Annotated in this window: 46 protein-coding genes, 1 tRNA gene and 1 riboswitch; of the genes, 25 read left to right on the top strand and 22 right to left on the bottom strand. The window is 63.2% G+C overall.

Annotated features, from left to right (window positions below; translation table 11 throughout):
* Positions 1–255 precede the first annotated feature (255 nt).
* Both FJ953_RS30045 and FJ953_RS30040 read left to right on the top strand, forming a co-directional pair.
* Positions 256–2037, top strand: a complete 1782-nt coding sequence (locus FJ953_RS30045) for a hypothetical protein (protein WP_140625658.1) — start codon at positions 256–258, stop codon at positions 2035–2037.
* Between the two features lie 979 nt (positions 2038–3016).
* Positions 3017–3556 carry a hypothetical protein gene (locus tag FJ953_RS30040; RefSeq protein ID WP_140525777.1) on the top strand — a complete coding sequence of 180 codons (540 nt, stop codon included), beginning with the start codon at positions 3017–3019 and terminating at the stop codon, positions 3554–3556.
* 274 nt (positions 3557–3830) lie between these two features.
* On the opposite strand, the gene FJ953_RS30035 is transcribed toward FJ953_RS30040, so the two are convergent.
* Positions 3831–3907, bottom strand: a tRNA-Arg gene (locus tag FJ953_RS30035).
* A gap of 85 nt (positions 3908–3992) precedes the next feature.
* The gene (locus FJ953_RS30030; protein WP_140513917.1) at positions 3993–5156 is read right to left on the bottom strand and encodes a M20 aminoacylase family protein; all 1164 of its coding nucleotides are present in this window, start codon (positions 5154–5156) and stop codon (positions 3993–3995) included.
* Positions 5157–5357: 201 nt separating this feature from the next.
* Here FJ953_RS30030 and FJ953_RS30025 point away from each other — a divergent pair, with 201 nt between their 5' ends.
* Both FJ953_RS30025 and FJ953_RS30020 read left to right on the top strand, forming a co-directional pair.
* Positions 5358–6518 carry a D-alanyl-D-alanine carboxypeptidase family protein gene (locus tag FJ953_RS30025; protein ID WP_140625657.1) on the top strand — a complete coding sequence of 387 codons (1161 nt, stop codon included), beginning with the start codon at positions 5358–5360 and terminating at the stop codon, positions 6516–6518.
* Positions 6519–6521: 3 nt separating this feature from the next.
* Positions 6522–7655, top strand: a complete 1134-nt coding sequence (locus FJ953_RS30020) for a GTP-binding protein (RefSeq protein ID WP_140625656.1) — start codon at positions 6522–6524, stop codon at positions 7653–7655.
* A gap of 12 nt (positions 7656–7667) precedes the next feature.
* On the opposite strand, the gene FJ953_RS30015 is transcribed toward FJ953_RS30020, so the two are convergent.
* The 5 genes from FJ953_RS30015 to FJ953_RS29995 form a co-directional block, all read right to left on the bottom strand.
* Entirely contained in the window at positions 7668–7898 is a 231-nt protein-coding gene (locus tag FJ953_RS30015) for a sulfurtransferase TusA family protein (protein ID WP_181168327.1), read from the bottom strand.
* An 11-nt stretch (positions 7899–7909) separates the two neighbouring features.
* Positions 7910–9229: a murein L,D-transpeptidase family protein gene (locus tag FJ953_RS30010; protein WP_140500750.1), complete on the bottom strand. Its 1320-nt coding sequence runs from the start codon at positions 9227–9229 to the stop codon at positions 7910–7912.
* Between the two features lie 252 nt (positions 9230–9481).
* On the bottom strand, positions 9482–10432 hold the full coding sequence (locus FJ953_RS30005; protein ID WP_140500751.1) for an acetyl-CoA carboxylase carboxyltransferase subunit alpha: 951 nt from the start codon (positions 10430–10432) through the stop codon (positions 9482–9484).
* A 98-nt stretch (positions 10433–10530) separates the two neighbouring features.
* On the bottom strand, positions 10531–11448 hold the full coding sequence (locus FJ953_RS30000) for a site-specific tyrosine recombinase XerD (protein WP_140565831.1): 918 nt from the start codon (positions 11446–11448) through the stop codon (positions 10531–10533).
* A gap of 22 nt (positions 11449–11470) precedes the next feature.
* Entirely contained in the window at positions 11471–11623 is a 153-nt protein-coding gene (locus FJ953_RS29995; protein ID WP_140513945.1) for a histidine kinase, read from the bottom strand.
* A 206-nt stretch (positions 11624–11829) separates the two neighbouring features.
* Between FJ953_RS29995 and FJ953_RS29990 the strand changes: the two genes are divergently transcribed.
* Genes FJ953_RS29990 through FJ953_RS29980 form a run of 3 tightly spaced genes read left to right on the top strand, consistent with a single transcriptional unit; the run spans position 11830 to position 14470 of the window.
* On the top strand, positions 11830–12441 hold the full coding sequence (locus FJ953_RS29990; protein ID WP_140513911.1) for a shikimate kinase: 612 nt from the start codon (positions 11830–11832) through the stop codon (positions 12439–12441).
* Positions 12438–13580 carry a 3-dehydroquinate synthase gene (gene aroB, locus FJ953_RS29985; RefSeq protein WP_140560157.1) on the top strand — a complete coding sequence of 381 codons (1143 nt, stop codon included), beginning with the start codon at positions 12438–12440 and terminating at the stop codon, positions 13578–13580. Before FJ953_RS29990 ends, aroB begins: the two co-directional genes overlap by 4 nt.
* Positions 13577–14470 (top strand): HlyC/CorC family transporter, encoded by an 894-nt coding sequence (locus FJ953_RS29980; protein ID WP_140560158.1) that lies wholly within the window; start codon positions 13577–13579, stop codon positions 14468–14470. Before aroB ends, FJ953_RS29980 begins: the two co-directional genes overlap by 4 nt.
* Positions 14471–14517: 47 nt before the next feature.
* Here FJ953_RS29980 and FJ953_RS29975 read toward each other — a convergent pair whose 3' ends face one another.
* Genes FJ953_RS29975 through FJ953_RS29965 form a run of 3 tightly spaced genes read right to left on the bottom strand, consistent with a single transcriptional unit; the run spans position 14518 to position 19352 of the window.
* A complete protein-coding gene (locus FJ953_RS29975; protein WP_140500756.1) occupies positions 14518–16062 on the bottom strand; it encodes a SpoVR family protein in 1545 nt (514 codons plus the stop codon).
* Positions 16063–16072: 10 nt separating this feature from the next.
* Positions 16073–17383 (bottom strand): YeaH/YhbH family protein, encoded by a 1311-nt coding sequence (locus FJ953_RS29970; protein ID WP_140565840.1) that lies wholly within the window; start codon positions 17381–17383, stop codon positions 16073–16075.
* A gap of 19 nt (positions 17384–17402) precedes the next feature.
* Positions 17403–19352 (bottom strand): PrkA family serine protein kinase, encoded by a 1950-nt coding sequence (locus FJ953_RS29965; protein WP_140500854.1) that lies wholly within the window; start codon positions 19350–19352, stop codon positions 17403–17405.
* Positions 19353–19693: 341 nt separating this feature from the next.
* Here FJ953_RS29965 and FJ953_RS29960 point away from each other — a divergent pair, with 341 nt between their 5' ends.
* A complete protein-coding gene (locus tag FJ953_RS29960; RefSeq protein WP_140625655.1) occupies positions 19694–20500 on the top strand; it encodes an alpha/beta hydrolase in 807 nt (268 codons plus the stop codon).
* Between the two features lie 55 nt (positions 20501–20555).
* Here FJ953_RS29960 and FJ953_RS29955 read toward each other — a convergent pair whose 3' ends face one another.
* Entirely contained in the window at positions 20556–20858 is a 303-nt protein-coding gene (locus tag FJ953_RS29955) for a BolA family protein (RefSeq protein WP_140560160.1), read from the bottom strand.
* A gap of 183 nt (positions 20859–21041) precedes the next feature.
* Here FJ953_RS29955 and FJ953_RS29950 point away from each other — a divergent pair, with 183 nt between their 5' ends.
* The 4 genes from FJ953_RS29950 (at position 21042) to FJ953_RS29935 (ending at position 25707) form a co-directional block, all read left to right on the top strand.
* On the top strand, positions 21042–21662 hold the full coding sequence (locus FJ953_RS29950; RefSeq protein WP_140500760.1) for a J domain-containing protein: 621 nt from the start codon (positions 21042–21044) through the stop codon (positions 21660–21662).
* 123 nt (positions 21663–21785) lie between these two features.
* Positions 21786–22772 carry a cobaltochelatase subunit CobS gene (gene cobS / locus FJ953_RS29945; protein ID WP_140500761.1) on the top strand — a complete coding sequence of 329 codons (987 nt, stop codon included), beginning with the start codon at positions 21786–21788 and terminating at the stop codon, positions 22770–22772.
* Between the two features lie 11 nt (positions 22773–22783).
* Positions 22784–24682, top strand: coding sequence for a cobaltochelatase subunit CobT (gene cobT / locus FJ953_RS29940; protein ID WP_140525765.1), 1899 nt, complete (start codon positions 22784–22786; stop codon positions 24680–24682).
* Positions 24679–25707 (top strand): esterase-like activity of phytase family protein, encoded by a 1029-nt coding sequence (locus tag FJ953_RS29935; protein ID WP_140625654.1) that lies wholly within the window; start codon positions 24679–24681, stop codon positions 25705–25707. Before cobT ends, FJ953_RS29935 begins: the two co-directional genes overlap by 4 nt.
* Before the next feature lie 136 nt (positions 25708–25843).
* On the opposite strand, the gene FJ953_RS29930 is transcribed toward FJ953_RS29935, so the two are convergent.
* From FJ953_RS29930 to rpmB, 3 genes are all read right to left on the bottom strand, one after another.
* Entirely contained in the window at positions 25844–26524 is a 681-nt protein-coding gene (locus tag FJ953_RS29930; protein WP_140584029.1) for a hypothetical protein, read from the bottom strand.
* 3 nt (positions 26525–26527) lie between these two features.
* Positions 26528–27211: a queuosine precursor transporter gene (locus FJ953_RS29925; protein ID WP_140625653.1), complete on the bottom strand. Its 684-nt coding sequence runs from the start codon at positions 27209–27211 to the stop codon at positions 26528–26530.
* Positions 27212–27375: 164 nt separating this feature from the next.
* Positions 27376–27672 (bottom strand): 50S ribosomal protein L28, encoded by a 297-nt coding sequence (gene rpmB / locus FJ953_RS29920; protein ID WP_140500766.1) that lies wholly within the window; start codon positions 27670–27672, stop codon positions 27376–27378.
* Between the two features lie 252 nt (positions 27673–27924).
* Between rpmB and FJ953_RS29915 the strand changes: the two genes are divergently transcribed.
* Genes FJ953_RS29915 through FJ953_RS29905 form a run of 3 tightly spaced genes read left to right on the top strand, consistent with a single transcriptional unit; the run spans position 27925 to position 30317 of the window.
* On the top strand, positions 27925–28704 hold the full coding sequence (locus tag FJ953_RS29915; RefSeq protein WP_140625652.1) for a DUF3108 domain-containing protein: 780 nt from the start codon (positions 27925–27927) through the stop codon (positions 28702–28704).
* Positions 28705–28731: 27 nt separating this feature from the next.
* The gene (locus tag FJ953_RS29910) at positions 28732–29646 is read left to right on the top strand and encodes an EamA family transporter (protein WP_140513902.1); all 915 of its coding nucleotides are present in this window, start codon (positions 28732–28734) and stop codon (positions 29644–29646) included.
* Positions 29643–30317 (top strand): lysoplasmalogenase family protein, encoded by a 675-nt coding sequence (locus tag FJ953_RS29905; RefSeq protein ID WP_140625651.1) that lies wholly within the window; start codon positions 29643–29645, stop codon positions 30315–30317. The genes FJ953_RS29910 and FJ953_RS29905 overlap by 4 nt, the downstream gene beginning before the upstream one ends.
* A gap of 15 nt (positions 30318–30332) precedes the next feature.
* On the opposite strand, the gene FJ953_RS29900 is transcribed toward FJ953_RS29905, so the two are convergent.
* Both FJ953_RS29900 and gloB read right to left on the bottom strand, forming a co-directional pair.
* Positions 30333–30773: a cupin domain-containing protein gene (locus tag FJ953_RS29900; RefSeq protein ID WP_140547437.1), complete on the bottom strand. Its 441-nt coding sequence runs from the start codon at positions 30771–30773 to the stop codon at positions 30333–30335.
* 23 nt (positions 30774–30796) lie between these two features.
* Positions 30797–31564, bottom strand: a complete 768-nt coding sequence (gene gloB, locus FJ953_RS29895) for a hydroxyacylglutathione hydrolase (protein WP_140625650.1) — start codon at positions 31562–31564, stop codon at positions 30797–30799.
* A gap of 153 nt (positions 31565–31717) precedes the next feature.
* On the opposite strand from gloB, the gene FJ953_RS29890 reads away from it, so the two are divergent.
* The 3 genes from FJ953_RS29890 (at position 31718) to FJ953_RS29880 (ending at position 35378) form a co-directional block, all read left to right on the top strand.
* Positions 31718–32506 (top strand): methyltransferase domain-containing protein, encoded by a 789-nt coding sequence (locus tag FJ953_RS29890; protein ID WP_140625649.1) that lies wholly within the window; start codon positions 31718–31720, stop codon positions 32504–32506.
* 139 nt (positions 32507–32645) lie between these two features.
* The gene (locus FJ953_RS29885; RefSeq protein ID WP_140625648.1) at positions 32646–34469 is read left to right on the top strand and encodes an ABC transporter ATP-binding protein/permease; all 1824 of its coding nucleotides are present in this window, start codon (positions 32646–32648) and stop codon (positions 34467–34469) included.
* Positions 34470–34574: 105 nt separating this feature from the next.
* A complete protein-coding gene (locus FJ953_RS29880) occupies positions 34575–35378 on the top strand; it encodes a DUF1194 domain-containing protein (protein WP_140513896.1) in 804 nt (267 codons plus the stop codon).
* Positions 35379–35489: 111 nt separating this feature from the next.
* On the opposite strand, the gene metW is transcribed toward FJ953_RS29880, so the two are convergent.
* The gene (gene metW, locus FJ953_RS29875; protein WP_140500775.1) at positions 35490–36104 is read right to left on the bottom strand and encodes a methionine biosynthesis protein MetW; all 615 of its coding nucleotides are present in this window, start codon (positions 36102–36104) and stop codon (positions 35490–35492) included.
* A gap of 58 nt (positions 36105–36162) precedes the next feature.
* The gene (locus FJ953_RS29870; RefSeq protein ID WP_140513895.1) at positions 36163–37332 is read right to left on the bottom strand and encodes a homoserine O-acetyltransferase; all 1170 of its coding nucleotides are present in this window, start codon (positions 37330–37332) and stop codon (positions 36163–36165) included.
* Between the two features lie 119 nt (positions 37333–37451).
* Positions 37452–37529: riboswitch (SAM riboswitch) on the bottom strand.
* A 136-nt stretch (positions 37530–37665) separates the two neighbouring features.
* Between FJ953_RS29870 and hisC the strand changes: the two genes are divergently transcribed.
* Positions 37666–38775 carry a histidinol-phosphate transaminase gene (gene hisC, locus FJ953_RS29865; protein WP_140584036.1) on the top strand — a complete coding sequence of 370 codons (1110 nt, stop codon included), beginning with the start codon at positions 37666–37668 and terminating at the stop codon, positions 38773–38775.
* 6 nt (positions 38776–38781) lie between these two features.
* On the top strand, positions 38782–39717 hold the full coding sequence (locus FJ953_RS29860; RefSeq protein ID WP_181167284.1) for a prephenate/arogenate dehydrogenase family protein: 936 nt from the start codon (positions 38782–38784) through the stop codon (positions 39715–39717).
* Here FJ953_RS29860 and FJ953_RS29855 read toward each other — a convergent pair.
* Positions 39714–40643, bottom strand: coding sequence for a sugar kinase (locus FJ953_RS29855; RefSeq protein ID WP_140625647.1), 930 nt, complete (start codon positions 40641–40643; stop codon positions 39714–39716). The two genes, FJ953_RS29860 and FJ953_RS29855, sit on opposite strands and share 4 nt — an antisense overlap.
* A gap of 9 nt (positions 40644–40652) precedes the next feature.
* Positions 40653–41651, bottom strand: coding sequence for a DUF2125 domain-containing protein (locus FJ953_RS29850; protein WP_140625646.1), 999 nt, complete (start codon positions 41649–41651; stop codon positions 40653–40655).
* Between the two features lie 137 nt (positions 41652–41788).
* Here FJ953_RS29850 and FJ953_RS29845 point away from each other — a divergent pair, with 137 nt between their 5' ends.
* The 3 genes from FJ953_RS29845 to FJ953_RS29835 all read left to right on the top strand — a co-directional run bounded on the left by FJ953_RS29845 (position 41789) and on the right by FJ953_RS29835 (position 44089).
* A complete protein-coding gene (locus tag FJ953_RS29845) occupies positions 41789–42310 on the top strand; it encodes a gamma-glutamylcyclotransferase (protein ID WP_140500781.1) in 522 nt (173 codons plus the stop codon).
* 118 nt (positions 42311–42428) lie between these two features.
* Positions 42429–43376, top strand: a complete 948-nt coding sequence (locus FJ953_RS29840) for an aldo/keto reductase (RefSeq protein ID WP_140558105.1) — start codon at positions 42429–42431, stop codon at positions 43374–43376.
* A gap of 86 nt (positions 43377–43462) precedes the next feature.
* Positions 43463–44089, top strand: coding sequence for a LysE family translocator (locus FJ953_RS29835; protein ID WP_140625645.1), 627 nt, complete (start codon positions 43463–43465; stop codon positions 44087–44089).
* A 40-nt stretch (positions 44090–44129) separates the two neighbouring features.
* Here FJ953_RS29835 and FJ953_RS29830 read toward each other — a convergent pair whose 3' ends face one another.
* Both FJ953_RS29830 and FJ953_RS29825 read right to left on the bottom strand, forming a co-directional pair.
* Positions 44130–44918 (bottom strand): 1-acyl-sn-glycerol-3-phosphate acyltransferase, encoded by a 789-nt coding sequence (locus FJ953_RS29830; RefSeq protein ID WP_140525420.1) that lies wholly within the window; start codon positions 44916–44918, stop codon positions 44130–44132.
* Between the two features lie 122 nt (positions 44919–45040).
* Positions 45041–45943, bottom strand: coding sequence for a LysR family transcriptional regulator (locus FJ953_RS29825; RefSeq protein WP_140513887.1), 903 nt, complete (start codon positions 45941–45943; stop codon positions 45041–45043).
* 112 nt (positions 45944–46055) lie between these two features.
* On the opposite strand from FJ953_RS29825, the gene FJ953_RS29820 reads away from it, so the two are divergent.
* Both FJ953_RS29820 and FJ953_RS29815 read left to right on the top strand, forming a co-directional pair.
* Positions 46056–46526 (top strand): DUF1348 family protein, encoded by a 471-nt coding sequence (locus FJ953_RS29820; RefSeq protein WP_140500786.1) that lies wholly within the window; start codon positions 46056–46058, stop codon positions 46524–46526.
* A 25-nt stretch (positions 46527–46551) separates the two neighbouring features.
* Positions 46552–47196, top strand: a complete 645-nt coding sequence (locus FJ953_RS29815; RefSeq protein ID WP_140625644.1) for a pyridoxamine 5'-phosphate oxidase family protein — start codon at positions 46552–46554, stop codon at positions 47194–47196.
* The last annotated feature ends 361 nt before the right edge of the window (positions 47197–47557 follow it).

Genomic DNA, 47557 nt, shown 5'->3' with positions numbered 1-47557 from the left:
AACAATCGAGGCAGCCGAATGCAGGAACTACTTCGAAAACGCAGGCTACGCTTCCGTCAAGATATGAAACGCTCTAGTGCCTTCGGGCCGAAGAGGTGAGCAGAAAACATCGCGTCCGCTATTACATTAGCAGTAAGAAATATATTGCCAAACGGCGGCGCGAGGCGGATCATCAACGCCCGCACCTCCGATCGAGAATTGGAAAGACAGGGCTGATCGGAGCTTGCCGATCGTACCGAACGCCAGGAGGTTCAGATGAAACTGCGTGCTTGCCTGCCAAGTGCAGGATGGACAGCTATTGCCTTAATGAGTTTCGGCACAGGTGCTGCCATTGCTTACGCCGCGGACAGTCCGTTGCAGTCGCAGCTTGCGACGCCAAGAGTATCGTTGCCGGGGGAACTCGACATCACACACTGCGTCGCTCTGGCCGCTGCCGGCCAATCACTGGCCCCGCAAGACTTGAAGGCCTACGAGGAGGCCCAGCCGCCATTGTGGGACGACCTAGGCTCCCTGAGCTATCCGATCAGCACAAAGAGCGCCGATGCCCAAAAATACTTTGACCAGGGGCTGCGGTTCGCCACCAACTTCAATCACGCGGAGGCGCGACGCGCCTTCCGCAAGGCACAAAGCCTCGATCCCGACTGTGCGATGTGCTTCCTCGGCGAGGCACTGGTCCTGGGCCCGAACATCAACGTGCCGATGGATCCCACCGCAAATGCACCAGCGATCACTGCTCTTCGAAAGGCGCAGGCGCTTTCATCCGGTGCCACCGAGAAGGAGCGGGGACTGATCGAGGCGGTCGCCACGCGGTATTCCGAAGATCCCAAGGCCGATCGAAACACCCTGAACGCCGCCTTCGCCGATGCAACTGCGGCGCTTTCCGACAAATATCCTGACGATCTCGAGCTCGCTGTGCTGGCCGCAGAGGCCGGCATGGACACGCAGCCTTGGGACTATTGGCAGCCGGGCGGCAAGGAACCCAAGGGCCGCACCGCCGACATCCAGAGGCGGCTGGAAGGCGTTCTCGCCAGGAAGCTCGACAATCCGATGGCGATTCACCTCTACATTCATCTTGTTGAGGCCTCGGATCGTCCGGAGCGCGCCGAGCCCTACGCGGACCGGCTAGCAGCGCTGATGCCGGGGGCCGGACACATCGTCCATATGCCGAGCCACATCTACTATCGCGTCGGCCGCTACACGGATTCGCTGAAGTCCAACGAAGCTGCCTCGAAAGTGGACGAGACCTATCTCGCCGAAACCGGCGCTACCGGTGTCTATCCGCTCGGCTACTATTCCCACAACGTGCACTTCGTATTGGTTTCGGCCCAGCTCCTCGGTGACTCGAAGACGGTGCTTGCAGAGGCTGAGAAGCTGGACAAGTTTCTGACTAACGAGGTGGCCACGGCAATACCGATCGTGCAGCCGGTGAAGGCAGCTCCGTATTTCGCCTGGGCGCAATATGCCGAACCGGATGCGATCCTGGCTAAGGCCGAGCCGGCCGGCGCGCCGCCTTACATCACATCGATGTGGCACTATGCGCGCGGCGTCGCCCTGGCCGAGAAGAAGGACGCCTCGGGCGCGCGAGTCGAGGCGGACGCCATCCACAAGATCGCTCAGGAAACCGACTGGTCGGTGCACGATGCCTGGGGAATCCCGGCATTGTCGGTCCTGCAAGTGGCCGAAGATGTCGTACGTGCCCGCGCTGCGCAGGCCGAGAATGACGTCGGCGGCTCGATAGCCTTCTGGAAGAAAGCGGTCGAAACGGAGGACACGATCCCCTACATGGAGCCTCCGTACTGGTATTATCCCGTGCGGCAGTCCCTCGGTGCCGCCCTCCTCAAGAACGGTCAGCCGGCGGACGCGGCGAAGGAGTTTGTGGCGGCGCTCCACCGCGCACGCAGCAGCGCCTGGGCACTGTTCGGGCTGCAGCAGGCGGCGGAGGCCCAAGGCGATACTGCCGCCGCAACGAAAGCCGCGGACGAACTTTCCAAAGCCTGGAAGGGCGATCCGGGCATGCTGACGCTGGAACGGCTCTGAACCTCATCCCGGACGGGACCGCTGCGGTCCGTCGACCGGGCTCCAACCAATCAACCAATTTCCGATTTGTCGGAACGTCTGCAAGCGCTTTTCTGACGTTATTCGAACGGTAGAAATCCGCATGCAGGTTCCGTACAGATGACCGATGCGACCCCGGTGATCGGCTCTGGTTTCAGTCCGATTCAGGTCCGACAGTATCCGGCTTAGCAGCAAAACGTGGTGATCCCGACAGTCCATGGCGAACCAGTCTCCGTTTGAGAATTCCCTGATAACGGGCAAAAACTGGGAGTTCGCGAGAAACGAGCGCTTTGCATGGGGCGGAAAATCAATATTGCATAGCGATGTCAGCTACTTAGCGGAACATTCCCTGCGCGGTGGATCAGGAAAATTCGCCCCGGACATCAGGAAAATCACGCAGCCAGGGATGATTCATCAGGGAAACCGGCTGTCGTTGCGCGGGATCTGATTGCGAGTTCTTGGGATCGAATTGTCGTAGTCCGGGAACGCCTTGCTGTATCGCAGGGAACGTAGGCGCGATTGCAATTGTGAAGTGATAAGGGGTGGCAACGATTTGACGCTTCCCGAAATTTAAATGCGACAGGCTGAGATCTGACTGTCGGATTGGAAGTCGGACGGCAGGATAAAGAGGGGCGTCTTCGCCCAAGCGTTCCATTGAAAGTCGTCGGCTGGACCTCGCGTGCGCATGCATATCGGTCGCGGAGAACATCGTACAGCTGTGCAAGCCATCGGCACACAATAGCGTTGTTGGGGCGTCTCGGGATCAAGGCAGACTTTGCATGGCTCTGGCCATCGACGAGCCGTTCGCAAATCTGGTCGGTTATCTCCGCAGAACACTTGGTCGGGCCATAGATGTCCTTTTGCGGTCTGGGCGCATGCTTTCATTTTTTGGGCAGCGCCGCCCTACTTGCTCGGCTTCTGCATTGGTGATCTTCTGTCGAAAAATAATGGAGGAATGACCATGTCAGACGCGAGACAAGAACCGTCCCAGTCGACTCAACAAACAGAGGAACAGAAGAGAAGTGCAGGTACTCGCGGAAAATTTTCCGATATTTCTATCAGCGAGCTGAGCTTAGATGAGGCCATAGCACTCAAAGCCTTGCGAAAGTTCGACTTCGAATTCGTCGACTACAATGTCTACGACACGCTTAGTAATTTCGGTGGCGGGACGCTCGTGCTAGTTGAGACTTTTCGGCAACCGGAGAACGAAGTTGGACGAGTGGCTCATGATTATCAAGTGCTTGTAAAAAATGGAAAGGGAATAGTCTACAACGACTACACTCAAGCCTTGCGTCTCGGCTCAGAGCGGGCGGATTTTCTGTCTCGACTGGTTTCCCCGGATACAGTTCTCGCGCTTCTGACCCTTGTTTTGGTGGCAGCGTTCTTGGCGTTCTGGGGGGTTTTCAAAGAAAAGACCCCGGAAGTGTTGGGTGTCGCTCTCACAACGGTCATTGGCTTTTGGTTTGGGCGTCAATCGAGGACAACGTCAAACACAAAATGACCAGATGCAATGCGCCTCACTTTCGGTGGTGTGACTAGCTGAAAAGCGGGGCAAGACATGGGTAGTATGGCACTCACTAAGTCCTTGGAGGAGGACAATGGCATCTCGGGTGACGATCGATGAACAATTGCATGACACAAATGGCGGTGGGACCAGGCACGATCCTGCACTGAGCCGTCAATTCACTGTAGCCTGCCCGCTTGGCACTTGTGTAACGTTCAAGTCGACTATGTATTCATTGACGAACAGGTACTTGTATTTCCTAGTGAATTTATGGTGATCCCGACAGGAATCGAACCTGTGACCTACAGATTAGGAATCTGCCGCTCTATCCTACTGAGCTACGGGACCACGCGGCCCGACACATAGCCGCTTCCGATCGTTTCGCCAAGGGGCGGGCCGAACACAATCGGCCGGCCCCTGCCGCCGCCAGGCCTCAGGCGGCGAGCGCGGTTTCGGCCAGCTTCACCCAGTAGCTCATGCCGTGCGGGATGGCTTCGTCGTTGAAGTCATAGGCCGGGTTGTGAAGGCCGGCGGTGTCGCCATTGCCAATGAAAATGAAGGCGCCGGGCCTGGCTTCAAGCATGTAGGAGAAGTCCTCGCCGCCCATCACCGGCTGGATGCCGCGGTGGACATGAGCGTCGCCGGCGACGTTTGCCGCGACGTCGCTGGCAAAAACCGTCTCTTCCGCATGGTTGAAGGTTACGGGGTAGTTCGCCTGGTAATCGACCTCGATCTTGGCGCCGAACGCCGTGGCCAATCCGTCGCAGATGGCACGAATGCGCTCTTCCGACTTCTTGGCGATTTCCTTGCGCAAGGTGCGCACCGTGCCTGCGATCTCCGCCGATTCCGGGATGATGTTGTAGGCGTCGCCGGCATGGAACTTGGTCACCGACACCACCACGGCTTCGACCGGGTCGGTGCTGCGCGAGGCGATCGTCTGCAGGGCGCCGACCAACTGGCTGGTGATGACGATCGGGTCGATCGTGCCGTGCGGCATCGCCGCATGGCCGCCGCGGCCCTTCACGGTGATGGTGAATTCCGCGGTCGCCGCCATGATCGGGCCCGGCCGGATGGCGAACTGGCCGACCGGCAGGCCCGGCATGTTGTGCATGCCGAACACTTTCGCGATGTCGAAACGCTCCATCATGCCGTCCTTGACCATCTCGTTGCCGCCACCGCCGCCTTCTTCGGCCGGCTGGAAGATGACCGCCACCGAACCGGCGAAATTGCGCGTCTCGGCGAGATATTTCGCCGCACCCAAAAGCATCGCCGTATGGCCGTCATGGCCGCAGGCATGCATCTTGCCGGGAACGGTCGAGGCATAGGGCTTGCCGGTGATCTCGTTAAGCGGCAGCGCGTCCATGTCGGCGCGCAGGCCGATGGTGGCGCCTTCGCCCTGGCGGCCGCGAATGATGCCCACGACGCCGGTCTTGCCCAGCCCCGTCACCACATCGTCGCAGCCGAAGGCCTTCAGCTTCTCGGTGACGAAGGCGGCTGTCTTGAAGACGTCGAAATTCAGTTCCGGGGTCTGGTGCAGATGTCGTCGCCAGCCGGCAACCTCGTCCTGCATTTCGGCGGCACGGTTCAGGATTGGCATGATGGTTCCATCTCGCTGTTGGGGCAGGTCCGCTGCCTTGCAATTGTGATCGTCAGGCACTTTGCCATGTTGACGTCACATAGAGTAAATAGCACCGCAACAATGCGGTCCGTTTTTGAGGGCGGACTCATTTTGCTGGCGATCGCGTAAATCTTACGGAGCCAGGGGCGACTACGGCAAGAGGCGATTTCGGATTCGATCATGCGGCACAGGCATTTCCTCAAACTATTCTGCGCGGGCGCCGTGGCGTTCTCGGCGCTGGCCGGGCCGGCGCTGGCCAATCCGGTCGTGCTGTTCGACCTGAACAGCGGCAAGATCCTCCAGCATCAGGACGCGTTCAAGCGCTGGTACCCGGCATCGCTGAGCAAGCTGATGACGGCCTATGTGACCTTCCGGGCGATAGCGGCCGGCGAGGTCCGGCTCGATTCGCCGATCAAGGTAACGAAACATTCCGCCGCCGAGCCGCCGAGCAAGATGGGCTTCAAGCCAGGCTCGGTGATGCGGCTCGACAATGCGCTGAAGATGATGCTGGTCAAGTCGGCAAACGACATCGCCATGGCCGTCGGCGAGAATGTCGGGGGATCGCAGGCAGCCTTTGCCGAGCGCATGAACGCCGAAGCGGTCCGGCTCGGCATGAACGGAACGCATTTCGTCAATCCGAACGGGCTTTATTCGCCGGACCAGTACACCACAGCGCGCGACCTGGCCGTGCTGGTGACGGCGATCCGCCGCGAGTTTCCGCAATATGCGCCGTGGTTCTCGATCGAGGGGCTTGCTGTGGGCAAGAGGGCGATCCCCAACTACAACCTGTTGATCGGCCGCTATCCGGGGGCCGACGGCATGAAGACGGGCTTCGTCTGCCCCTCCGGCTTCAACATGATCGGTTCGGCGACCCGCAACGGCCGCACGCTGGTGGCGGTGGTGCTCGGCGAGAAGTCGGCGATCACCCGTGCCGAGGCCGCGGCCAAACTGCTCGACCAGGGTTTCGATACGCCTGCCGCCGGCTCAGCCACGATCGCCACGCTGGCGCCCTACGGTGATACCATCTCGCCCAACGACGTGCGGGACGAGGTCTGCAAGAAGAAGGCGCCGGCGGAGCAGTCCGAGGCGCCGCCCGCCGTCGCCAAGAACGTGCCGAAATCGCCCTACCAGGAAAAGCTCGACCATGTGCCGACGCTGGTTGCCGTCGGGCTTGGCGGCGCGACCGGCCCGACCCCGCTGGCCATGCTCGCCCAGGGCAGCCAGGAATATGCCGACGTGCCCATTCCGACCTGGCGTCCGGACAGACCGGCGCCCGGCGCCGGCCCGACGGTGGCGGGCTCGGCTGCGCAGGGCGACCAGCCGGTCAAGGTTGCGAACTAGGCAATGAGCGGTTTTCCCATCCCTGTTTCCGTGCTGACCGGTTTTCTCGGTGCCGGCAAGACGACGCTGCTCAACCGGCTCCTGAAGGACCCGGCGCTGGCCGACACGGCCGTCATCATCAACGAATATGGCGAAGTGGCGATCGATCACCTGCTGGTGGAACAGGCGTCCGACGGCATCATCCAGCTTTCGGACGGCTGCCTTTGCTGCACGGTACGCGGCGAACTGGTCGACACGCTGGCCGATCTGGTCGACCGGCTGCAGACCGGCCGCATCGCCCGCCTTGCCCGCGTCATCGTCGAGACCACCGGCCTTGCCGATCCGGCACCGGTGCTGCAATCGATCATGGCGCATCCGGCACTGGTCCAGGCTTTCCGGCTCGACGGCGTCATCACCTTGGTCGACGCGGCCAACGGCGATGCCACGCTCGACGCCCATGTCGAGGCGGTCAAGCAGGTCGCCGTCGCCGACCGCATCGTGCTCTCCAAAACCGACCTGGTCGCTGGTCCGGATGGACCGGAAGCGCTGCGGACGCGGCTGCGGCAGATCAATCCGGGCGCCGAACTGCTGGCTGTCGACGATGTGAAAACGAGCGTCGCAGCGCTGTTCGACTGCGGCCTCTACAACCCGGCGACCAAATCCGCCGATGTGCGGCGCTGGCTCGGCGAAGAAGCGATGCATAACCATGATCATCATGATCATCATGATCATGACGGGCATGACCACGGGCATGACCACGGGCACGGCCACGACCACGGGCACCGGCATGATCAGCGCATTCGCACCCACTCCCTGGTGCATGACGGCCCGGTGCCGTTCTCGGCCATCGAGATGTTCCTCGATCTTTTGCGCTCCACGCATGGCGAGCGCCTGCTGCGAATGAAGGGCGTCATCGAACTCGAGGAAGATCCGTCGCGGCCGCTGGTGGTGCATGGCGTGCAGAAAATCCTGCATCCGCCGGCTCGATTGCCGTCCTGGCCGGACGGCCAGCGCGGCACCCGGCTGGTGCTGATCACGCTCGACATGCCCGAAGACTATGTAAGGCGACTGTTTGCCGCCTTCACCAACCGGCCCTCGATCGACACGCCCGACCGCGCGGCGCTGGAGAACAATCCCCTGGCGATCGCGGGACGCTGACCTTTACGACAGCTATTCGCCGCGCTCGACCAGGAAGCGGTGACCGCCTGATATGGCGGATGTCTCTACGAGATGATGACCAGAGTCGGCGCAGAACGCCGGAATGTCGATAACCGCGAGCGGATCGGTCGTTTCCAGCCAGAGCCGGCTGCCGGGCCGCATCCCGGCCAGCCGCTTCTTCGCCTTCAGCACCGGCAAAGGGCAGTTCAGCCCCTTCAGATCGTAGACGGTGACGTCGGTCACGGCGAAAAATGTCAGCCGCCGAACATGCCGAGCAGCTTGTTCTTCAGCCTCGTCACGCGGCTCTCGTCGGCACTTGCGGCCTGCGTTTCGGCCGGCGGTGCGGGCTCGGCCGGCGCTTCGATCGTCGCGGTGGCGACAGGGGCTTCCTTGGCGGTCTTGGCCGCTTCCTTTTCGGCCAGCGCCTGCGCCTTGGCGGCTTCCTTTTCGGCCAGCGCTTGCGCCTTGGCCTGCTTGGCAGCTTCTATCGCGGCCAGCCGCTGCTCCTCGGCTTTTTGCTTCGCGGCCTTTTCGGCATCGAGCGCGGCCATCTTGCGGCCGGCGGGCGAATCGATGCGGCCCATGCGCGCCGTCTCGGTGACCGAGCCGTCCGAGTTGAGCGATGGCGGGTCGATCGGCACGCGCTCGCCGCGCGCACGGCGCTTGGACCAGTCGGAGACGATGCTGGCTTCCTTGATGCCGGCGATGGTGGGCTTGGGCGCCGGCGTGCTTGCCTTGAGGGCGCCGTTGAACGCAGCCTCATACGTGCTCTGATAAGCACTGTAGGCGCTTTTCAGCGAATCCGGCTGCGTGGACGCAGGGCAGGGGCCGGTCGGATTGAATGTGGTGCCTTCGGGAGCCACCTGGTTGAAGACGTAGCGCTTCTCGCAAACGTCGACTTTCGGCGGTACCTTGGTGATCTCGAAATTGTCGTAGCCGACCTTCAGCATCTTCCAGAATTCGTAATTCGGGTCGTTGCGGTAGCGCGCCATGTTGGCGGCGGTCATGCGGAACGGGAAGGCCTGGATCTGGAACTCGGTCTGGCCGCCCTGGAAGGCATCGCGGCCGAACGCATAGATCTGCTCGATCTGGGCATCGGTCATCGAATAGCAGCCCGAAGACGAGCAGGCGCCGTGCACCATCAGGTTGGAGCCGGTGCGGCCGTTGGCGCGGTCATAGGCATTGGGATAGCCGATGTTGAAGGACAGATGGTAGTTCGAGCGCGGGTTCATCTGCGCCGGACGCACGGTATAAAAACCTTCCGGCGCCTGGCGGTCGCCCTCGGTGTATTTCGGCCCGAGCTTGCCCGACCATTTGCAGATATCGTAGCTGGCGACCATGTCGTAGCGGCCGTTGGTCTTGGCCTTCCAGATTTCGAGCTTGCCCTCTTCCTTGAAGATGCGCGCCATCACCGAGGAGGTGCGCACCATGCCCTTGGCCCTCATGTCGGCCAGGATCTTGTCGGGCAGGGGCTTGTTGGCCTCCGGGGCAAAATCCTTCATCGACGAATCATTGCAGCCGGCGACGGCTATCGCGGTGATGAGAATTCCGGTGCGGGCAAGCTTGGCAAACATGGATAAGGCTACGTCTTCTCTTTCGGGCCAATGGCTTCGAAACGGCCGAGCCCGCATGCTGAACACAGACGGACCGTAAGCCCGTTAACCTTGAAAATTCCTTACCGCAAGCCCCGGCCACCCCTCACGGCAATTCCATTGAACCGAATCCGGCGGCATTTTTGTGGCGAAATTGCTCATCGCCGCCACATTGCCGTGGAGCGTTGCCGTGGAGGCGGCTTGCGGCGGCCCGGTTGAGCCGCCAAATCGTGGTCAGAGGCTGCGGCCCATTGCCAGATACTTCTCGCGGCGCTGCTCGCGAAAATCCATGTTGGCGCCGGCAAAATCCTTCATCGTCCTGGCGATGAGATCGCCCGTCGCGGCAATCACCGTTTCGGGTGCGCGCTGGGCGCCGCCGATCGGTTCGGGAATGATGGCGTCGATGATCTTCAGTTCCAGAAGGTCCTGGGCGGTGATCTTCATGTTGGTCGCCGCGTCCTTGGAGCGCGTCGTGTCGCGCCACAGGATGGAGGCCGCGCCCTCGGGCGAGATCACCGAATAGATGGCATGTTCCAGCATGTAGACGCGGTTGGCGGTGGCGATGGCAATGGCGCCGCCCGAACCGCCTTCACCGATGACAACCGAAATCGATGGCACCTTGAGCGCAAGGCAGGCCGAGGTCGAACGGGCAATGGCTTCGGCCTGGCCGCGCTCCTCGGCGCCGACGCCAGGATAGGCGCCGGCCGTGTCGACCAATGTCAGCAGCGGGATCTTGAAGCGGTCGGCAAGCTCCATCAGCCGCACGGCCTTGCGATAGCCTTCGGGGCGCACCGAGCCGAAATTGTGCTTCAGCCGGCTCGCCGTGTCGGAGCCCTTCTCCTGGCCGAGGATCGCTACCGGTTCGCCGCGGAACCGGGCAAAGCCGCCGACGATCGCCTGGTCCTCGCCGAAATTGCGGTCGCCGGCGAGCGGCGTGAAATCGCTGAACAGGCCCTTGATGTAGTCGACGCAGTGCGGCCTGTCGGAGTGGCGCGCCACCTGCACCTTCTGCCATGGCGTCAGTGCCTTGTAGAGATCGCGCAGGGCATCGCGCGACCGCTTCTCGAGCCTGCTGATCTCGTCGGCGACATCGACCGCCTCGCCGTTCTCGGCAAGCTTCTTCAGTTCCAGGATCTTGAGTTCCAGATCCTGCACCGGCTTTTCGAAATCGAGGTAGTTGTACATGCTTGGGCGGACCGATACGTCGGAAGCAAAGACTGGCGGGACCCTGAAATCCGGGGCTCCGGGCGATGGAACGTCGCCCTCACATAGCGATATGAGGTCTAGTCGGCAAGCGGGTGATGATCGTTGACCAGCCGCACCAATCGCTCCTCCAGCACATGGGTATAGATCTGTGTCGTCGATATGTCGGCATGGCCAAGCAGTTGCTGCACGGCCCTGAGATCAGCCCCGTTCTGTAAGAGATGGCTGGCGAAAGCATGGCGAAGCACATGTGGCGAGACCTTGGCCGAGGCGATGCCGGCCCGGGCCGCCAGCCCCTTGAGGTCGCGAGCGAAGACCTGGCGCGAGAGGTAGCCGCTGTCCGACGCGGCAGGAAACAGGAACGGGCTGTCAGCGAAAGCGGGCACCTTGGCCCGGGCGGCGAGCCAGGCTCGCATCGCCGCGCGCGCCTTGGCCGACAGCGGCACCATGCGCTCCTTGTCGCCCTTGCCGCGCACCATGAAGAAGCGATCGTCGCGTTGCGCCACCGTCACCGGCAAGCCGACCAGTTCCGAAACGCGCAGGCCTGTCGCATAAAGCACTTCGACCAGCGCGTGCAGACGCAGCGCCGCCAGCCTGTCGCTCTCGCCAAGCCCGGCATCGCCGGCCTCCTGCGCGGCGCGGTCGATCAGCCGGCCGGTGTCGGCCTCGCTCATGGTCTTCGGCAGCGGGCGGCCTTTTTTCGGGCTGTCCAGCGTGCCGGTCGGGTCGTCGCCGCGCAGGCCCTCGGCGTAGAGGAATTTGAAGAACTGGCGGATCGCCGACAATTTGCGTGCCTGCGATGTCGGTGCGAAGCCGCGTGCGGCGATGTCGTCGAGATAGGCGCGGATGTCCGCGGCGCCGGCGCCGGCAAGACCGCCAGGGATTTCCTGCGAAGCGTCATCGAGGTCGCGGCGATAGGAGGAAAGCGTGTTTTCGGCGGCACCCCGCTCGGCGCTCATCATCTCCAGAAAGGCTTCGATGCGGGCGGCGCTGTTCATTTCCTGAAGTTTTTCTTCGGGCTCAGTTTTTCTTTGGGTTTAGCTTTTCCGCAGGGATGCGCACGCTCATTTCCGCCTTTTTCGGCTCGACGAACATCACCAACGCGAACATCGTACCATAGGCGATGCCCGCCAGAATCGCTGTTATCACGACGAGGCGAAACAGTGTCGGCATCAATCTTCGCCCGTCTCTTGTTCTGCGTTTCCAAACCCTGTGCCCTTATGGGACGCCAATCCGGCCAATTCAAGCGAGAAGCTGAAGCGCGCCGGCAACTTCCAATGCAGCCGGTTGCTCGCCCGCGGGAGGCCAGCCTGCCTCAGTGCGCTTGACGCAACCGGGCTTTTCATGTCGATACGCCGGCAAAGAGGGCTTCGAGACTGATGAACGCGCTACCAGCAAATCCTCCGGGCGGGAGCCATGCCGCGCTGCTGGGCAGGCTCGGCGGCCGCTCCATCGTTTTTGTCGGCCTGATGGGCGCCGGCAAGACCGCGATTGGCCGCAAGGTCGCCAGCGTGCTGGCGCTGCCTTTCATCGACAGCGACCAGGAGATCGAAAGCGTCTCGCGCATGACCGTTCCGGAACTGTTCGAACGCTATGGCGAAACCGAGTTCCGGGCGCTGGAGCAGCGCGTCATCCTGCGCGTGCTGGAAAACGGCCCGCAGGTGCTGTCGACGGGCGGCGGCGCCTTCATGAACGCACAGACGCGCGAGGCGATAGCGGCACATGGCGTGTCGGTATGGCTGAAGGCCGAACTCGACCTTTTGATGGACCGGGTCTCCAAGAAACAGAACCGGCCGCTGCTGAAGAGCCCCGATCCGCGTGGCGTGCTCGAGCGGCTGATGAGTGAACGCTATCCGGTCTATGCGACATCGGACGTCACCGTGCCGACCCGCGACGACCGCAAGGAAGTCATCGCGGCCGAGGTGGTGGAGGCGCTGTGCCGGCATTTCGATATCGCCCAGACCACTCCCGCGGGTGAGGTCGAACCGTGAACGCCAATGCAGCCGTTGCCGTCGAGGTCGGACTTGGCGAGCGGGCTTACGACATCCTGATCGGGCCGGGGCTTTTGTCGCGCGCCGGCGCCGAGATGTCGCGCCGCCTGCCGGGCCGACGCGCTGCAGTCGTGACCGACGAAAACGTCGCGGCGGCGCATCTCGATACGCTGAAGGCCGGCTTGCTCGAGAGCGGCATCGAGCCCGCCGTGATCACGCTGCCGCCCGGCGAGAAAACCAAGAGTTTCGCGCATCTCGAAGCGGTGGTGGACGGCGTCCTGGCCGCGAAGCTGGAACGCGGCGATGTCGTCATCGCCCTCGGCGGCGGCGTCATCGGCGACCTGGCCGGCTTTGCCGCCGGCATCGTGCGCCGCGGCATGAACTTCGTGCAGATCCCGACCTCGCTCCTGGCGCAGGTCGATTCCTCGGTCGGCGGCAAGACCGGCATCAACAGCGCGCGCGGCAAGAACCTGGTCGGCGTCTTCCACCAGCCGAAGCTGGTGCTGGCCGATACCGGAGTGCTCGATACGCTGCCGATCCGCGAATTTCGCGCCGGCTACGCCGAACTCGCCAAATACGGGCTGATCGACCGGCCCGAATTCTTCGCCTGGCTGGAGAAAAACTGGGCCAGCGTGTTCGCCGGCGGACCGGAGAGGGTAGAGGCCATCGCCGAGGCCTGCCGCGCCAAGGCCGATGTCGTTGCCCGCGACGAGTTCGAGACCGGCGACCGCGCGCTCCTCAATCTCGGCCACACTTTCGGCCATGCGCTGGAGGCCGCCACCCGATATGACGGCGCCCGCCTCGTGCATGGCGAGGGGGTCGCCATCGGCATGGCGCTGGCGCATCGCTTCTCGTCGCGGCTCAACCTGGCCAGTCCTGACGCCGCGGCGCGCGTCGAGGCGCATCTCAACACGGTGGGACTGCCGTGGCGGATGGCCGACATTCCGGGCGAACTGCCCGACGCCGATGCGCTGCTTGGCTTCATCACCCAGGACAAGAAAGTGTCGCGCGGCGCGCTGACCTTCATCCTGACGCGCGGCATCGGAGAGGCCTTCATCGCGAAGGACGTGCCGGCCTCGGAAGTGCTCTCGTTCCTCAGGGAGAACCACCCGAGCGGGACGGGAAGCCGTCCGAAATGAACGGGGCCGGCTGGATCGTCGTCGCTGTCCTTGCCGTCCTCATCCTGTTGGCCGTCGCCATGCGCACGCGCCTGCTTGCCGCTTTGGGCTATGAACTGTCGCGCATCGAGCCGCAGCGCTCGAGCGGGGACGAGCTGCGCGGCGCCGTCGACGATTTCCGCCGCGACGGCCAGGTGGTGCGCGAGGAGCGCGACCGCATCGGCGGGTTGTTCGACCTCGAGGAGCTCGAAGTCTCCGACGTCATGGTCCACCGCACCAATATGCGCTCGGTCAATGCCGACAATGCGCCGGAAGCCGTGGTGCGCGAGATCCTGCAGAGCCCGCACACCCGCATGCCTTTGTGGAAGGGGTCGCTCGACAACATTGTCGGCGTGCTGCACGCCAAGGACCTGCTGCGCGCCCTCAACGATGTCGGCAACGACTTCTCCAGGATCGATGTGATGAAGATCGCGTCAAAGCCCTGGTTCGTGCCCGATACGACGACATTGCAGGAACAGCTCAACGCCTTCCTGCGCCGCAAGGCGCATTTCGCCGTCGTGGTCGACGAGTATGGCGAGGTCGAGGGGCTGGTGACGCTGGAGGACATCATCGAGGAGATTGTCGGCGAGATCGCCGACGAGCACGATGTCGACATACAGGGCGTCAAGCAGGAGGCGGACGGTTCCGTCGTCGTCGACGGAACCGTGCCGATCCGCGACCTGAACCGGGCGCTCGACTGGGACCTGCCGGACGAGGAGGCAACCACCATCGCCGGCCTGGTCATCCATGAGACGCAGTCGATCCCCGAGGAGAAGCAGGCCTTCACCTTCCACGGCAAGCGTTTCATCGTCATGAAACGCGACAAGAACCGCGTCGCCAGGCTCAGGATCAGGCCGGCAGGCGACAGCTGAACGGTCCATCGTGTCGCAGACACGCACAACCGCGTCATCCCTGATGCTCAACAGTCCTTGGTCGAGCGTTCGCCGACCATTGCGTCGGTGTCGGCGTCGACGGCCGCCAGGCTGACTTCATAGCCCCAGAGATGCCGGATGTGGCGAAGGGTCGCGTCGCGGCTGTCATTCTCCAGCACGACCCCATTCTTCACCTTGTGCTGTAGCCGCAAATGCCGGTCGCCGAGCAGGTCCACGTCCACAACCTGGATGTCGGGCCGGCTCGCGCCCACATCATAGCTGTGGGCCAGCGCGGCGCGTATGTTGTTGTAGCCCCGCTCGTTGTGGATCGATGCGACTTCGTAGTGCGGTTGGTCGGCTCCATCGGCCAGGACGAAGAGCCGCCATTTTCGTATCAAGGTCGGGCTGAGATACTGGCGAATGAAGGATTCGTCGCGGTGGTTGGCCCAGGCGTCGAGCAGCGTCTCAAGCCAGTCGCCACGGCCGGCTATGTCCGGGAACCAGTCGCGATCTTCGGCTGTCGGCTCGGTCGAGATGCGCTGAATGTCCTGCATCATGTCAAGCCCGAGCGCGTAGGGGTTGATGCCGGAAAACCGCTGGTCGTCGAAGGATGGCTGGAAGATCACGTTCGAGTGGTTGCGCAGGATTTCGAGCATCGCGCCTTCGGTGATCCGGCCACGGTCGAACAGCATGTTCATGAGCGTGTAGTGCACGAAAGTGGCGCAGCCTTCGTTCATCACCTGGGTTTGCCGCTGCGGGTAAAAATACTGCGCAATGACGCGGACGATCCTGAGGATCTCGCGCTGCCAGGGTTCGAGGACAAGGCTGTTCTTCTCAAGGAAATAGAGCAGGTTTTCCTCGGGCAGATTGAGCGATTTCTTCCGCTCCGACACGCCTTCATCGCCCGCTTCGGAGTTGTCGGCGTCCTGCGCGGGCGGCAGGGTGCGCCATAAGTCATTGTAGGAACGCTCCTCGTATTCGAGGCGCTCGCGAAGTCCCTCGCGCTGCTGCTCCGACGACAGTTTCGGCGGCCGGTGATACCGGAACACGCCTTGCTCCATCAGCGCGTGTGCGGAATCGAGAATGGCTTCCACGGCAGCCAGGCCGTGCCGCTCCTCGCACCGGGCGATGTAGCCCTTGGCAAAGTCCAGATAGCTCAGGATTCCTCCGGCATCCGTCCATTGGCGGAAAAGGTAATTGTTCTTGAAGAAGTGATTGTGTCCAAGTGCTGCATGGGCGGTCACCAAGGCCTGCAGCGCCATGGTGTTTTCCTCCATCAGGTAGACGATGCAGGGATTGGAATTGATGACCAATTCATAGGCCAGCCCGCGACCGCCTTTGCGATAGAGAAGCTCGTTGTAGAGGAAATGCTTGCCGAACGACCAATGCCGGTACATCAGCGGCATGCCGACCGACGAGTAGGCGTCGAGCATCTGCTCGGAAGAGATGACCTCCATCTGCACCGGATAGGTGTCGAGATGAAGCTGGTCGACCGCAATCGCCTCGATCTCCTCATAGACCCGCGACAGCTTTTTGAAATCCCAGTCGGATCCGGAGAAAAGCAACCCCGATTTGTTGGCCTGGCCAGCCATCCGGCACCCCTTACGCGCTCTTGGCCATAGCCGGCTGCCTGGCGAAAAGCTGGCGAAATACCGGGTAGATATCGGCCGGAGCGGCGATGCGCCTCATCTGGAAGTTCGGCCATTTTTGCTCGACGGCGCTATAGGCGCGCCAGAGCGAGGTGCCATTTTCGGTCGAGCCGAAAATATGACTTTCGCGTTCGTCGATGATCTCCACATAGGCGAAATACTGGCACAGGCGCATGAGCTTGCCGTGGAGCAGTTCTATGCAGCGCTGCGAGTCGGTGGCGAAATTGTCGCCGTCCGAAGCCTGGGCGGCATAGATGTTCCACTCCGTGGCCGGATAGCGTTGTTCTATGATGCGTTGCATTTCCTCCAGCGCGGTGGAAACGACCGTGCCTCCGCTTTGCGTGCAGTAGAAGAATGTCTCTTCGTCCACCTCCTGGGCCTCGTGCGTGTGGCGGATGAAGACGATCTCCGTGCGCTCATAGCGTCGGGTCAGGAACAGGTGCAGCAGAACGAAGAAGCGCTTGGCCAAATCCTTCTCGCGCTCGCCCATCGACCCGGAGACGTCCATCAGGCAGAACATGACGGCGCTGGCATTCGGCACCGGCTGCGGGTCGAAGCGATTGAAGCGGATGTCGACGGGATCGACAAAGGCAATGCGCTTTCGGCGGCGCTCCAGCCGCTCGAGTTCCTCCCGCAAAGTCAAGATGCGTTCGCGGGTCGCGGCATTTGGCGGCTTCGATTCCAGTTTGGCGAGCTGCCGGAGGATCTCATCCAGCTCCGGCTGCTTTGGGCGCCCAAGCGCGATACGGCGGGCGTGGCTGTTTCGCATCGTGCGCCCGACATTGATGTTGGTCGGTGATCCTGTTGCCGCAAAACCTGCCCGCCTTGGCTTGAATGCGAGTATCTGCTTGAGATTGAGCTTGACCAGATCCGGCAGTTCGAGATCCTCGAAAAAGAGGTCGAGAACTTCCTCGCGCGAAAGCACGAAGCGAAAGTCGTCCTCGGATGCCGTGTTTCCCGGCGACGAGGAGCCTGCGCCGCCCTGCCCGGGTTTGGGCACCAGGTCACCGGGAATGAACGTCCTGTTTCCTGGCAGGATGTGCTGGCGCCGGCCGCTGTCCCTGGCATCGCTGAAGGTCGGTTCGCTGGTGCCTCTGTGAGGCATCGGCACGGCATGCCCGCTGTCCACATCGGCGATCCGGCCCGTCCTTATCTGGTCACGGATGCTCCGCTTGAGTTCTTCCCGCGCGCGCCTGAGAAAGCGCTGGCGATTGCCCAGGTTCTTGTCCTTCGGATTGAGGCGGCGGTCGATGAAGATCGGCATGGAACCATCCGGGCTTTTCTCAGCCCGCCTTGTTCACGCGCATGTACCAGTCGACCAGCCGCCGTACCTGCCGCTCGGTGTAGCCGCGTTGCACCATGCGCTGCACGAATTCATTGTGCCGCTTTTCCGTGACGCTGTCCTGCTTGGAGCCGAAACTGATCACCGGCAGAAGATCTTCGACTTGGCCGAACATGCGCTTCTCGATAACCTCGCGCAGCTTTTCGTAGCTTGTCCATGATGGGTTGCGGCCGTGGTTGCGTGCCCGGGCACGCAGCGTGAACTTGACCACTTCGTTGCGGAAATCCTTGGGGTTGGCGATGCCGGCCGGTTTTTCGACCTGCGACAATTCCTTGTCCAATATCTCGCGATTGAGGATCTGGCCCGTATCGGGATCCTTGTAGTCCTGATCTTCGATCCAGGCATCGGCATAGGCGATGTAGCGGTCGAATAGGTTCTGGCCATACTCGCTGTACGATTCCAGATAGGCCTTCTGGATCTCGTGGCCGATGAACTCGGCATAGCGCGTTGCCAGTTCCGACTTGATGAACTCGAGATAGCTCGCTTCCGTCTCCTTTGGGAACTGCTCGCGCTTGATCGCCTCTTCCAGAATGTACATCAGGTGCACGGGATCCGCCGCGACCTCGTTGGTGTCGTAGTTGAATGTCTGCGACAGGATCTTGAAGGCGAAGCGCGTGCTTACGCCGGTCATGCCCTCGTCGACGCCGGCGGCGTCGCGATATTCCTGAACCGACTTGGCCCGGGGGTCGACCTCCTTGAGGTTTTCGCCGTCATAGGCGCGCATCTTGGTGTAGAGCGGCGAATTGTCGTGCTCGGCAAGACGGGTCGAGACCGTGAACCGGCTGAGAATATCCAGCACTTCAGGTGCGCAGGGGCTGCCGGCCAGCTCGCTCTCGCGCAACAGTTTCTCGTAGATATGCCTTTCTTCGGTGATCCGCAGGCAATACGGCACCTTGACCACGAGGATGCGGTCGAGAAAGGCCTCATTATTCTTGTTGTTCTTGAACTGTTGCCACTCCGATTCGTTGGAATGGGCAACGATGATGCCCTGATAGGGGAAGGCGCCGAAATTCTCGGTGCCGTTATAGCTGCCTTCCTGGGTCGCCGTCAGCAGCGGATGCAGGACCTTGATGGGCGCCTTGAACATCTCGACGAATTCGAGCAGGCCTTGCGTGGTCCGGTTCAGCCCGCCGCTGTAGGAATAAGCGTCCGGATCGGACTGGCTGAAATCCTCCAATTGCCTGATGTCGACCTTGCCGACCAGAGCCGAGACATCCTGATTGTTCTCGTCGCCAGGCTCCGTCTTGGCTATAGCGATCTGGCGCAGCCGCGAGGGCATCAATTTCACCACGCTGAATTTGGAAATGTCGCCAGACAATTCATCAAGCCGCTTGGCCGCCCAGGGCGAGATAATGCCGTTGAGGCGACGCCGGGCTATGCCGTATTTGTCCTCCAGCAGATCGCCCATGCGATCGGGATGGAACAGGCCGAGCGGCGACTCGAAAATCGGACTGATCTGATTGCCGGCCTTGAGCGTGTAGATCGGGCGTTCCTCCATCAGTTTCTTCAGCCGTTCGGCCAGGGAGGACTTGCCGCCGCCGACAGGGCCGAGGAGATAGAGGATCTGCTTGCGCTCCTCGAGCCCTTGCGACGCATAGCGGAAATAGCCGGCGATGCGTTCGATCGTATCCTCCATTCCGTAGAAATCGGAGAAGGTGGGATACACCTTGACCGTGCGGTTGGAGAAAATGCGGCCGAGCCGCTCGTCCTTGCTGGTGTCGACCAGGTTCGGCTCGCCGATTGCCTCGACCATCCGTTCCGGCGCCGAGGCATACATTGACTTGTCTTCCCGGCAGGCAAGGAGATACTGCTGGAGGCTTATTTCCTCCTGGCCCGCGTTTGCATAAATCTCCGAAAACAGATCGAAGACGTCGGACTGGTTCTCACCCATGATGGTTGCCCTCAGAGCCATTCTGGCTGCCGCCCGGCTCATCTCATTCAACTACCGGGATGCATTGTGGTTCCCTCCACATTGGAGAGAGAGCGTGTATCTGCATCGAACTTGGACAGCACACAGTTACAATGCTCGTCTGATATCTCAGGTGGTGATGGCCAGAGGAGACCGTCAAGGGCAAATATCGATTTCGTGAACCGAACGGCAAAGCGAGTGCATTGATGCGGCTGGTACGGTGTTGAATCAGATCGTTGAGCACTCCCAAGTCTAACGGGATGCTCGTGGTGCGTGCGGGCATTCCTCGTCTACATATCGGGCCCAACGATCGGGAGATTGCGATGATCGATCGACGAAGCCTTATTCTGGTCTCCGCGGCGGCGATGTTGCCATTGGGCACATCGGCCGCATGGGGCCAGCGCCAACCCGTGCCGACAACCTTCGATTACGGGCCGGCCAAGCTCGATATCTATGCGCCGGATGGCGCACGCGGATTGCCGGTCGTCTTCTTCGTCCATGGCGGCGCCTGGCGCTCCGGCAAGCGCTCGCAGGTCAATGCGAAGCCGGCCTTCCTGCTCGCCAACGGGTTCTGCCTGGTCTCCATCGATTATCGCATGCTGCCCGAAGCCGAGGTCGCCACCCAGGCCGACGATGTCGAAAAGGCCTATGCCTTTGTCCGCGCCAACATTGCCCGGCATGGCGGCGATGCCAGGCGGATCGTGGCCATGGGCCATTCGGCCGGTTGCCACCTCGTTGCGCTGACCGGCATGCGCGGCGGTCTACCGGGTGTCGCCGCGCTGCTTCTCGACGACACCAGGGCCTATGACCTCACCGCGCTTTCCAGGAATGGCGGCATGGCGGGGGCCTATGCGCGGGCCTTCCCCGATCCCGCGCAATGGGCGGCGTTGTCGCCGGCCAGTTATGTAGATGGCCGCAAGCACCCGCCGACCTTCATCGCCTACTCAGGCGCTTCGGACCGGGACGGGGACTCCAAGGCGTTCGCCGAGCGCTTGCGCGCCACCGGCACCAAGGTGACGCTGTTCGACGGCAGCGCCTATACGCACATGTCGATCAACCGCGATTTCGGCGAGGATGGCGACGCCTTGACCGGGGCGGCACTGGCATTCCTGAAATCGGCGGTTGGGTGATTGCGGCATCGAAACGGAGCTCTGAACGTCACCGCGAGGAGCGAGGAGGACCGGCCTACCAGCGCGTCTTTTCGCCGGGAGCCGCCGGTTCGATCGCCAGCGCGTGCAGGCCAGCCTTCAATTCGTCGGCCAAAAGCGCGTTGACCGCGCGGTGGCGCTCGATGCGGCTCATGCCGGCAAAATCCTGCGAAACAATGCGGACGCGGAAATGCGTCTCGCCGGTGCCGTCGAACGTAGCCTGGTGGCCGGATTCCACATGATGATGGCCGGCGTGCAGATGGCTTTCGTTGATGACGACCAGCCGCTCCGGCGAAAATGCCTTGCTCAACTTGTCTTCCATGGTTGCCTGTATGGACATTGCCGTCTCCCTTCACCACATATCGCCAGCGGGATCGCGGAAGCCGAACCGACTTCGTTGCATGCCGCGCTTCAACAAAATCGGTCCTTCGCCTGCTTTATGCCGCGATTCAGCGGTTAGGGCGATCATCGCGAAAATGTCAATTCTTGTTTCGCATCTGCGAACGCCCCATAAATGGGTTAGATGAAGCCGTATCCCAAATATTTCGAGAAGATCCGCATCCGCCAGGAGAAGGACGCGGAGCTGAAGTCGCACGCGCCGATCTGCCAGTGGGATGGCTGCAAGGAGGCGGGCACCCATCGCGCTCCGGTCGGGCGCATGAAGGAGGGCGAGTATTTCCGCTTCTGCTTCGATCATGTGCGCGAGTACAACAAGGGCTTCAACTATTTTTCCGGCGTTCCGGACACCGAGGTCGCCCGTTTCCAGAAGGAGGCGATGACCGGCCATCGGCCGACCTGGAAGATGGGCGTCAATGGCGCCTCGACGCGCTCGTCTCCCGATATGGCGCAGATGCGCTCCGGCCGCGCCGGCTACTACAACCGCATGCGCGACCCGTTCGACCTGTTCAAGGGGCCGAAGGATCCCCGGGAGGTGCGCGAGCGCAAGGCCAAGCCGCTTGAGGCCAAGGCGCTGGAAACGCTTGGCCTTGATACAAAGGCGACTGGCAAGGAGATCAAGGCGCGCTATAAGGAACTGGTGAAGCGTCACCATCCGGATGCGAATGGCGGCGACAGAGGTTCGGAAGACCGGTTCCGCGATGTGCTCCAGGCCTATCGCGTGCTCAAGCAGGCGGGTCTGTGCTGAGCGACCCAACGGTTCGTGTCGTTTTCCAACTTTCATAAGGGTGGAAAAGGCTCTAAGACCGCCCCCGGAGAAAATCGATTGCCGGCGAAATCAGTCGTTTCGCCCGTGGAGACGTGGATAGAGATGAACAAGGTCGATCGCGACATCGCCAACCTGCCCGACACCACGGTGTCGGTGAAGGACAAATTCGGCTTCGACTCCAAGATGGTGGTGCCGGCTTATTCGGTCACCAGCGAACATGTGCCCGACATCGATCCCGACTATCTTTTCGACAAGGCGACGACGATGGCGATCCTCGCCGGCTTCGCCTACAACCGGCGCGTCATGGTCTCGGGCTATCACGGCACCGGCAAATCGACCCATATCGAGCAGGTCGCGGCCCGCCTCAACTGGCCTTGCGTGCGCGTCAATCTCGACAGCCATGTCAGCCGTATCGACCTCGTCGGCAAGGACGCGATCGTGGTCAAGGATGGCTTGCAGATCACCGAATTCCGCGACGGCATCCTGCCCTGGGCCTACCAGCACAATGTGGCGCTGTGCTTCGACGAGTATGACGCCGGCCGGCCGGACGTGATGTTCGTCATCCAGCGCGTGCTGGAATCGTCTGGTCGGCTGACGCTGCTCGACCAGAGCCGCGTCATCCGTCCGCATCCGGCGTTCCGGCTGTTCTCGACCGCCAACACGGTCGGGTTGGGCGACACCACCGGCCTCTACCACGGCACCCAGCAGATCAACCAGGCGCAGATGGACCGCTGGTCGATCGTCACCACGCTGAACTACCTGCCGCACGACAACGAGGTGAACATCGTGCTGGCCAAGGCCAAGCACTATCGCGACGGCAAGGGCAAGGACATCGTCAACAAGATGGTGCGCGTCGCCGACATGACGCGCTCGGCCTTCATCAATGGCGATCTGTCGACCGTGATGAGCCCGCGTACCGTCATCACCTGGGCCGAGAATGCCGAGATCTTCGGCAATATCGGCATGGCGTTCCGGCTGACCTTCCTCAACAAATGCGACGAACTGGAGCGCTCGGTGGTGGCCGAGTTCTACCAGCGCGCCTTCGGCGAGGATCTGCCGGAGAGCGCCGCCAATGTGGTGCTGGGCTAAGCAGAGCCTCGATGGCGGGTCCGGGCGACAATACGCGCAACAAGTCGAAGACGGGCTCTGAAGCCGACAGCTTCAAGCGCGCCGTCACCGTCTGCATGCGCGCCATCGCCGGCGACAAGGAGCTGGAAGTCGGCTTCGCCAAGGACCGCCCGGCGCTCGCAGGCAGCCGCGCCCGGCTGCCGGAATTGCCCAAGAAGGCGTCCAAGACCGACATAGCCATCACCCGCGGCCTCGGCGATTCCATGGCGCTCAAGCGCGCCTGCCATGACGTGCGCATCCACAGCAGACTGGCGCCGGAAGGCAAGGCGGCCCGCGCCATCTACGACGCGGTCGAGCAGGCGCGCGTCGAGGCGATCGGCAGCCGCGCCATGCAAGGGGTCGCCGACAATATAGGCTCGATGCTGGAGGACAAATACGCCAAGGCCAATCTCGTCGACGTCAAGGACAAGGCCGACGCCCCGATCGAGGAGGCGCTGGCGCTGATGGTGCGCGAGAAGCTGACCGGCCGGCCGATCCCCAAGAGCGGCGAGCGGCTGGTCGAGCTCTGGCGCCCCTGGGTAGAGGAAAAGGCCAGCGCCGACCTCGACGGGCTGTCGTCCAAGCTCGACGACCAGCAGGCCTTCGCCCGCGTCGTGCGCGATATGCTCGCCTCCATGGAAATGGCCGAGGAACTCGGCGACGATCAGGAGACCGAAGACTCAGAGGACAATGACGATAACCAGCCGCAAGGCGAGGAACAGAGCGAGGAAGGCGGCGAGGACGATTCCGGCTCCGAACAGTCGCAGTCCGAGGATGCCGAGGCTTCCGCTGACGACGAGCAGTCGGCCGAGACCGAAGCCTCCGACGCCACTGCCGACGATTTGTCCGACGATGACGATGCCGATGCCGAGACGCCCGGCGAGGCGCGCCGCAATGACAACCCTTTCACCAACCTGCCGAAGGAGATCGATTACAAGGTCTTCACGTCAGCTTTCGACGAGACGGTGGGGGCGGAGGAGCTTTGCGAGGAAGAAGAACTCGACCGGCTGCGCGCTTTCCTCGACAAGCAACTCGCCAACCTGTCCGGCGTCGTCGGCCGGCTGGCCAACCGTTTGCAGCGCCGCCTGATGGCGCAGCAGAACCGGTCGTGGGATTTCGACCTGGAAGAGGGCTATCTCGACCCGGCACGGTTGGTGCGCGTCGTCATCGATCCGATGCAGCCGCTGTCCTTCAAGCAGGAGCGCGACACCAAATTCCGCGACACGGTGGTGACGCTGGTGCTCGACAATTCGGGGTCCATGCGCGGCCGGCCGATCACCGTGGCCGCCACCTGCGCCGACATTCTGGCGCGCACGCTGGAACGCTGCGGCGTTTCGGTCGAGATTTTGGGCTTCACCACGCGCGCCTGGAAAGGCGGGCAGGCCCGCGAGAAGTGGCTGAAGGACGGCAAGCCGCCGAATCCGGGCCGGCTGAACGACCTGCGCCACATCATCTACAAGTCGGCCGACCATCCCTGGCGGCGGGCACGGCGCAATCTCGGACTGATGATGCGCGAGGGCCTGCTCAAGGAAAACATCGACGGCGAGGCGCTGCTGTGGGCGCATAACCGGCTGATCGCCCGACCCGAACAGCGCAAGATCCTGATGATGATCTCCGACGGCGCGCCGGTCGACGATTCGACACTGTCGGTCAATCCGGGCAATTATCTCGAGCGCCATCTGCGCGCCGTCATCGAGCTGATCGAGACGCGCTCGCCGGTCGAGCTGCTTGCCATCGGCATCGGCCATGACGTCACCCGCTATTACCGGCGCGCCGTCACCATTGTCGATGCCGAGGAACTGGCCGGCGCCATGACCGAGCAATTGGCTTCGCTGTTCGCCGAGGAAAGCGCACGCGATACGCGGCGCGGCGGCATGCGGCGCGCCGGATGATCTTTTCGCACGGCGGATTTCGACAAGCACTTTTCGCCGCCATCGCCCTGTTTGCCGGTGCAGCCCCGGTGCCATCCAGTTCGGCCGGCGCGACCTCGGTTGAACCGGTCGAGGTCTTAGCCCGCCCGATCACCGAATTCCGTATAGGCCGTGCCGACAAGCAATTCGGTCCGCTCGAATTCGTCGGCGGGCTGGAGATGACGTCGCCGTCGCGCGATTTCGGCGCGCTGTCGGCCTTCCGTTTCCTGAAAGGCGGTCGCGACTTCGTCGGCGTCGCCGATACCGGATTCTGGTTCTTCGGCACCGTGACCCATGATGCGGACAAGCGCCCGTCAGGCATCGGGGACTTCCGCATGGAACAGATGGTCGATGCATCGGGCCAGCCGATCGACGAGAAATCGGAAGTCGATGCCGAGGGGCTTTCCGTCAAGGACGGCATTGCCACCGTGGGTTTCGAGCGCAACCATCGCGTCGCCCAGTTCAAAATTGGCCCCGACGATATGAAGGCGCCGTTCAGGCAGATGGATTTCCTGGTTCCGGCATGGGAGCTGCGCCGGAACCGAGGCTTCGAGACCGTCACCCACGCCAATGCCAATGGCCGCCACCAAGGCGGCCTGGTCGTGGTGTCGGAAAAGAGCTTGGACAAGGCCGGCAACATCTATGCCGCCATCATCGAAGGTCCGCACAAGGGCGTCTTCACCGTCAAGCGCAACGGCGATTTCGATATCACCGATGGGGCTTTCCTGCCGGATGGCGACCTTCTGCTGCTGGAGCGCAGTTTCACGATGGCAGGAGGTCTCAAGATGCGGCTGCGGCGCATTGATGGCGAGACCGTGGAGAAGGGCGCGGTCGCCGACGGTCCGGTGCTGCTGGAAGCCGATATGGGCTACCAGATCGACAATATGGAAGGGCTCGACGTCTGGACGCGCGAAGACGGCGCGCTGATGGTGTCGCTGATCTCCGACGACAACCACTCGATCCTGCAGCGCAATCTCTACCTGGAATTCATTTTGCACCAGGACTGATTTGGCGCTCCAACTGCGAAGCTGAAGTTGAAGGTATTCAACGCCGGCTTCGATTTGGTCGGACGCCTTCCCCCCACTCCGTCGAGCGCAACTCGACGGAGTGGGGGTCGACTACTCATCAAATGACGGCGTCCGCTCAGGGTCGCGAGCCGTTGGTGGCGATCCAGATGACATGGCGCGCGCCGCGCTTGCCGTTGGCGCGCGTGCTCACCTCCTCGACCGCGAAACCTGCCTGCTTCAGCCGCCGGGTGAAGCCGCTGTCCGGCCCTTGCGACCACACCGCAAGCACGCCGCCGGGCTTCAGTGCGATGCGCGCTGCCGCCAGGCCTTGCAGGCTGTAAAGCGCGTCGTTGGATTTGTGAACGATGCCGTCCGGGCCGTTGTCGACATCTAGCAGGATGGCGTCCCAGGCCGCGGGCCGGGGTCTTATCAACTGCCCGACATCGGCCTCCCGAACGATGACGCGCGGATCGTCGAGGCAGCCACCAAACAGCTCGGCCATCGGCCCTCGTGCCCACGCGACGACCGCCGGCACCAACTCCGCGACAGTGATTTCGGCATTCTCGCCCAACTCGGCGAGAGCGGCGCGCAGCGTAAAACCCATGCCAAGTCCGCCGATCAGCATTCTCGGCTGTCTGCGGCCGGCGATCCTCCGACAGGAGAGCCTGGCCAACGCTTCTTCCGAGCCGCTGAGGCGGCTGTTCATCAACTCGTTGGTGCCCAGCATGATCGAGAATTCGGAACCGCGCCGCTTGAGCCGAAGCTCCTGCGCGCCATCCGGGGTTTTCGCGGAGTCCAGCTGGATCCAGGGAATCACGGCCTAGACCGCAGCAACAGCCGGCTGGCTCCAGCGGGCGGCGAGCAGCCGATAGGGGATCAATGCCACGACGGCGATGATCAGCTTCACGCTGAGGTCGCCAAGCGCCCAGGAGACCCAACGCATGGCCTCGACCGGCAGCACGCCCATCAGCGGCGCCGTTTCCAGCGCAAAACTGTCGCTTGGGCCAACGAAGGCGAAAGCCGCGGAGAAAGCGACGCTGAAGAACACGACGGTGTCGAACACCGAGCCGACCAGCGTGCCGACGATCGGCGCGCGCCACCAGCTCTGTCGGCGCAGACGGTTGAACACGGTCACGTCGAGCAATTGCGCGGTGAGGAAGGCCGCGCCGGACGCCGCCGCGATGCACACCAGCCGGTCGGAGGCGGTCTCGAACTCGATGAAACCATGGCGGAACAGGAAGGGCGGCACGAGGACCGAGCAGACCACCGCCGTCATGAAGCCGACAAAGACGATCCGGCGCGCCACGGCAGGCCCGTAGCGGCGGTTGGCAAGGTCGGTGACCAGAAAGGAGAACGGGTAGGTGAACGCGCCCCAGGTGAGCAGGTCGGCCAGCGACAAGCCGCCGATCCGACCCTGCATCGGGAACTGCACGAGGATATTCGATGCCACAACGACAAGCGCCATGGCGGCCACGAAGGGCAGGTATCGCGAGAAGGAAGTCATTTTTTTATCCTGGGTAATGGAACCAGCGGAGCGTCATGCCGAAACCGGATCGCGCTCGCTTTGTTCGAGCATCGGATTTCCGAAACCGCCTTGCGGACGGCGATCCGATGCTCAAGGCCAACAAGAGGTTGGCCAGGGCGGTCGTCCCCCGCCTGAAAGACAGTTTACGCGGCAGCCTGCTCGGCGAGCTTCTTGGCGATCTGCTTCTTCAAGAGGCGCGCGCGCTGCGACAGCTCCTTGACGTCAGCCTTGGCCAGGAAGGCGTCGAGACCACCGCGATGCTCGACCGAACGCAGCGCGTTGGCGGAAATGCGCAGGCGCACGTTCTGGTTCAGCGCTTCCGAAATCAGCGTCACGTTGACGAGGTTCGGCAGGAAGCGACGCTTGGTCTTGTTGTTGGCGTGGCTCACATTGTTGCCGGTCTGGACTGCCTTGGCAGTGAGTTCGCAGGTGCGGGACATGGTTCTAACCTTCAGTTCTCTCGGGGACCTGCCAAACCTTCGTGCCCACGCCGGGTGGCGCGCGGTTCTGGTCAAGCGGCCTTATGGAAAAAGTTGGCGTTCCATAGTTGCATTTCGCCCATGCGTCAAGCTCCAGCCTGGGCCCAGCGGCATTTCATACTAAGGCCGGAATTCGTCGTATAAGCGGTTCCATAGGGACATGCCAGACCGGAGTTGTCCGCCTCCGGTTGAAACCAAGGATCCGATCGCGCCATGCTTCGCTTGCCCCATGCCCTTGCCGCCGCGCTGGCCGTCGCCTTGCCGTCGGCCGCCTCGCCGCAGTCCTTCAGGGGCGAATACACAGTGTCGTTTCTCGGCCTTTCTATCGCGAAATCAAGCTTTTCAAGCCATTATGAGAACGGCGTCTACTCGATCGACGGCAGCGTTTCCGCGGCTGGTCTCGCCAAGCTGTTCGACGATACGCGCGGCACGATCTCGTCCAAGGGTACGATTTCGGGCCAGAAGATGGTGCCGCAGGCGTTCCGCGCGGACTACACTTCCGGCAAGAAAGCCTCCGCCATCGACATTCGTTTTGCCAATGGCAACGTCATCTCGACGACGGTCGTTCCCGCGCCGGAAAAGCGCGATCCCGACAGTTGGGTGCCGCTTGGCGCCGGCGACCTGGCATCGGTGCTCGATCCGATGGCGGCAACCGTCATCCATGCCGGCAGTCTCGACAAGGTCTGCGGCCGCACCGTGAGGCTGTATGACGGCGAGATGCGCGCCAACCTGACGCTGAGCTACGCTTCAAAAGGGTCGATCTCGGTGCCCGGCTACAAGGGCGACACGGTCACATGCCGGATGGGTTTCGAGCCGGTGGCGGGCTACCGCAAGGGCCGCAAGGCGCTCAACTACCTCAAGAACAAAAGCCGCATAATGGTGACATTTGCGCCGCTCGGCCAAACCGGGGTATATGCGCCGATCCGCGCGACGGTCGGGACGCAGATCGGCACCTTGACCATCAGCGCCAGGCGTTTCGAAGCAATACAATAAGGCGCCACGCGCGCCGCTGGAGACAGAATGGGGCGCGCGACACTGATCGGCTTTTCGGCCGTCGCCATGTGGGCGCTGCTGGCGTTGCTTACGGACGCATCCGGCAAGGTGCCGCCGTTCCTCTTGTCGGCGATCACCTTCTCGATCGGCACCGGGGTCGGGCTTTTCGCGCGCCTTTTCATGCCGGCCGCGGATAAAAGCCAGAGGATACCTCGCCAGGTCTGGGTGATCGGCATTGCCGGCCTTTTCGGCTACCACTTTTTCTACTTCACCGCGCTGCGCAACGCGCCGGCGGTGGAGGCCAGTCTGATCGCCTATCTGTGGCCGCTGCTGATCGTGCTCGGCTCGGCGCTGATGCCGGGCGAGCGGCTGGCCTGGAACCATATCGTGGGCGCGCTGCTTGGCCTTGCCGGCACCGTGCTCATCGTCACCAAGGGCGGCGGCCTCGCCTTCGACGCGCGCTACGCCTTTGGCTACGCCATGGCTGCCGTGTGCGCAGTGCTGTGGTCGTCCTATTCGCTCCTGTCGCGGCGTTTCCCGTCAGTGCCGACCAGCATCGTCACTTGGTTCTGCGCGGCGACCGCGCTGTTGTCGCTTGCCTGCCATCTGGCGCTGGAAGAGACGGTGCTGCCCGCGAGTGCCGGGCAATGGCTTGCCGTGCTCGGGCTCGGCCTGATGCCAGTGGGGGCAGCCTTCTATGCCTGGGATGTCGGCGTCAAGCGCGGCAATATCCAGGTGCTGGGCGCGGCAAGCTATGCCGCGCCGCTCCTGTCGACGCTGGTGTTGATCGCGGCCGGCGTCGCCGAGCCGTCGCTGCGCATTGTCGCGGCCTGCGTGCTCATCACCGGGGGGGCCGCACTTGCGGCAAAGTCGCTGTTCCTGCGCAAGCCCGCTGCTTCCGAAAGCGGAGCCGGTGCATCCGAAGGCGGAGCCCGGGCGTGACGATGCCGTCTCCAGGCGGCATCGACGCCAACGCCAATGCGACGCTGATCTTTTCGCTGGTGGCGGCGGTTGTCTACGCCTTCACATCAGGCATGGCGCCGACGCTCGCCCATTCGGCGGCAAAAACGCTCGCCGTGGCCATGCTTGCCGTGCTGGCGGCGATGCAGGGCGGGCCGCTGCTACTGGTCGCCGCTCTTGCGCTGAGCGCCATCGGCGACGCCTTCCTGTCGCGGGATGGCGAAAAGATGTTTCTGGGCGGGCTGGGCAGCTTTCTCGCCGCGCATATCGTCTACGTCGTGCTGTTCCTGCGCAGCGGCGGGGGAATGGGAGTGCTGGGGGCCGAACCCTGGCGCGCGGCAATCGCACTTGCGATGGCGGTATTCGTTATTCTCATGCTGGCGGCGCTGTGGCGCCGCGTCGGCCCGGCCCTGCGAGCGCCGATCGCGGGCTATGTCGCGGCCATCCTCGCCATGGGCATTTCGGCGCTGACGACGAGCAGTGCCGCTGTTATCGGCGGTGCCGTGCTGTTCATGGCGTCCGACGCGCTGCTGGCCACGGAACGCTTCCTGGCGGCCGCCATTTCGCCACATCGCGCCTGGATGCGTTTGGCGGTCTGGGTGCTTTACTACGCCGCGCAGCTCGTGGTCACGCTTGGTTTCCTGCTGCGCTAAGGGTTTCCGGCTGGGTCAGAGCTGTTTAGGCCGCCAACCAGGCTCCGCCAGTTCAAACGCCGCAAAGTCGAAGCCCGGCGCCACGGTGCAGCCGACCAGGGTCCACTCGCCCAGGCTGCGCGCCGATTGCCACCAGCCCGCCGGCACGACGATTTGCGGCCGCTCGCCGGCCGCAAGCTCGATGCCGAGCACCTGCTCGATCACCCCGTTAGCCTTTGGGCCGCCTTCTTCCCATATCGACAGCGCCAGCGGCGCGCCGGCGTAGAAGTGCCAGGCCTCGGCTGCATCCCTGACGCGATGCCAGGCGGAAACCTGGCCCTGCTCCAGCAGAAAATAGATCGCCGTCGAGTGGCCTCGAGCTCCGCCGCCCCCGTCGCGAAAGGTTTCCGTGTACCAGCCGCCTTCCGGATGCGGCTTCATGCCAAGGATGGCGATGATTTCTGCGGAACTCGTCATGGTTTCGACCAGTGTCGCTTGGCCTAGAAATTATCCTTGCGCTTGCGGATCTCGGCAAAAACCTCTACGTCCAACGCCTTCTCCATGCCGAAATGCCTGCGGATTGCCGGATCATGCCAGCGCAGGAAAGGGTTGGTCGACAATTCCTCGCCGATCGTGGTCGGCAGCGTCGGCTTGTTATCGGCGCGCAGCGCTTCAATTTTTGCCGCGCGTTCCTTCAATGCCGAATTGGTCGGGTCGACGCTCAGCGCGAAACGGGCGTTGGCGAGCGTGTATTCGTGCCCGCAATAGATCACGGTCGCGGCAGGCAGTGCCGCGAGCTTCTTCAGGGATTCAAACATCACCGGCGGCTTGCATTCGAACAGCCGCCCGCAACCGAGCGCGAACAGCGTGTCGGCGGTGAACGCCACTTTCGATGCCGGCAGGTGATAGGAGACGTGGCCAGCGGTGTGGCCGGGGGTGGCGATCACTTCGATACGTTCCTCGCCGAGATGCAGGACCGAACCGTCCTCGACCGTGTCGTCAATGCCGGGGATCCTGGCCTTTTCCGCTTCGGGACCGACGATGCGCAGCTTGAAGCGCTGCTTCAGCGCCAGATTGGCCTCGACATGGTCGACATGGTGATGCGTGGTCAGGATCATCGTCGGCGTCCAGCCGGTGCGCTTGACCGCAGCCAGGATCGCCGCTTCTTCCGGCGCATCGATAAGCGCGGTCTGACCGCTTTTGGGATCATGCACCAGCACGCCGAAATTGTCGCTGCGGCACATGAACTGTTCGATTTCGACCGCCATCGCATCTCTCCATCTTTCGCCGCAGACATAGGACGCCGACGCGCGGATGTCATCCCGGAGATGACTAATGTCAGGATGTCATTCGACATCCGGGATCTCGGGACGTCGCGGCCTTTTGTTGAAACCCGCCGATATCGCGGCTACATCCCTGACATGCATTCCGACATCGTCGATCTCCGCTCCTTCTATTCGACAGCGCTCGGTCGCTTCGCCGAGCATTCGATCACCATGGCCTTGTCATCAATATGGGCCACCGTGCCCAATGAGCGGCTTGTCGGGCTCGGCTACACCTTGCCTTGGCTGGAACGGTTCGGCAGCGACGCCGAGCGGGTGTTCGCCTTCATGCCGGCGACGCAGGGCGCCGTGGTCTGGCCGGCGGCGGGACCGACGGCGACGGCTCTGGTTTTCGACGAGGAACTGCCGCTGGTCGATTCCTGCATCGACCGCATGCTGCTCGTGCATTCGCTCGAGCATGTCGAAAACCCGCGCGAAACGCTGAACGAGATCTGGCGCGTGCTGTCGCCGGCCGGCCGGGTGGTCATCGTCGTGCCCAACCGGCGCGGCGTCTGGGCGCGGTTCGAGCACACGCCGTTTGGCAATGGCAGGCCGTTCTCGCGCGGTCAGCTCACCGAGTTGCTGCGCGAGGCGAATTTCACGCCCGCCGCCTGGTCCGACGCCCTGTTCTTTCCGCCATCGCGGCGGCGTTTCATGATGCGCTTCCACAATATGGTGGAGCGCGCCGGCCGGCGGCTGTGGCCGATCTTTTCCGGCGTCATCGTGGTCGAGGCGCAGAAGCGGCTCTATCAGGGCGTGCCGGCCGCCCAGCGCGCTTCCCGACGGGTTTTCGTGCCGGTGCTTTCGCCGCATGCAGCAACGCGGCTCGGCCGGCGAATAGAGACCGGGGCCACGACATCGCCGGGTACGCGAATGACACCTTCGTGATCATGCCAGAAACTTGCGCCGGACGGCATTTCGCGACCTATCTGTCGCTGACGGGCTCGCAGCCTGGCTGAGTGACCAGTGGCGTCACTACACTTCATCCGGTTTTCAGCACCGCTTTTGAACGCAAGGACTTCAGCTCATGGCCGATTATCCGGACAATGATGCCTCTGCCCGGCCTATCGCTGCGGTCGAAGCTTCGAGCCTGCGTGATCAGGTGGCAACCATCAAGCTGGCGCTTGCCGGGCCGCCGGTCCGCAAAGGGCTACGCTGGGCCTCCATCGGAATGGTTGCCGTCATTGTCGCGACCTCGATCGGCCAGGTTCTGCTCAACCGCTGGAACCAGCCTTTCTACGATGCGCTTGCACGCCGCGACATGCAGGCCTTCCTGCACCAGCTCGCCGTTTTTGCCGCGATTGCCGGTGGGCTTCTTGTGCTCAATGTCGGCCAGACCTGGCTCAATCAGACGATCCGGCTGAAGCTGCGCGAGGCGCTGACGCTCGATCTGATCGATGGATGGATGCGGCCGGCGCGCGCTTTTCGCCTGGCGCATGCAGGCGCCATCGGGGTCAATCCCGACCAGCGCATGCAGCAGGACGCGAGCCATCTTTCCGACCTGTCGACGGATCTTGGCGTTGGCCTGCTGCAATCCCTAATCCTGCTCGCCTCCTTCGTCGGCGTGTTATGGGAGCTGTCCTCGGGCTTCGTCTTCCATGTCGGCGGGACATCGCTCGCCATACCGGGCTACATGGTGTGGGCGGCCATCCTCTATGCCGGAACGGCTTCCTGGCTGAGCTGGCTGGTCGGACGGCCACTGATCCACCTCAACAGCGACCGCTACACACGCGAGGCGGAGCTGCGTTCCTCGATGGTGCGCGTCAACGAGAACATCGATGCCATCGCGCTCGCCCGAAGCGAGCCCGATGCCAGGCGGCGGCTGGAAACCGACCTGGGCACCGTGCTCGGCGCCATGCGACGCATCTATAACGCCCAGATCAATCTCGCCTGGGTGACGGACACCTATGGCTGGATCACCGTGGTGGCTCCCATCCTGGTCGCTTCGCCGGTCTATTTCGCGGGCGATATCAGCTTCGGCGGACTGATGATGGCGGTCGGCGCCTTCAATCAGGTCCATTCTTCATTGCGTTGGTTCATCAACAATATCGGCAGCATCGCCGATTGGCGCGCGACGCTGATGCGCGTCGCCGATTTCCGCATTGCGCTGGATGAGACCGATGTGCTGCACGGCCAGGAAAGGCGCATCGAATTCGGCGAGAATGCAAACGGCAAGCTGACCTTCGAGAAACTCGAAGTGGCCTCGCCGGAGGGCTGCACGAGGCTCGCCGACCAGCATGTCGAGATCCACGCCGGCGAACGCGTCATGCTCACCGGCGAGCCTGGCGCGGGCAAGACGCTGTTCTTTCGCGCCATTGCCGGCCTGTGGCCATGGGGGAGCGGGCGCATCGGCATGCCGGCGGGAGAGACGCCCATCTTCGTGCCGCGCACGCCTTACTTCCCAACCGCCACGCTGCGCGAAGTGCTCGACCGCGTGGACGGGGTTGCGCCGGCAAGCGATGCCGATATCTCAGCCGTGCTGGCCGAGATCGGCCTGGAACACCTGTCGTCGTCGCTCGGCCGCAGCGCGCGCTGGGAGCATGAACTGGCCGACGACGAACTGCGCCTGCTGGCCTTTGCCCGCCTCGTGCTGCGCCAACCAAAATGGGTGATCATCGATGAGGCTCTCGATGCCTTCGACGGACCGACACTGCGGCGGGTGTTGTCGATGCTGGAGAAGCGGCTGGGCGGGGCGACGATCCTCAATATAGGCCGCGGCCAGCACAACAATCAATTCTTCCCGCGCGCACTGACCATCGTGAAGGCGTCCGGCGTGCCGGCTCTGAAGCCCGCGCGCATAAGGGCAGGCGCGATCGAGCCGCCGCCGGCCGCTCCTCGCCGCAAGAAATAGCACTTCCGGCATCTATTCGGACCAGCCCGCGCCACGCCACGTGGCAGCTTTATTTCGCCGTGATCGCGAGGGAAGATCGCACCGGAAACATAGCTTGAGCCGGCCATGCTTGATGCTCTCAGCCTGCTTGCCTGCCTGGCCTGCACCGAGGCCGCCGTGACTGCGCCTGCGCCGGATAGTCTGGCCGTTGATGTCCAACTGGTGCTGGCGGTCGATATCTCATTGTCGATGGACGAGAAGGAGTTCGCCCTGCAGCGCGCCGGCTATGTGGAGGCGCTGCGTCATCCCGACTTCATCAAGGCGGTCCGCGCCGGGAACGCCGGTCGCATCGCGCTCACCTATTTCGAATGGGCCGGCACTGTGCGCGACGACGCGCTCATCGGCTGGCAGGTCATCGACGGCGCTGAGAGCGCCAACGCTTTTGCCGACAAGATTGCAGCCCGCCCGTTCCGCAGCTTCCGCGGCACGTCGATCTCCGGCGCGCTCGCCTTCGGTGCAGGGCTTTTCGACCGCACTACTTTCGAAAGCGAACGCAGCGTCATCGATATTTCCGGTGACGGACCAAACAATATCGGGCTGCCCGTCACCGCCACGCGGGATGCGGCAAACGCCAGAGGCATCGTCATCAACGGCCTGCCGATCCTGATCAATCCATCGCCCACCTTCAGCCATCTCGACCGGTATTACGCCCAGTGCGTAACCGGCGGGCCGGGCTCCTTCGTGCTGCCGATTTATACAGCCGCCGAATTCTCGACGGCGATCCGGCGCAAGTTGATCCTCGAAGTGAGCGGCGTTCAGAACGAGACCAGGATCATTCCCGCCGAAGCCGAGGCTCCGATCGACTGCCTGCAAGGCGAACGCGACAGACGGTTCTTGTCGGATCCGTATTTCCCGGAGCTCGATCGCTGAGCCTTCGCCGGGCTATGCGTCCCAACCTGCTGATGACCTTCGTCGCAGAGATCAGCCTGCAGCTCGACTTCGCCCGAAAAGGGGGTGTCATAGCCACCTCCGGGATGGCCCTTATCGCTTCAACAAGAACACCGCCTGCTGGCCGAAGAAGTTCCAGAACCACCATGGCATCGACAGGCCGATCTTCTGGCCGTTGGCGTCGAGCGCGGTCGCCCTTTCCACGGTCGCGCCAAGCTCCTCGCACAGATTGACGAAGTCGCGGATGGTGCAGAAGTGGATGTTCGGCGTGTCGTACCAGGAATAGGGCAGGTCCTTGGTCACCGGCATGCGGCCCTTGACGAACAGCGACAGGCGCACCCGCCAGTGGCCGAAATTGGGGAAGGAAACGATGGCGTGTTCGCCGATCCTGAGCAGTTCGTCGAGAACGAGCTTCGGGTTGCGGGTCGCCTGCAAGGTCTGCGACAGGACGACGAAATCAAAACCCTTGTCGGGATAGAATTCAAGATCCTTGTCGGCGTCGCCCTGAACGACGGAAAGGCCGCGCGCCACGCATTCGTTGACACCGCGCTGCGACAGCTCCAGTCCGCGGCCGTCGATCTGCTTGGTTTCCTGCAAAAGCTCGAGCAGCGAGCCGTCGCCGGAGCCGACGTCCAGCACCCGCGATTGCGGCGGGATCAGACCGGCGATCACCTCGAGATCGACGCGCTGGGCGCGGTTGACGCTCATGGCTTGCCCCTTGTCGTGGTGCGTGACCCTTGATGGACAGGTCTGCAATTTTGCGGGGTCATGCGCCGAGCCCTCTCGCTCGCGCGGCCGAGCCGATGAAGCCATTGATGGCGGCGAACAGTTCCGGCTCGTCGAGCAGGAAGGCGTCGTGCCCGCGATCGGTCTCGATCTCGACGAAGGACACCGACGCGCCGGCGGCATTCAGCGCATGGACGATCGAGCGGCTCTCCTCGGTCGGGAACAGCCAATCCGAGGTGAACGACACCAGGCAGAAGCGGGTCTTGGTGCCGGCAAAAGCATCGGCCAGCCTGCCGCCGTGGTCGGCGGCGAGGTCGAAATAGTCCATGGACCGCGTCATATAGAGATAGGAATTGGCGTCGAAGCGGTCGACGAAAGTCATGCCCTGGTGACGCAGATAGCTCTCGATCTGGAAATCGGCGTCGAAGCCGAAGGTCAGCGCTTCGCGGTCCTGCAGGTTGCGGCCGAACTTCCGGTGCAAGGCTGCTTCCGACAGGTAGGTGATGTGGGCGGCCATGCGCGCCACGGCGAGCCCCTTTTCCGGGCGTTTGCCGTGGTCGAAATACTTGCCGCCATGCCATTCGGGGTCGGCCATCACGGCCTGCCGGCCGACCTCGTGGAAAGCGATGTTCTGCGAGGAATGCCGCGCGCCGGTGGCGATCGGCAGCGCCGAGAAAACACGCTCCGGATAGCTCGACGCCCATTGCAGCACCTGCATGCCGCCCATCGACCCGCCGAGCACGCAAAACAGTTTTTCGATGCCGAAATGATCGATCAGCATCTGCTGGGCACGCACCATGTCGCGGATGGTGATGACCGGAAGGTCGAGCCCATAAGGCTTGCCGGTGGCGGGATTGGTGGATGCCGGGCCGGTGGAACCGAGGCAGCCGCCGATGACGTTTGAGCAGATGACGAAGAAACGGTTGGTGTCGATGATCTTGCCGGGGCCGATCAGCACTTCCCACCAACCCGGCTTGCCGGTCACTGGATTGGTGCTGGCCACATGCTGGTCGCCGGTCAAAGCGTGGCATACGAGAATGGCGTTGGAACGGGCGTCATTCAGCGTGCCGTAGGTCTGGTAGGCGATCTGGAACGGCGACAGCAGCGTGCCGGCGTCGAGCTTGAGCGGCTTGTCGGCGCCGAAGCGCACGACCGGACTCGACGGTTGGTCTGCCTCGTTGTTGGTTCTGCCAGCGCGCTGAGCGGCCATCTCGTCTCTCTTGCTGCACCCTTGCCTTGCGGAAATCGCTGCCGATCTCCGCGCCGCCGACGCGTTCGTCCGGCCGGCCGCGGACAATAAAAAACCGGCATTGCCTTCGCAAAGCCGGTTACGTCGCGCAAACGGCCCTTTAGCGAATTGTTTAACGTGGCTGCAAGCCGACCGGCCAAATCACCACGGAACTGTCGCTGCCCTTCTAGAACTCACCTGCCTCGCCGTCAATGCCGCCTGCTGGCACCACTGCCACCTCTCGACATTGCCGGCCATGGCTTGTATTTCCGCAGCGGCTTCCAGGACGGAAGCGTTCTCGACGGATTTTGCGATATGAGCCAGACCCCGGACAAGGCACGTCCAACCCCGCGCGCGGGCATCATGGACATCCAGGCCTATGTGCCGGGCAAGAGCTCGGCCCCCGCCGGGGTGGACAAGGTCCACAAGCTGTCGTCGAACGAGAACCCGCTCGGCCCCTCGCCGAAGGCAATCGAGGCCGCGCGCGAGGTCGCCGCGAAGCTCGACGTCTATCCCGACGGCACCGCCCGGCGCCTGCGCGAAGCAATCGCCGAGGTGCATGGTCTGAACGCACAGAACATCATCTGTTCCAACGGCTCCGACGAGATCCTCGGCCTACTGGCGCAGACTTATCTCGCGCCCGGCGACGAGGCCATATTCACCGAACACGCCTTCATGGTCTACAAGATCTACATCCAGTCGGCGGGTGCGACGCCTGTCGCGGTCAAGGAGACCCAGGAGCGCGCCGACATCGATGCGATCCTGGCGGCTGTCACGCCACGTACGAAGATCGTGTTCCTCGCCAATCCCAACAATCCAACCGGCACTTACGTGCCGTTCCAGGAGGTGCGCCGCCTGCATGCCGGCCTGCCGAAGAACGTGCTTCTGGTGCTCGATGCCGCCTATGCCGAATATGTCAGGCGCAACGACTATGAGGCCGGCATCGAGCTCGCGGGCAGCTCTCAGAACGTGGTCATGACCCGCACCTTCTCCAAGATCGGACTTGGCGGGGCGCGGATCGGATGGATGTATGGGCCGATGCACATCGTCGACGCGATCAACCGCATACGCGGTCCCTTCAACGTCAATGCGACGGCGATCGAGGCCGGCATCGCCGCCGTCCGCGACCGCGCCCATATCGAGCGTAGCGTCGCGCATAACGAGACCTGGCTGGCCTGGCTGAGCGAACAGATGACCGGGCTCGGGTTGCGGGTGACGCCGAGCGTCGGCAATTTCCTCCTCATTCATTTTCCCGACGACGGCAAGCATTCGGCCGCGGCGGCGGACGATTATCTCACCCAGCGCGGCTACATACTGCGGCGTGTTTCGGGCTATGGCTTTCCCAACGCACTGCGTATGACGGTCGGCACCGAAGAGGCCAATCGCGGCGTTGTCGCGGCACTCACGACATTCCTGAAAAGCTAGAACGCCATGGCATCACCGATGTTCGAAAAGATCGCGCTGGTCGGCATCGGCCTGATTGGCTCGTCGCTGGCCCGCGTCATCCGCCGCGAGGGCCTGGCCGGCCATGTCGCCATCTCGACGCGCAGCGCCGCGACGCTGGCGCGGGCGCAAGAGCTTGGGCTGGGCTCCTCCTACGCCATAGATGCCAAGGAAGCGGTCCGCGATGCCGACCTGGTTATCGTCTCGGTGCCGGTCGGCTCGTCCGGCGCGGTGGCGCAAGAGATCGCGCCGGCGCTGAAGAGGGGCGCCATCGTCACCGATGTCGGCTCGACCAAGGCTTCCGTGATCGCACAGATGCAGCCGCATATACCCGGTGGGGTGCATTTCATTCCCGGCCATCCGCTGGCCGGCACGGAGAAATCTGGGCCCGATGCCGGTTTCGCCGATCTGTTCGACAACCGCTGGTGCATTTTCACCCCGCTGCCGGACACGGATCCGGACGCGCTGGAAAGGCTTTCCGAATTCTGGCGCCGTTGTGGCGCCAACATCGACACGATGGATCCGCAGCATCACGACATGACGCTGGCCATCGTCTCGCATTTGCCGCACATCATCGCCTACAACATCGTCGGCACCGCCGATGACCTGGAATCGGTGACCAAGACGGAAGTCATCAAATATTCCGCTTCCGGTTTCCGCGACTTCACGCGCCTCGCCGCCTCCGATCCGACCATGTGGCGGGACGTGTGCCTGCACAACAAGGACGCGATCCTGGAAATGCTGGCGCGGTTCTCGGAGGATCTGGCTTTTCTGCAGCGGGCGATCCGCTGGGGCGACGGCGACAAGCTGTTCGACCTGTTCACCCGCACCCGCGCCGTGCGACGCTCGATCATCGAGGCCGGCCAGGACATCGACGTGCCGGATTTCGGTCGCCAGGCGGTCGAGCATCCGGCGAAAAACTAGGCTCCTTCAGGCCAGGTCGCCGCCATCATCGCCAGTGTCTCGGCACGATCGGGCGCGCCCAGCCTGCCGCCGAAGCGCTGGCATTTGAGCGCTGCGGCCGCGCTGGCAAAGCGTAGCGCCTGCTCGATCGGCATGGCTTGCGCCAATCCGGCTGCGAATGCGCCATGAAAGACGTCGCCGGCTGCCAGCGTATCCACCACCTTGACCTTTGGCGCAGCGACGTGGCGTACGCAACCGGCCTGCCTGTCATGCCACCAGGTTCCAGCCCCGCCGGCGGTTACCGCGACGAAAGCGTCGGTGCGCGACGCAAGGTCGGCGCATGCGGCCTGCGGGTCCAGCGCCTGGCCGCAGACGATGCGCGCCGCCGGTTCGGAGGCGACGATGTGCGAGGCGAGCGGCAACAGCCGCTCCAGCACTGCCAATGGCGCGGTGTCGGCATCGAGGATCCCAGGGCGGCGGGCAGCGCGCGCAGCGCTGAGCGCCAGCGCCGCAGCACCCGGCCAGCGCACATCGACCAGCACGGCATCGAAAGCCGTGAGATCGGCGACCGGCAAGCCGTCGGGATCGGCCTGAGCGCGCTGATCGTAGAAAGGCACGATGATGCGTTCGCCATGGCCGTCGACAAGGATCGCGGCCAGCGCCGAGGACGCTCCGGGGACGCGACGGACGAGGCTGCAATCGACGCCCTCCGCCTCGATGCCCGATATCAGCTGGTTGCCGACCTGATCATCGCCGGCGCTCGCCCAAAGCCACACTTCGGCGCCCAGCCGGCGTGCGGCGCAGGCGGCACTCGTGGCCATGCCGGAAGCGATCTGGACGCCATCGGCGGCCATGAACTTGCCCTGATGGATGGGCAGCGCTTCGACGCGAAGAATGGTGTCGAGCGTCAGCGCGCCGACGCTCAGGAGTTTTGCCGGTCTGTCCATTGGGGATGCTTAGTCGACCGGCTTGATCTTGCCCAGCGGGATAAAGCCGAGCGAGGCCTTGCCCTTGACCACCTTGAGCGGCATCGACGGTTCGTTGCCGAGCAGCGCCAGGGCGGCAAAGCCTTGTTCGATCTGGTTCTTCTGTTCGGGTATGGCGGCCCCGAGAATGGCGGCCACGGCTTTCGGGTCTTTCAGCCTGATCATCAGATCGGCATCGACCAGGCCCTCGGTGTCGACCGACAGCGGCCCGGAAACGGCGACGTGCGCCGTGCCCGACGACAAATCCAGCCTGCGGATCTCGACGGCCTGGCCGCGCAGGCTTTTCAGTTGCGTGCCGATCAGGGCCAGGCCGTTCTTCAGCGTCGCCTCGCCACTGGCGTCGAGCGGCGGCAGGACGCGGCCCCCGATCGCATCGGGGTCGATCTCCAGATCGCCGAAGCTGCCGATATAGTCGATATCCCTGCCGTTCGGCTGCAGCTGGCCCGCCGCCTTGCCGGCGCTGAACAGTTGCACCGGATCGGTATCGTCGGCCGGATCAGTCTGGCCGGACAGGCCCTCGGCCGTGAGCGAAATGCGTCGCGGCAGCGGCCATGAGAGCTTGACGTTGGCCTTAAGATCATCCCAGTCGATCCACAGCGGCACCATGCCCGGAACGGAGGTCCTGAGCGGACCGCGCAGGTCCGCGACCGGCGACAGCGGCTGGATGATCTGGGCGACGGCGTTGAAGGAACCGGCAGAGGCGGCAACGTTCTTGGCATCATCCTCATAGGCAAGATTGTCGCAGGAGACGGCGAAGCTCAGGGGATAACCGCTGACCTGGAGATTGGCGCAGCCGGCCTCGATGCCACTCTTGTTGAGCGTGGCGACCGCCTTGTCGGCTTCGCTCCGGACCCTGTCGGCGAGATAGAACCAGCCGCCGCTGTAGATGGCGAACAGCGCGATGACAAACGCTGCAAGCCAGAACAGGCGGCGGCGATGCTTCGGCTGGCGTTCGTCAGTGGACGTCATGCTGCGGTTCTCGTTCACGCATCGGGGCTGTGGGCGGGCTGTCGATTCTGGCAACGACAATAGGTAGACAGAGATGGACGGAAAAAACACCGATTCCGGTGTGGTGTTGCCATTCTTACGCAATCAGGCACGGCGATATGGGCGATTTTTGGGTGTTTGGCTATGGTTCGCTGATATGGCGGCCGGGGTTCGCGCATGTCGAGACAAGGCGGGCGCGCCTGCATGGCTATCGTCGCGCGCTGTGCGTCTATTCCTTCGTGCATCGCGGCACGCGGGAACGTCCGGGGCTGGTGCTCGGCCTTGACCGCGGGGGTTCCTGCGTCGGGCTGGCTTTCCGGGTGCCGGGCGAGTTGCGGGACGAGGTCATCGCCTATCTGCGTGAGCGCGAGCTGGTCACCAATGTCTATCTCGAGCGCATGCTCAATGTCCGCCTTGACGGCGGCGGCACGGTCGAGGCCGTGGCCTATATCGTCGACCGCAATCATGAGCAGTATGCCGGTGCGCTCGATGCGGCCCACGCCGCTGATGTGGTGCGCGGCGCTGTCGGCCAGTCCGGCAACAATGAGGATTATGTGTCGAGCACGCTGGACCATCTCCGGGCGCTCGGCATCCGCGATCACTGGTTGGAAGACGTGGCGAGGCGGATCGCGCCTTTGTGAAGCGCTGGCTTGCGGAAAAATCCGGCGAGGTCTTTGACCTCGATGCGGCGAGACCTAGGTTAGGCTCCGACTCTCAACGGGCGATAGCCGCCCAATCCCACCAACACGGAGATCAGCCTTGCAGAAACGCCGTCTCGGTCGCACCGACCTTTCCATCGCGCCGCTGGTTCTGGGCGGCAATGTCTTCGGCTGGACCGCCGACGAGAAGACGTCGTTCGACCTGCTCGACCGCTTCGTCGGCGCCGGCCTGAACGCGGTCGACACAGCGGACGCCTATTCGCGCTGGGTGCCCGGCCACGAGGGCGGCGAATCGGAAACCATCATCGGCAAATGGATGAAGGACCGCGGCAACCGCGATAAGGTCGTGGTGATCACCAAAGTGGGCTCGGACATGGGGCAGGGCCACAAGGACCTGTCCGCCGCTTACATCGAAAAGGCCGTCGATGCATCGCTGAAGCGGCTTCAGACCGAGTTCATCGATCTTTATCTGTCGCACTGGCCGGATCCAACCACGCCCTATGAGGAAACCCTCGGCGCCTATGAAAAGCTCCTCGCCAAGGGTAAGATCCGTTATGCCGGCTGCTCGAATCTCGACGCCGGCCAGTTGCGCGCCGCGCTCGACGTGGCAAGCCTGCGCAGCCTGCCGCGCTATGAAGTGCTGCAGCCGGAATACAATCTCTACGACCGCTCGTCGTTCGATGGCCCGCTGCGCGATCTCTGCATGGCGGAGGACATCGGCGTGATCACCTATTTCAGCCTGGCCAAGGGTTTCTTGAGCGGCAAATACCGCAGCGAGGCCGATCTCGGTCAAAGCCCGCGCGGCGGCGGCGTGAAAGATTACCTCAATGCGCGCGGTATGCGCATCCTCGCGGCACTCGACGCGGTGTCCGCCAGGCATTCGGCCAAACAGGCGGAAGTGGCGCTTGCCTGGGTCATTGCCCGGCCGGGCGTCACCGCGCCTATCGCCAGCGCCACCAAGCCTGAACAGATGGACAGCCTGATCAAGGCGGTGTCGCTGGAGCTGAGCGCCGACGACATGGCCGAGCTCGACAAGGCGAGCGGCTGAGCCGTCAGCAGCGCGCACGATCGTCCAAGACGGTCGCCCCGACCTTGCCATACCGTCATTGACGCTTGGCAAGACAGGAGGCGCGGATGGCAGGCCCGCTTTTTTCGCAGCCGGATATGTGGCGTCAGCTCGTTGCGCTGATGCTTGCCGCTACGGCCGTCATGGGCAGCCCGGGACCGGCGACGATAAGCGTCACCGCCGTCGGCGCGGCGTTCGGCCTGCGCCGTTCCCTGAGCTACGCCTTGGGGGTCATCCTGGGCACGATCACCGTGCTTCTGGTCGTGGCAAGCGGGGTGAGCGCCATGCTTGCCGCGATGCCGCCGCTCGCGCCGCTGCTTGTCGCGGCGTCGGCTGCCTATATCCTCTATCTCGCGTTCAAGATTGCCAGCGCGCCGCCCCTGGCGGCGGATGCCGGCGAGGCCGCGCGACCGACATTCACCGGCGGGTTCCTGCTGGCGGTGGCCAACCCGAAGGCTTATGTGGCCATCGCCGCGGTGTTCGCCGGCGCGTCCGCGGATTCGGGCGCCGGCGCCATCGGCACCGGGCCGAAGCTGACCGCTCTCGCATGCATGATCGTCGCCATCCATGCCGTGTGGCTGCTTGCGGGCGCTGCTTTCGCTCGCTTTCTTCGCAGGCCGGTGGCTTCGCGCATCATCAATCTGGTCTTTGCCGCGACGCTGGTGCTGACGACCGCACTGGCTGTGTTCGCTTGAACGTTGCGCGAGCCGCCATCGGCGCGCCGAAGGCCGCACTTCAGGCTTTGGCGCCGAGTTCCCGCAGCCGCTTGACCGCCGTCGGCGGCAAGGCGGGCGGATTGGGTGCACGGGACGCGTCGATGAGGAACTGGTCGCAGGCGGTTTCGGTTTCGCCGATCAGCCGCCGCATGAATTCCTCCTTGTCCAGGCCCGGCGGGATCGGCGGCAGGAAGCGCGCCTTGATGGTGCCGGGATAGCGCAGGAACTTGCGGCGCGGCCAATAAAGGCCGGCAACATGGGCGACCGGCACCACGGGAATGCCGAGCTGCGCATAGATTTCGACGATGCCGTATTTGTAGGCGGGTTCGTCGCCGGGCGCGCGGCGGGTGCCTTCGGGATAGATGATGAGCTGCCGCGGGTTGCGCGCGATTTCTTCCTTGGTCGCCGCAACCACCGCCTTCAGCGCCTTGGAGCGGCTGCCGCGGTCGACCGGGATCATGCGCATTTTCAGGATGTACCAGCCGAAGAACGGAATCCAGGTCAGCTCGCGCTTCAGAATGTAGAGTGGATCCTGGAGATAGGGGAAGAAGGCGATCGCGTCCCAGAAGGACTGGTGCTTGGGCGCCAGGATGAAGGAACCTTCGGGCAGATTTTCCACCCCGGTGATGTCGCTCTTGGTCCCGGCGATCTTGTCGTAGAGCCACATCGAGGTGCGCGACCAGAACTTCGGCACGAACCAGGCGCGATGGCGCGGCGACAGGAAATAATAGGGAGTCCAGAGGATCATCTGGACGATCAGATTGATGTAGAAGACGAAGTTGAACGCCAGCGATCGGACTTGGAGCATTGGGGGAGGCCCGGTAAGGAGGTGTGCGTTGGTTACACCAAGCGGGCGCAAAAAGGAAATGGCCGAAGATGCCCCCGAACGGCGCCGAAAGACATTTCGGCTTCGCCCACGGCCCAGCCGCGCTACATCAGCCGCGCCAGCCTTTCTTTCAGGCGCGGGGCGGCGAAGTCAAGAAATGCGCGCAGCTTGACCGGCAGCAAGCCGTGGCCTGCGTGCACCAGGCTTACCGGCCAGGGTTCCGGTTCGAACTCCCGCAGCAGCACGCGCAGCGCGCCTGACCGCACCGCCGCGTCGACCTGGTAGGACAGCACCCTCGTCAGCCCGACGCCGGCGAGCGCGGCATCGATCGCAGCTTCGGCGGTGTTGACCTGAAGCCGCGAGCGGACCCGAATCGGCATCTCGGCCTTCCCGACGGTGAAGCTCCATGTCGAGAGCGCGCCCGGCCCTTCGAAGGTAATGCAGCTGTGGGACTCGAGGTCCGCAAGCGCCGTCGGGGCGCCGCGTTCGGCCAGATAGCCGGGGCTCGCGCAAACGACACGGCGGATCGTACCGATCCGCATGGCGACAAAACTGGAGTCGGGAAGCCGGCCGATGCGGATGGCGAGGTCGAAATGGTCCTCGACCAACCGGGTTATGCGGTCGGCCAGCGTCAGGCGGATGTCTACGTCGGGATAGGCGGCGAGGAAGCCGGTCACGACCGGCAGCACATGCAGGCGGCCGAAGACGACCGGCGCGGTGATGGCCAGTTCGCCCGTCGGGGCGCTGTATTCGCCGGCCGCCATGCGCTCGGCCTCGCCGACCTCGCCCAGGATGCGGCGGCAGGCGGCAAGATACGCCTGGCCCGCATCGGTCAGCGTCAGCCGGCGTGTCGAGCGGTTCAGAAGGCGGGTCTTGAGATGTCGTTCCAGGTCGGAAACCTTGCGGCTGACCGTCGCCAGCGGAATGCGAAAACGGCGCGCGGCTGCAGACAGGCTGCCGGCCTCCGCCGCGGCGACAAAGAGCGACATGGCTTCGAGCCGGTCCATCGATTCTTCCGGAAATTGGAAGGATAGATTACAAATATGGCATCTACATCTGTCTGATGGAAGCCTCCATATTGGCCGTGACGCAGACGACCCGGGTCAAGAAGGAATTGTCATGTCGCAAGAGCGCCCGCCGCTGCCGCCATTCACCGCGGAAACCGCCGCGCAGAAGGCGCGCATGGCCGAGGATGCCTGGAACTCGCGCGATCCAGCCCGTGTCGCGCTTGCCTATACGGTAGACAGCCGCTGGCGCAATCGCGCCGAGTTCCTGCAAGGCCGCGATGCCATCCAGGCTTTCCTGACGCGCAAATGGAGCCGGGAACTCGACTACCGGCTGATCAAGGAGGTCTGGGCTTTCCATGGCAACCGTATCGCGGTGCGTTTCGCCTATGAGTGGCATGACGACAGCGGCTCGTGGTTCCGCAGCTATGGCAACGAGAACTGGGAATTCGACGAACATGGGCTGATGCGGCTGCGCATCGCCAGCATCAACGACCTGCCGATCGGCGCTGCCGACCGTAAATATCACTGGCCGCTCGGCCGACGGCCGGACGACCATCCGTCGCTGTCTGAACTCGGGCTTTAACCTCTCCGGGTAAGAAAGGCTATCGATGGACGCGCATGCTTTTACCAGCGACGTCGCTTTCACGCCGACCGTCAAGGCGATCCAGGCCCGCAAGGGCTCTCGCCAGGCCTATTCCCGGGTCGAGGAGCGCGGTGGCTGGCAGTCGGTGATTACATCGGACCTTGCGGCCTTCATCGAGATGCAGACCAGCGTCTTCCTGTCGACGGCCAACGGTGTTGGCCAGCCCTATATCCAGCATCGCGGCGGGCCCGCCGGCTTCCTCAAGGTGCTCGATGAAAAGACGATCGGCTTCGCCGATTTCGCCGGCAACAGACAGTTCATCACCCAGGGCAATCTGGCCGACAATCCGCAGGCCTTCCTGTTCCTCATCGACTATGCCCATCGCCAGCGCGTCAAGATCTGGGGCAGCGCGCGCGTGGTGGAGGGCGACGCCGAGCTGACGGCGAGGCTGATGCCGCGCGATTATGCGGCGCGGCCCGAACAGGTCATCCTGTTCACCGTGGCGACCTGGGATGCCAATTGTCCGCAGCACATTCCGCAGCGTTTCGAGGCCGCCGATGTGGCGGCGGCGCTGGCCGAACGGGACAGGCGGATCGAACGGCTCGAACAGGAAGTCGCACGCTTAACTGGCGCTTCGGCGCCCCGAGCTGTGTCAGCTCACTCAGGGTGACGATCCTTTCTGTACGCCTCGTTCGCTGCGGGCGTACTATGGCGCGGCTCATTCGTTGATAGCAACGTGCCACACGTCAGCCACGCCGTGACGAAGGCAGGCCATGCTGCCGTTGCGGGCGCTAACAGTAACGCTCGCTTTTTAGCCTCTGAAATCGGGGAGGCTTTCCTTGTACAAAACCCTGTGCAGAATCACATGATGATTTAATTGGCGCGGTGCTGAGGGTATCGCTGAGATAATCGCGGCTACAATGTCAGCGACATCATGATTTTGAGATTCGGGGGCTAGAGCGTTTCATATCTTGACGGAAGCGTAGCCTGCGTTTTCGAAGTAGTTCCTGCATTCGGCTGCCTCGATTGTT

Origin of the sequence: Mesorhizobium sp. B2-3-6 (assembly GCF_006442305.1) — a bacterium.
In the GTDB taxonomy this organism is placed as follows: domain Bacteria; phylum Pseudomonadota; class Alphaproteobacteria; order Rhizobiales; family Rhizobiaceae; genus Mesorhizobium.
Note: the sequence above shows the minus strand (reverse complement) of the source record. Positions and strands in the feature narration are given on the sequence as shown.

Bases quoted from the DNA above. Each gene is read 5' to 3' on its own strand.
- cobT (WP_140525765.1), top strand. From the start codon at position 22,784: ATGGCGGGTCCGGGCGACAATACGCGCAACAAGTCGAAGACGGGCTCT.
- gloB (WP_140625650.1), bottom strand. From the start codon at position 31,564: ATGGCGGTCGAAATCGAACAGTTCATGTGCCGCAGCGACAATTTCGGC.
- FJ953_RS29855 (WP_140625647.1), bottom strand. From the start codon at position 40,643: ATGGACAGACCGGCAAAACTCCTGAGCGTCGGCGCGCTGACGCTCGAC.
- FJ953_RS29835 (WP_140625645.1), top strand. From the start codon at position 43,463: ATGGCAGGCCCGCTTTTTTCGCAGCCGGATATGTGGCGTCAGCTCGTT.
- FJ953_RS29830 (WP_140525420.1), bottom strand. From the start codon at position 44,918: ATGCTCCAAGTCCGATCGCTGGCGTTCAACTTCGTCTTCTACATCAAT.
- FJ953_RS29915 (WP_140625652.1), top strand. From the start codon at position 27,925: ATGCTTCGCTTGCCCCATGCCCTTGCCGCCGCGCTGGCCGTCGCCTTG.
- FJ953_RS30040 (WP_140525777.1), top strand. From the start codon at position 3,017: ATGTCAGACGCGAGACAAGAACCGTCCCAGTCGACTCAACAAACAGAG.
- FJ953_RS29870 (WP_140513895.1), bottom strand. From the start codon at position 37,332: ATGGCCGCTCAGCGCGCTGGCAGAACCAACAACGAGGCAGACCAACCG.
- FJ953_RS29935 (WP_140625654.1), top strand. From the start codon at position 24,679: ATGATCTTTTCGCACGGCGGATTTCGACAAGCACTTTTCGCCGCCATC.
- FJ953_RS30045 (WP_140625658.1), top strand. From the start codon at position 256: ATGAAACTGCGTGCTTGCCTGCCAAGTGCAGGATGGACAGCTATTGCC.
- FJ953_RS29900 (WP_140547437.1), bottom strand. From the start codon at position 30,773: ATGACGAGTTCCGCAGAAATCATCGCCATCCTTGGCATGAAGCCGCAT.
- FJ953_RS29880 (WP_140513896.1), top strand. From the start codon at position 34,575: ATGCTTGATGCTCTCAGCCTGCTTGCCTGCCTGGCCTGCACCGAGGCC.
- FJ953_RS29845 (WP_140500781.1), top strand. From the start codon at position 41,789: ATGGGCGATTTTTGGGTGTTTGGCTATGGTTCGCTGATATGGCGGCCG.
- rpmB (WP_140500766.1), bottom strand. From the start codon at position 27,672: ATGTCCCGCACCTGCGAACTCACTGCCAAGGCAGTCCAGACCGGCAAC.
- FJ953_RS29970 (WP_140565840.1), bottom strand. From the start codon at position 17,383: ATGCCGATCTTCATCGACCGCCGCCTCAATCCGAAGGACAAGAACCTG.
- FJ953_RS29980 (WP_140560158.1), top strand. From the start codon at position 13,577: ATGAACGGGGCCGGCTGGATCGTCGTCGCTGTCCTTGCCGTCCTCATC.
- FJ953_RS30005 (WP_140500751.1), bottom strand. From the start codon at position 10,432: ATGTACAACTACCTCGATTTCGAAAAGCCGGTGCAGGATCTGGAACTC.
- cobS (WP_140500761.1), top strand. From the start codon at position 21,786: ATGAACAAGGTCGATCGCGACATCGCCAACCTGCCCGACACCACGGTG.
- FJ953_RS29975 (WP_140500756.1), bottom strand. From the start codon at position 16,062: ATGGCTGGCCAGGCCAACAAATCGGGGTTGCTTTTCTCCGGATCCGAC.
- FJ953_RS30010 (WP_140500750.1), bottom strand. From the start codon at position 9,229: ATGTTTGCCAAGCTTGCCCGCACCGGAATTCTCATCACCGCGATAGCC.
- FJ953_RS29910 (WP_140513902.1), top strand. From the start codon at position 28,732: ATGGGGCGCGCGACACTGATCGGCTTTTCGGCCGTCGCCATGTGGGCG.
- FJ953_RS30020 (WP_140625656.1), top strand. From the start codon at position 6,522: ATGAGCGGTTTTCCCATCCCTGTTTCCGTGCTGACCGGTTTTCTCGGT.
- metW (WP_140500775.1), bottom strand. From the start codon at position 36,104: ATGAGCGTCAACCGCGCCCAGCGCGTCGATCTCGAGGTGATCGCCGGT.
- hisC (WP_140584036.1), top strand. From the start codon at position 37,666: ATGAGCCAGACCCCGGACAAGGCACGTCCAACCCCGCGCGCGGGCATC.
- FJ953_RS29950 (WP_140500760.1), top strand. From the start codon at position 21,042: ATGAAGCCGTATCCCAAATATTTCGAGAAGATCCGCATCCGCCAGGAG.
- FJ953_RS29860 (WP_181167284.1), top strand. From the start codon at position 38,782: ATGGCATCACCGATGTTCGAAAAGATCGCGCTGGTCGGCATCGGCCTG.
- FJ953_RS30025 (WP_140625657.1), top strand. From the start codon at position 5,358: ATGCGGCACAGGCATTTCCTCAAACTATTCTGCGCGGGCGCCGTGGCG.
- FJ953_RS30000 (WP_140565831.1), bottom strand. From the start codon at position 11,448: ATGAACAGCGCCGCCCGCATCGAAGCCTTTCTGGAGATGATGAGCGCC.
- FJ953_RS29965 (WP_140500854.1), bottom strand. From the start codon at position 19,352: ATGGGTGAGAACCAGTCCGACGTCTTCGATCTGTTTTCGGAGATTTAT.
- FJ953_RS29815 (WP_140625644.1), top strand. From the start codon at position 46,552: ATGGACGCGCATGCTTTTACCAGCGACGTCGCTTTCACGCCGACCGTC.
- FJ953_RS29960 (WP_140625655.1), top strand. From the start codon at position 19,694: ATGATCGATCGACGAAGCCTTATTCTGGTCTCCGCGGCGGCGATGTTG.
- FJ953_RS29955 (WP_140560160.1), bottom strand. From the start codon at position 20,858: ATGTCCATACAGGCAACCATGGAAGACAAGTTGAGCAAGGCATTTTCG.
- FJ953_RS30030 (WP_140513917.1), bottom strand. From the start codon at position 5,156: ATGCCAATCCTGAACCGTGCCGCCGAAATGCAGGACGAGGTTGCCGGC.
- FJ953_RS29820 (WP_140500786.1), top strand. From the start codon at position 46,056: ATGTCGCAAGAGCGCCCGCCGCTGCCGCCATTCACCGCGGAAACCGCC.
- FJ953_RS29995 (WP_140513945.1), bottom strand. From the start codon at position 11,623: ATGCCGACACTGTTTCGCCTCGTCGTGATAACAGCGATTCTGGCGGGC.
- FJ953_RS29925 (WP_140625653.1), bottom strand. From the start codon at position 27,211: ATGACTTCCTTCTCGCGATACCTGCCCTTCGTGGCCGCCATGGCGCTT.
- FJ953_RS29890 (WP_140625649.1), top strand. From the start codon at position 31,718: ATGCATTCCGACATCGTCGATCTCCGCTCCTTCTATTCGACAGCGCTC.
- FJ953_RS29990 (WP_140513911.1), top strand. From the start codon at position 11,830: ATGAACGCGCTACCAGCAAATCCTCCGGGCGGGAGCCATGCCGCGCTG.
- FJ953_RS29825 (WP_140513887.1), bottom strand. From the start codon at position 45,943: ATGGACCGGCTCGAAGCCATGTCGCTCTTTGTCGCCGCGGCGGAGGCC.
- FJ953_RS29850 (WP_140625646.1), bottom strand. From the start codon at position 41,651: ATGACGTCCACTGACGAACGCCAGCCGAAGCATCGCCGCCGCCTGTTC.
- FJ953_RS29885 (WP_140625648.1), top strand. From the start codon at position 32,646: ATGGCCGATTATCCGGACAATGATGCCTCTGCCCGGCCTATCGCTGCG.